Origin of the sequence: Rhizobium album, assembly GCF_003122325.1 — a bacterium.
GTDB classification, from domain to species: Bacteria; Pseudomonadota; Alphaproteobacteria; order Rhizobiales; family Rhizobiaceae; genus Metarhizobium; species Metarhizobium album.
This window is the reverse complement of the sequence record NZ_QFBC01000014.1, coordinates 1-57,671: the sequence shown is the minus strand read 5'-3', so window position 1 is coordinate 57,671 and position 57,671 is coordinate 1. Positions and strand designations below refer to the sequence as shown.

Here is a 57,671-nt window from a genome sequence, read left to right as displayed (position 1 = left end):
ACTCCACGAATGGTCGCTGATCGAACTCGGCCCTCTGCTGACAAGCTATTTCGACAGGCCGGTATGGGCTCTGAACGGCGGAAAGACCGGAACGATTGCGGAATCGATGTTCGGTATCGGACGTTACGTCAAGGACTTTGCCTATCTCAGCTTCAACTACGGCTTCGGCGGCGGTCTAATTTGGAACGGCGAACTGCTGCATGGTGGGAATGGCAATGCCGGCGAGTTCTCGCAAATGTACGATGATGACGAAGTCCATCGCCGTCCTGCCCTGCAGATGATCATGGAGAAGATCCGAGAACGGGGGGTGGACGTGCCATCGATCACATATCTGAGGAAGCATTTTGACCCAAAATGGCCAGGGGTCGTCGAATGGCTGGACGAGGTGACACCCGCCTATAATCGACTGATCAATGCGATTTGGGCGGTATACGATCCGCAAGCCATTGTGTTTGGCGGCCAGGTGCCGCCCAAGCTTGCCGAGATGATGATCGAGCGGACACGCCTTTTCGGAAAACCGCGTTACGGCGTCTGGCGGGCCAGCCCGAAACTGATCGTCTCGGAAATCGCACCCGATGCGGCAGCCATGGGGGCAGCCGCAACACCTTTCAAACTCACATTTTTCTGAGTTACGGCGCCTTCGAACAGCTCGGTCGGGTGACAATTTATCAGACGCGAAGAAAGACATTTCCTGGACGGCCACCGAGCATTCAAACAGCCGTCCGCCGGTCTCGGCCATTGATCGAGACTGTATCAACCATCCGATAGCCCATGCCTGGAGATCAGAGGGTTACCGCGGTCTCCCATTCGCCGAATGCTGGCACCTCCAAAAACCACAAAGAGATTACGATGCCTGGAAATTCGCTGTCCGAGGGGTTCGAGAGGAAGATACGTAGCTTCTCCGAAGTCCGCCTCAGTCCCCTGCTTCCCCCTGACGACCTTGAGAGATTGACCAGGTATATGGTCGACCTCATCCACTACAGGGAGAGGCCGCCAACAAGGGTCGGACGAACGGATTGGTCAGAGATTGTCCAGGCCAGCGGGCTCAGATCGGAAATGACGGCCAAGCTGAAGCGCATCACTCAGAACGGGCTCGACGCTATCGTCCGCTGGCTCGTGACCCACGAGCAATCGTTTTTGGAGAAGCCGCCAGCACGTGCCTACAAAGTGGTGAGCGAGAAACAGGCGCGGTCAAAGTCTCCGGGGGGCAAGACAAAACGCGAAAGCGATAAACAATCGACCAAGACGACGGCCGCTCCAGTCGAGCCGATTGCGGAGTTTCCGACAGCGCTGTTCGACCGCTACGATGACCCAAGGTCATTTCAAGCGTCTTTGGAACTGCAGTTGCGGCGGTTCGGCGAAAGCTACTACGCTCTTCACCGGGCCATCAGGCGCAGCGGCGACACATTTGATGACACGACGATCCTAAATTGGCTCAAGGGCACCAAGGTCCCGCGGAGCGTCGAAAGCATGGACATGCTGGGCCGGATCGAGCGGCGATATCGGCTCCCCGAAGGCTACTTCAAGGCAAAGCTGCCGCATCAGTCCCGATCAGCCTCCGGCCATGACCTAGGCGAGGATATTACACCGGCGGAGCGGCGTCGGTTGGCATGGCATCTCCCGGACGATTTCAATCGTCTCCCGTTTTCGAAGCGCGAGGAGATCATCGAGTGGGTTCGCCGGGTTATTATAACCGGGGCGACCGACTATAGACGTTTTCAGGCCGCAGCTTCAAAGCAGCGTTACGCTATTCGATTTCCTGCAATGACCTACGGCGGCAGGGTGATGCCAAGCCTCGGACGTGCCAACACGCCAGCGTTCGATCCGTCAGTGGACATCGATGACCCTGACCTGTTGTCCGGCGTCATCGACGCGCCTCCCCGCCTTTCGATGGAGATGGCAAATCTCATTACCTTCAAGACAACCACACTGACGGCGATCGGGTTTCAGAGGAACGGAGTCTGGGGTGAAGAAACCGCAGCGCAAAAACTCGAACATCTCGGCCTCATGTTTGGCGCACTTGCGGCGTCGCCAAACGGCGACGTCGCCGGCCGAGGCATCCCGCTCGGTGCGTTGACCTTCGGCCTCCTGATCTTTCCGGGGATCTGGGACTGGTACCTTCAGTGGCGCGAGCGCAGGCGAGGCTTTTACACGGCGTGGGAAGCGGACATGCTCAGTATTGCACTCTCGCTGACCCGCGAGGAGACCGGTTGGCTGCGGCAGCATCCAGAACTGATTGAGCGGGTGGTGCCGGTTCAGGGCCTTATCAGCGCGGACGAAATCGCGGCAGCAAAGGCGGATTGGCACGCGAGCCTGGACGCGTTTCACATCCACGCGCGCAACCGTATCAAAGAGATTCAGCGCGTCATGCGGGTCCATCGGGACCCTTTCGAGCCGATCATGTGCGTGCTTGAGGCACCTAGTCCGCTCGCCGAGTACCGCAAGATCACCGACGAGATCCTGCTCAGAATGCCCGACAAGGACCGTTATCCGAGGTCTGCAGCGGAATCCGTCCGGTCTTTCTTGATGCTGCGGCTTGGGCTGCATCTCGGCTTGCGGCAGAAAAATCTCAGACAATTGCTGTTTTGTCCCCGCGGGCATTTCCCGACTTCCGAACGCAGGTTGGAAGAGATGAAGCGCGGAGAGATCCGCTGGAACGAGCGTGAGGCTGGCTGGGAGGTCCTTATCCCCTCCGTCGCATTCAAGAATTCCAACTCTTCGTTTTTTGGATCGAAGCCGTTTCGCCTTATCCTGCCAGACTTGCTCGATCTCTATCTCCATATCGGCGCTTATATCGAACGGCACCGGGGTATTCTCCTGCGCGACGCCAAGGACCCGGGGACGTTTTTCGTCAAAACCGTGAAACAATCGAGCACGGAAGCGGAATATAATCAGACGACCTTTTACGAGGCCTGGCGACTGATCATTCAACGTTACGGCATCTACAATCCCTATACTGGGAGAGGCGCTATCAAAGGTCTGCTGCCGCATGGACCGCATAATGTGCGAGATGTGCTCGCAACGCATATTCTCAAATTGACGGGTTCCTACGAGCAGGCGAGTTACGCAATCCAGGACACGCCCGATATGATCCAGCAACATTATGGCCGCTTCCTCCCGCAGGACAAGGCCGCCCTTGCGGCACGAATTTTGAATCAGGTTTGGCAAGCTGCTTGAAGTTTGGTTGGCTTGACTGCGTGACTGGCAGATACATTCTCATCTGTTTCCGGCGGAGAAGCGGATAGGTATTAACCAGCCTGTCTTGATGGACTGGTCAAGCAGCGCTTTTTCAAAATCCACTGCGGCAGGCTGCCTCGTCGAAAACGCGGTGTTTCGGCCTCGCTTGCTGTCGATCCTGTAACGGGCAACGCAATTAGCGTTCGAGATTGCTGTAGGTAGACCGCTATCTCGCCAATGGCGTCAAGCTGCTGAAGATAGCGAGGATCGCCTGGCTTGACGGGTTCATCATGCCCGACTGCAGTAACTCTAGAGCCTTGCACCGAAAGTGCAGTTTCTAGGGGACACGAAAGAGCGGGTGCAGTTTCTGTATTGACCTAAATGCTGCATCGCAGTTATTTGGGATTCAGAATTTGGTTGCTCCAGTATGCGGGTAACGGCCACACAGAGGCAGCCATTATGACCGCAATTGTTACCGCCTGCACGCAGAGAAAGCGGGTTACCCACAACCCGTTGCTGTCGGCACGAGACCTGCCGGACGGTCATCTATCGATGGTGGCGGCTGCTTGGTCCGAGCGCCTTCACAAGGTGGAGCCGGTTCGCCCGGCGAGAGATCTCTATTCCGGCCGATCATTTGTTGAGGCCGTGAAGGCCGCAACCGCCTCGCGGGCCAATCTCTACGTGGTATCGGCAGGCCTCGGCCTCGTCCATGGCGACACTTCGATACCCTCCTACAATTTGACGGTTTCCAAGGGCGATCCGGACTGCGTGATGTCAAAGCTTCCAGGCGATTGCTTCGAAGCAGACTGGTGGGCAGCGCTTGGCGGCGCTGATGCGCTGATCAATATGATCGAGGCAGAACCGCATGTTGTCATCATCGGCCTTCCTTCACCCTACTTGCGGATGATTGCGCCGGCTCTTGCCCGTTTATCGGATGAAGCCTGCAGCAGAGTTCGGATCGCAGGAGGGCGATATGTCGGCGATCTCGATCTGCGCCTGGAACGTGCGCGCTTGCCCTACGATGATCGTCTGGATGGCCCGCAGAGCCCACTGCCCGGAACGAAGTCCGATTTTGCGGCACGTGCCGCCCGCCATTTTGTCGAGCAGGTCCTCGCGAAGGATTTGGCTGCAACGGTCGACGACCACAGCGCTCAGGTCGAGGCATTGATGTCTCAGTGGACGCGCCCCATCGCCAAGACCGGCATCCGCGTCTCTGATCTCGAAATCAAAGCAATCGTTCGCGAGCACTGGGAGCGTGCCGATGGCCGCACCACGAAACTGCTGCGGATCTTGCGCGACGAGTTGAATGTCGCCTGTGAGCAGAAGCGCTTTCAAGGATTGGCGGCCGAAATCCGCGAGGAACGGGTAATATGAGCGGCGGCGACAGCAATCTCACGGTCCGCGCGGTCAAAACGCAGCAGGGCGACGGCGTCGATGTCTACGCATTCTTCCTGCACGGCTCGGATCTCACACGGATCGCCGATATCAGCCGTATTCATCGCGACGAGAAGGACCTGATCGGGTTTCAGCGCAAAGAGATCCGGAGCCACGTCAACGCGATCGTGGAGTTCCTGGACAGTGGCCCTGTCCTGTTTCCAAACGCCATTACGCTGGCCTTATCGTCCGACGTCACCTTTGATGTCTCGCGGGGCCCGAAGCCAAAGGGTCTGACAGAGGTTGGCCAGTCGGGCACCCTCAACATTCCTGTCCGCAAGGATGGAGAAAGAGCGGCCTGGATTGTCGATGGGCAGCAAAGATCGCTTGCGCTCGCAAAAGCCAAGGACAGCCGGTTCCCGGTACCGGTCGTCGGGTTCGTGTCGCAGGATGTGCAAGTCCATCGCGAACAATTCATTCTGGTCAACAAGGTCAAAGCGCTCGATGTCCGCCTGATTAACGAACTGCTGCCAGCCGTCGGCACGCTATTGCCCAAGGACCTAGCGGCAAATCGTCTGCCAAGCGAGTTGTGCAACCTCCTAAATCGACAGCAGAAATCGCCGTTCCACCGTCTGATCCGTCGAGCGTCCGACACCGGCAAGGAACAGAGTGTCGTCAGTGACACGGCCCTGATTGACGCTATCAAAAAGAATTTGAAAGGTCCCTATGGGGCACTAAGCCAGTATCTCGCGTCCGACACCTACAATCCCGATGCGATGTATGAGGCGCTCGTCCTTTATTGGTCAGCCGTCCGCGATGTGTTTCCGGAGGCGTGGGGCAAGCAGCCGACCGAAAGCCGACTGATGCACTCGGCGGGTATCAAGGCGATTGGCGCTTTGATGGACCAGGTGATGTTACGAGCAGACAGTTCGGCCACACCAGAAACCGAAGTCAAAGAAGCGCTCCAAAGGATTGCACCTTTTTGTGCTTGGACAGAAGGGGCATGGGAAGGCCTTGACCTGCAGTGGAATGAGATCCAGGGGACGCCACAACACAACCGATTGCTGGCCGACCATTTGATGCAGCTCGACCGCAAACTATCCAGGCCGGCACGATGAAGTTTATTTTTGCCGATAGTCTCGATCACGTCGATCCAGGCTACGATTTTATCAGAGACCGCTACTCGGAGGGCCGGACGCCCTACTGGGACGACGCCTACCCGCACGAAATCATGGGATATGCTCCCTACAAGGGAATGCTTGTCTCGCGCGGAATTGTCGGCGGGACGGCCGTCGGTGGAAAATATACCGAAGCGCAGGCCATGCGCTTTCGCAGGGTTGGCGCACGCGAATTCCTGCGCCTGGATAAGCCGCAATTTGCCAGCCTGCCGATTTTTGGTGATTGCGGCGCTTTTACCTATCACAAGGAAGACAGGCCGCCTTACACGCCTGAGGATACGGCAGAATTCTACGATGACGCGCGTTTCACGCATGGCTGCTCCGTCGACCATATCATCTTTGATTTCGACGAGAGCCTGAAAGGGTTTGACGGCGGTACGCAAGAGGCCCGCCGGCGCTTCGAGATCACGCTCGAAAATGCATCTGCCTTCCGGACGGCCACGCAACACATGTCGAACCGCTTCACGCCGATGGGTGTCATCCAGGGCTGGTCGCCCGGCAGCATGGCCGAAGGCGCTCGTCGACTGGTGGCGATGGGTTATGACTATCTCGCCCTCGGAGGCACCGTGCCTTTGAAAGCTTCGCAGATAAAAGCCTGCCTTGCGGCGATCCGCGACGTCATCCCCAGCCAGACCAAGATCCACATCCTTGGTTTTGCCAAGGCTGATGAGATCGATACATTCGGATCCTTCAATATCACGAGTTTCGATACGACATCGCCGCTCATCCGCGCGTTCAAGGACGCGAAGTCGAACTACTACCTTCCGAACAAAGCGGGCAAACTCGACTATTATACGGCAATCCGAGTGCCGCAGGCGCTTGAAAATCCGAAGCTGCAGCGTCTCGCAAAGCGCGGATCGCTCAACCAGGAGCGTCTGGTCGCGATGGAAAAGGACGCGCTGGCCGCGCTCCGTTCTTATGATCGCGATGAGGCCGACCTGGAAGAGACCCTGGATACCGTATTGGCCTACGCAACACCGGCGGTAATGGGCACGACGCTCGATGAATTGCCGGGCGCCAAGGCGGTGAAAGACTTGCGAGACCGCTATAAACGGACCCTGACCGACAAACCTTGGAAGCGATGCGCGTGCCCGATCTGTTCGGCGCTGTCGATCGAGGTCGTGATCTTCCGGGCCAGCAACCGCAACAAACGGCGCGGTATTCATAACCTGGGCGTCTACGACGCCCTTGTCGATAAACTGCCAATGAACAGTGGGCGAAATGACAATACTGAAATTCCCGGCGATCAGAGCCAGACAGAGCGAAGCGCACACGGTCCTTTCATTTGCAGCGCTGGCGTCTGATCTGCAGAAATTTGCCGTCATCGAGCGGGTCGCGCGCGATGCGACCGGCGGCTTGAGTGGTTTTCAGCGTCCACAGATCGCCGGACATATCAGGGAAATCCGCGACTATCTTGAAAAGCCGGAGGCGATCCTTCCCAATCCGATCGTCGTCGCCTTCACAAACAACGTCGACATCAGCGATGAGGGATCGGACGGCCGCTGCACGGTGGAAATCGATATCGATGCCGGACCTCCGGGCATGGTTGTTGACGGACAGCAGCGTCTCACCGCCCTCGGCCAGGTCTTCGAAAAAGACTTCCAGGTCTTCGTTTCTGCGATCATCTGCCGCGACGACGAGGAATTGCGCCGGCAATTCGTGCTGATCAATAATACGCGGCCTCTCCCGAAATCCTTGATCTACGAACTGCTTCCGACGGTGACGGGACTTCCACGCCGGCTCGGCGATCGTTCGATGGCGGCCGACATCGCTGCTCGACTAAACTATGATGAGACATCGTCGTTGAGAGGTCAGGTCTATCAGCATACCAATCCGGGCGGCCTGATCCGCGACACCGCGATTCAGCGTGTCATCATCAACTCGCTGAGCGACGGCGTCATGCGAGAACTGATCCGCGAGCCCGACGGCGCAGATCTCAGCTTCAAATTGATCAGCGATTTCTACGAAGCCGTCCAATATGTGTTCAAAGACGAATGGCGCGGACATACCCCTAAGACGTCCAGGCTCGTGCATGGTGCCGGCATCATGTCGCTTGGCTATGTCATGGAAATTCTTGTCCTGCTTGACGGGGCGCGCACCTTCGACGATTTCGCCAAGGGCCTTGCCTGCCTGGTGGATAACACCGCCTGGACGTCCGGCGAATGGAAGTTTGCCGAAAACGATAAGCGGCATTGGAAATCCGTCCAGAACGTCAATCGGGATATCACGACGCTTGCCCAGTATCTCGTCAGCATCGTCAGAGCCGATGTCCGGCGCCGGCGCAACCAGAATGGATCTGAGGGTTCGCCTCAGAAGATTGCGGAACGTTGAATGAGCTACGCGGTCAAGGAACTCTTCAAGACGCTCCAGGGTGAAGGGGCACAAGCCGGGCGGGCGGCCGTCTTCTGCCGCTTTGCCGGGTGTAACCTCTGGTCTGGTCGAGAAGAGGACCGGCACAAAGCTGTTTGCCAGTTCTGCGATACCGACTTCATCGGAACCGACGGCGATGGCGGTGGCAAGTTCCGGGATGCGGAGCAACTGGCTTCGGCAATTGCGCGAACATGGGGAGACGCCGAGACCCGCCGCTATGTCGTCTTCACCGGCGGAGAGCCGCTTTTGCAATTGGACCAAACGCTGATTGCCGCCGTTCATTCCTATGGATTCGAAATTGCCATTGAGACGAATGGGACGATCGAGCCGCCGGAGGGTATCGACTGGATCTGCGTCAGCCCGAAGGCTGGTGCTCCTCTTAATCTCAAAACTGGAAGCGAATTGAAGCTCGTCTACCCGCAGGCAAGCCTGCTTCCCGACGATTTGCCCGATCTCGCGTTTGAGCACTACTTCCTTCAACCCATGGATGGGCCGGACCGGGTTGAAAACATTGCTGCGGTAACGGCTTTCTGCCTGGAAAACCCGCGCTGGCGGCTTAGCCTTCAGACCCACAAGATGATTGGTATCCCATGAAACTCACGCAAGCCTTCACTTTCGAGGCCGCCCATCGGCTGCCAAATGTTCCCGCGACCCATAAATGCCACCGGATGCACGGGCACTCCTATCGGCTCGAACTTCAACTCGAGGGACCGGTCGACCCGCAGACGGGCTTTGTGATCGATTTCTTTGATGTGGAGAAGGTGTTCGGACCGGTGCTCGAACGGCTCGATCATCATACACTCAACGATATCGAGGGGCTCGAAAACCCGACTGCGGAAAATATCGCCGTCTGGGTCTGGGACAAGGTAAAGCCCCTCCTCGACAATGTTAGTTCCGTCAAAGTGTTCGAGACGCCATTTTGCTGGGCGGAATATGAAGGTCAATAGCGAGGAGCCTGCGATGTCAGCGACTGCATTGGTGCTGTTTTCGGGCGGACAGGATTCAACGACCTGCCTTGCATGGGCGCTCGATCGTTTCGAGCGCGTCGAGACCGTGGGTTTCGATTACGGACAGAGGCACCGGATCGAACTCGAATGCCGCGAAACGCTGCGCACGCAACTGTCGAACTTGAACCCCTCCTGGGGCGAGCGCCTCGGGGACGATCACACGATCTCGCTTGCCGCGCTTGGCGAAATCTCCGACACAGCACTGACCAGTGGCATGCAGATCGAAATGGCAGCGTCCGGCCTGCCGAATACATTTGTTCCCGGTCGCAACCTGATCTTCCTGACCTTCGCGGCAGCGCTCGCCTATCGGCGTGGGTTGAAGCACATTGTCGGCGGAATGTGCGAAACCGATTATTCCGGTTACCCGGATTGCCGCGACGATACAATCAAGGCGCTACAAGTCGCACTGAATATCGGAATGGAAAAGCGGTTTGTTCTCGACACCCCGCTCATGTGGATCGACAAGGCCGAGACCTGGCGATTGGCCAAGACCCTCGGCGGACGGGCTCTGGTCGATATCATCGTGAAGGATAGCCATACCTGCTATCTCGGCGAGCGCGGAGAGTTTCACGCCTGGGGCTACGGATGTGGCACGTGCCCGGCCTGCGACCTCAGGGCCAAGGGTTATGAGAAATTTAGTGCAGAAGAAGTCTGAAGGAGAGCGGGATGAACATGCGAAATCGGCAATGGATCGAAGGCGGGATCTTTCTGGCTGGCTTTGCCGCCTGCATCCCGCTTGCCAACTATATGATTGGCCATGTGGGTACGGTCTGCGTACCGAATGGCCCCTGCCTCATTCCGGTCGGTCCTGGCCTGACCGCACCAAGCGGGGTATTGCTCGTTGGTTTGGCGCTTGTCTTGCGCGATCTGGTTCAGCGACGCCTCGGGCTGTGGTGGGCGGTCGGGGCGATCCTCGTGGGTGCCTTTCTGTCGACCACATTCACGGCACCCGCTCTCGCGCTCGCCTCGGCCACCGCATTTCTGACCTCCGAACTCGCCGATCTTCTTGTCTTCACGCCTCTGCAGCGAAAGGGCCTGGTCAAGGCTGCTTTTGCCAGCAGCGTTGCAGGCCTACTCGTCGACAGCGTGATGTTTCTCTGGCTCGCTTTTGGCTCTCTCGATTTTCTGGCTGGACAGGTTGTGGGCAAATTGATCATGGTTGTGGCCGCGCTGCCGGTTCTCTTCTGGATCCGTAACCGCGACCGACGATTGGGGTTGATGCCGGCATGAGCGAAACGGGCAAAGAATCGCTGGGCTGCTTTCAGGCGATCTGTGAGGCCGCCTTCGGTCGCCCGATAACCTATTTTCCGCGCAGTTTAGCGGCAGCTAACACCCAAGCGACGATCAATGACGGGGCGGTCATTGCCACGATCGAAAAAGAGATCGAGAGAATTGCGGCCGACGATTCCAAGCTGGATGATGCACTGAAACTCGCCCGCGACTCCCTCACCGAGGTCACCAAGCACACGGATTATCAGGATGGCAAGGCGACCCGATTGCTGACCATCGTGACCTTCATGTCAGCCTTCGCAAGCCTTCTGTTCAATCGTTTTGCGGATGGCTATCCGTTTTCTGTGTTGAGTTGGTCCGGCGCGCAGCAGGTCATCACAAGCGGTTTGATCCTTGCAAGCTACGGCCTGTTTGCAGCCTTTGCACTGCTTGCGGCATTCGGCGCCCTGGTTACGTTTCATGCGATCCGGTCACGCTTTCGATATCCGACGAAGACGAGCGCCGAACATCCGGGATCGCTGGTATTTTGGATGCCGATCTCCTGGACCGAGCCTAAGAACTGGGCGCGTGCGTTCATCGACCTCAATGACAGCTCGAAAATAACGCCCGACATCAAGGTCAAGTATCTCAAGAATTATATCGTCGAGACTTACCTTGTCGGCGTAAAAGTGGCCGACAAGGTGAGGGTCTTGGAACCGGCTCAGCGTTTGCAGTCCTGGGCTGTCAAGGCATTGATCCTTTGGATTGCTGTGACCGCATTGGTATTTGCCTTTGTGCCGCCGGCAAAAAAGGAGTCTAATTCGGTGATTCGCATAGAAACACCGATCTCTTCGGTGTGCGTCACAGGTGGAAACAATGTCTCCACGGCAGCAAACGGTCAGCCCTGCGCCACCGCGCCTTGACATCAGTCTCGCGGGACCTCTTGTGCTGGTCGATGCGGACAACACGCTTTGGGATACAGACGGGGTCTTTGCGCGCGCGCAGCTTTCGCTCCTGCTTGCTGTCGAGAACGCCGTCGGACGGCACAGCCAGGCAGAATCGCGGCTCGACTATGTCAGAAGTTTCGATCAGGCTCTCGCGGAGCAGCATCATCTCGGTCTTCGCTACCCTCCGCGGCTTTTGATCCAGGCGCTCGCCTTTGCTTTGCAGGATGTACCGCAGCAGGAGGCTGTCCGCCGCGCCTGGAGCGACGGGACGCAATCTGGTGTCGCCTCTGAAACCGTGTCGCAGATCGAGCGGGCCTTCTTCGACATGATTGCAGCACATCCAAGTCTCTTACCTGGTGTCGTCACCGGTCTTCGTGACTTAAGCGTGGCCGGAGCAACGACGGTCGTTTTGACTGAAGGCAGTCGCAAGCGCGTCATGCGCACCATCGACCATCATGGCCTAGGCGGATTTATCGACAGGATTTTCGAGGCTCCGAAAACACTGCGGATGTTTGAGCGTGTAAAAAGCCTGGCGGGAAGCGGCCAGACGATTTACATGATCGGTGATCAATTGACCCGTGATATCCGGCCGGCCAGCGAAGCCGGTTTGAAGACGATTTACATCCCCGGCGCGTTCCAGCCAAAATGGGAACAGCAGGCCGGGAATGTTGCTACGTTTCAGGCCGAGACATTCGACGCTGCCTCTTCGTTCCTGCTTCGAGCCGAAGAAGAGACCCGCCCATCACAGCAAGAAGGCGGAAAACCGACCTATTTACGGGTCCAGAACAGGACATAGTCCTCTTCAACACGCGTCAATCTGCATTGAATCGGATGTGCGAAGGCTGGATCGTCGAGAGTGACAAGCAGGTATCTATCGCCAGACCGGGTTTTCTTGCGCCACGCGGCGCCAACCTCCGATTTGCCACGGTAGACTCGATAATCTGGCGCCTCGGCGTTCGGTTTCGATTGCACTGGCACAATCCGCGCCGGTAGGGCGGCGCTGGTGATGCTCTCGATCACCCCTTCATATGTCCCACCGTCCTTCTTGAATGTCCCTATCGTTCCCATATTCCGTCTCCTTCTCCCCCGCACCATGCGGGGCGACAGGTTCCGGTGAGGAGTGGGCGGGGGCAGATGTCACCGCGCAGCGGGAAACGGCGATTTTGATGGCGGGAGCGAAGCGGGAAAATCGCCGTTGACCTCGGCTCACGACCCGCTCCAGTCACGAAAAGGGGCGGTCAAGCCGCCCCTCTCCTTAGTCATTAGGCTACGATCTTATTTGGCGTCGTCGGGCGCGGCGCTGACCAGGGCACCGACCTCGCCGCCTTCGGAGCCAAGGCCACCTGTTCGAAGGATGTAACCGGCCGTGGCTTTGATGCCCGGTCCGGTATTGTTGACGCGCTCACCGACCATCGCGATGCCGTGCCAGTGCCCGCCCTTGCTCCAATCGACTGCTCGCAGGCAATGGGCAAGGTCCTCAGACCAATCGTCCCGTTCGTCCTTGATGAGAGCCGCCGCGGCTGTGGCAATCGCTTGCCACCCCAGACCGAAAGCGAAGACAAAACCCGTCGTTCCTTTTGCCTCGTCGCCCTCGCGCAATTCGCGAGCCGAAACCTTGCCGTTCATCAGCAGATCCCATTCCGGGATGTTGTCGATGACGACTTCCCAGACGTCGCGCAGTTTCTCGGCCACGGCACCGACGCGCTCGTCTGCGGGGTCGATCTGGCGGAGATCGGTGATCTCAGCTTCATCCTTGTATTTCGAACCATAGAGCGCTTCGAGGAGGATGTGGTGCGCCTGAACCAAGGTCCCCATCGTGATGACGTCAGGAGATTTCTTGGCCAGGGAGTTGGAGAGTTCGTTTACGCGCTTTTCGAAAAGCGGCACATCTTTCATGATCCGCTTCGTGACGATGACAATCGGATCACGACTTTCAAAAGCATAGCCGATCGACTGGGAAACCGGCTTGGCATTCAGATTGAGATCGCTGAAATGCTGGCGAAGCTTGTCCTTGTCGACATATGGCAAGAGGACAACAGGGACCTCTTGAGGTGTCATTCTGCCGCGATCCTGTCGGAGAGCGTCGATGATGGCAGCGGCCCGGTGCTGGCCGTCTGCCGGAAACATATCGACACTTTCGTCAATGAAGAGTTCGCCAATCTTGCCGTCGGCGGAAATCGGCTTGAACTCGTAGTCCGACCCTTCCTTGAGCGGATCGCCGGTCGATGGGACGAGGATCAGCGCCAGCGACGAGAAAAAGGCATCGTCGCTGTTCAGGAGGTAGGGGACGATTTCGTTTGTGACGCGGGTTTTCGCGAGTTTGCGCTGGGCTTCCTGGCCGCCTTTGCCACCGAAGACATCATCCCAGTCGGTGTTTTCCGGCAGTTTCACATATTTCGAGATTGCGGAAAACGACAGGCTCCCCAGCCAGTATTCAGTAGAGAGTGTCCTTCCCTTGACGACGGGTATCTTAATCGCCATGATGTAGAGGTTCCTTTCATGAAGGTGCATTTTTGCGGGCCGAGAACAGTGTGGAGCTGTCCTCGGCCTCTCTCGTTGCGCGACATCCTCCGGCCACCGCTGCGCGTTCTTAGGCGACCGGCTTAGCTAATAATTTCATGACGACCTCCTTACTCGCCGCACAACAGGTCTATCCCATATGTCGACGTGGTCGATTTGTAATGGCCGTCGGTATATCTGTCAATTCGCTTCATACGAATATACCTTTTGAATTTTTGGACATACTTGATGTGAAGTGAGATATACCATTCTTAGTTGATCGCCGGTTCATCACAGTGAACAGATCCGGTAATGAAACCAAGAGCTTGCGATATGGCGTCAAGCCCGCCATCGTTCGATAACTGGTTCGAATCGCAAGCACGGGTTGAGCATGGCGAAAGGTTTTAGCGCCTCGACGATCAAGTCATGGTTTCAATATCGGTGTGAGCGCAAGGTCAGATACGAGCTCTCGTCCGATATTGAGTTGGCCGCGATCCCGATCGTCCGTGATGTCCGGGAGCAACGTTGGGCGATCCTGGGGAATCAGTTTGAAGACCGCGTTGTAAAACGACTTGCGCGCGACACGAAGGTCTTGCGGCCCGCGGCAGGAGACAATGCCCTCAGTGAAGCGCTCACCGGCGCATTTCTAAAAGGGAAGCGTCCAGAAACCTATGCTGCTCAAATCAACCTGAGACCAAACGCACCAGTTCACTTTCTGGACGGCACGGGGCTTTTTCTCAATAGGAATCTCGCAGATCTGATACGACGTTCGCCTTCCAAGGAAAAACCAGGTCAATTTGAACTGACAATCATTGACGTCAAGGCGACGCGTCGCGCAACGGCCTTTCACAAGACCCAAGTCGCTTTCTATGCAAGAGTTTTAAAATCTCTCCTCGACGAGATGAAGATTTCAGACACCTCAGTCGGCATGACTGGAGAGATCTGGCGCATCAAGGACGAAGGCTCCGCGAATTCGGATCAATGGGACGTAGAAGAGTTTGCGCTCGATCCCTACGTCCGACTGGTCGATGAGTTCTGTGCGAAACACTTGCCTGAGATCGCATCGAAACAGGTCGGATCGGGCGTCGACCAGACACAGTTTCACGTCTACTTCAAATGCGAACAGTGCAACTTTCTCGAACACTGTCGTTCAGCGATCGATGAGAAGAACCCTGCCTATTCTCGGGACGTATCGGCGGTCGCGGGTCTGACACATGAGGCTAAGCGGTCCCTGCAGCGCCTTGGGGTGACGTCGGTAGGACAACTCGCGACGGCAAAAGGACTGGCCCAAGCTCCTGGCATCAGTTGGTCTCTTTCGAGACGAGCAGGATTGCTCGTCGACCGAGCAGCATCTCTGTCGCAAGGGGCAATCCTTCGGACTGAGGAACAAAACACCTACCTCATGCCACCCCGGATAAACGCCGCCTTGATCGTTTCCGTTGATCATGATCCGGTCGATGACCGAATTGCGTCTCTCGGTTACCGCCGCGTCGACAATGGCATCATAAAATCCGACCTCGTCAAGGTTGTCCGATCGGGAGAGTCGCGTGATGAAATCACGGCGATCGTCGACGTGCTGACCGCGCTGATCAGCGATCTCACAGCAATCGACGCACACAACGCATCCATAGATGGGGACGACGGACAGGCGGTCTACGCGCATATATTGTTTTATGAGCCCTCTGAAGTCATCAATTTGCAAGCGGCGATCGGTCGCCATCTAGACGACGATCGGATCAGAACCGGCCTTCTTCACCTCGTGCGACTTTTTCCACCGGACGACCTCGTCCCGGAACCAGAGTTTCGAGGCGTACATCATCTGCCGGCGACAGCGCTACGGACCGTTCTGGAGCAACTCTGGGCCCTCCCGGTCAGCGTTGCTTATGACCTTCGGCAGGTCTCACAAGCTGTCTTTGGCAACGAAGATCCGCGCGCTTATCGTCCTTTAAAGGCGTTCGAACGGCCTTTCTCATCGCTTTTATCAATCGACGTCATCCGCGATCTGCGGGAAAACGGTGAGATAAGGACCTCGTTTGAAGATGTGCGCAGAGACGTCGCTGACCGGTTGTCTGCGGTGCAGGCATTGACTGAATGGATTTTGCTGCAAAACCGCGAGGCAGCAACCAATGGAAAAGCGCTCTTGCGCCTATCGAAAAGACCTTTCCGGTTTCAGGCGACCTTCGATCCATTAAATGCCGTCGACCTGGACGTACTTCTCGCCTGCGAATTGCTTGAAAATCGCGCCGGCATGCTGGACGCCCTGATCAACTTGGCAAAGCCGGCCGAGCGGCGCCGGGATTCCGGAAAATGCTTTGCGAACCTGTTTTTCCGGGATTCTCAAAAACGCGGCGGCAGGGTGTTTATGCAGTTTGACGTGCCGGTCGAAAGCCAAAACGCCGAACTCCACGCCGGTGAATTTGGCCTGATCCTTACCGACGACGATCCTGACAACCGGCTGAACCCCCAGTTATGGCCGGCTTTTTCCTGTCGCATCAGGCCACCGGCAAATGGAGTGGCGCCACAGCCTGGCATTCTGCATTTGGATATGGATCGCACGGTCTTCGACGGCCCGCTTTTTCAAGGCCTTATCCAGAAAAACGGCCGCAGCAATTGGTTCGTCGATAAGGCGTTTTTCGACGTCAACACCGATAAGGCCGCTCGCTTTCTCAGCTATCTCGCTGCAGGAGATTCAGTGTGAACATTCGGAGCCAAACGCTTTCATTCCTGCGCGACCCGGCAGCGTTCGCGCAAGATGCCGATGATGCCGACGTCTGGCTTGCCGGCCTGAGGGACTTCACCATACCAAATCTGTCCAAGGATGGTCATTACCCGTTACGGCCAGCTCAAATTGCAGCGTGGGAGGGACTTGCTTCGATCAGGACAGGCCTCATTCTAGGTCCGCCGGGAACGGGAAAAACTCACCTCCTGAACTGGCTGATCCTGGGCTATATCCATGCAAGAAGGGCGGCCGGACTTCGGGCCAGGGTCCTGGTAACCGCCTTCACGCGAAACGCCATCGGCAACGTCGTCGATGCCGTTGCCAAAAGTACTGCCGAGCATTGCCCTGGAGGCGTTGACGTTCGCTTCTTTGGCAACGGACCCGCCGCCGGACTTCGAAATGATGTCCAACACCGGAAAGTCATCAGCAACGATACCGTCGGCGCAGCCCTTGGCGATCTCGGCGACGATGCCTTTGTGCTTGGCGCCTCGGTTTGGACAGTTAACCGGCTGCTCGCTGCCTCAAGAGGCGGAGATGGCTTCACCTCCGATCTGTTCGATCTCGTCTGCATCGACGAAGCTTCGCAGATGGTGTTGTCTCACGGTCTTATGGCAACGGCAGGGCTTCGTGTCGGTGGCCGCCTCATCGTGGCTGGGGACGACCGGCAGCTACCCCCCATCCGATCTGGAAGGGAAATCACGATGGGGAAACGCGAGCTCGGCGGCTCGCTCTACGGCTTCTTGAAATCCGCTGCGGTGCCCGAGTTCGCGCTCGACGAGACGTTCCGTCTCAATAAACCGCTTGCCTCTTTTCCGGAAAACAAGTTCTACCCTGGCTCTTATCGGTCAGCGGTCCCGGATGCCCGCCTTGAATACCGGTCGAATTGGCGTGAGGGTTTGGAGGACTGGGAAGTCGCCGCTCTCGACCCCGACCACCCGGTGGTCGTCCTCTTGCACGAAGGTCCGACGGCTGCGACCAGCAACCCATTCGAAGTTAGCGTGATCTCACGACTAACGGAGAAATTCGCCGAGCGCGTTGTACCGGAAAGCCAAAATGGTCGCTTAGCCGCGGACTTCTGGTCGGATCGATTGGCGATTGTCAGTCCGCATCGCGCGCAAAACAATGCACTTCGCAATGGATTGCCTCTAGCATTGCGCGCTGACGCCTTCGTCGAGACCGTAGACCGGATCCAGGGAAAAGAGCGGGACGCGATCTTCTTGTCCTATTGCGTCTCCGACCCAGAGTTTGCGGTCACCGAAGCTGATTTCATATTTGCTCCGGAGCGCCTCAACGTCGCGATTACCCGAGCCCGCAAGAAGCTCGTTGTCCTCATCGGTCGACGCCTGCTCGACTCCGTTCCTACAGATCAGGAACAGATGGATAAGGCGGAGCTGCTTCGAGAATTCGCCATGACCGCTCCGATCCGCGGGACCGCGTTGATCGCCGACGGCGTCGGCGCCAGGGTCCCGATTGAGATCCGATCTTTCGGTTTCGAAGATAGTCCCGCGATCGAACCGTTTGAGCCGACCGAAGACGATCAGGCTTCGCAGGAAGACAATCTTCCGCGCGACCTCGACCTTCTGTTTCAGGCAGTTCAACAAGTTTCGCTCGTGGATCCGCACGGTAGTGCGACGATTGGGAAGATACAGCGCGCTCTTGCCAGAAAAGACAATGTCCTTCCGGGACTCGCAAAACTTCATGCGCTCGGATATCTCGGCCTCGAGCATCGACCTGGATCCTATGGTCACTTTTGGCGTGCCAAACCATTCGAGAAGCGCCGAAGAGTGTTTGATATCGACGTCGATACAGTCCGTCGAACGCTGAGGGACGTTATCGCCCGCAATACGGCCGGGCGCTCGCTGGCATTCTATGACAATGTCCGAAAGCCTTACGCCTGGATGGACGATGAGGGAACTGACCGCCTGCGGCCTCAGATCGACAAACTCCAAGAGGAGGGACTTGTTGCCTGGCGCGTCACCGGCACAACGCGTCTGCTTGAATGGATCGACAAAACGTCAGATTATAATTCGACGCCATTGGAAGCCCCCCCAGAGTTGGACGACAGCGACTTCGAGCTGCTCAACGCACTGGAAGATATCGAAGCCAAGCGGATTAACTTCGGCGTGTTCGAAGGATGGACCTCTGTAGTCGGACTTGCAGACAGCCTTGGACGTCCACGATTGGATGTTGCGGCTGCCTTGCCCAGATTGTCGGCCAATGGCTGGCTGATGATGGCCGGTGAAGGCAGGATCCGATCTCGTATGGCCGAACTCGCCCGTGAAATCCGTTATGTCAAGCAGCGTTTTGAAAACGATGATGCCGATGAGCGGCCTTTCCTCGTCCGCAGCCTCAAAGTCGAACTGCGTGATCGCGATAAGCCCGATCGCAACGTCTCGCTCAGAAAAACGATCGACGCATTCAAGAGCGAACTCGCTGCGCCCCACGCGGACTGTCTTGAAGCGCTGTTCTCCATGCTGGAAGATCTGTGGGGTCGCGATCCGCAAATTGCGGGTTTCCAGGCTCGAAGCCTCGAAGAGATCTCGCGGCTGTGGGGCAAAGGCCAAAGAGCCGCCCTGACGATCGCGGCAGACACCGGTTCGGGAAAGACCGAGGCTGCGATTTTACCGCTCATCGCCGGCGCCGCCGCCGATTACCTGTCGGGAAAGCGTGGTGTCCGTGCGATCCTCGCCTATCCGCGGGTCCGTCTGGCGACCAATCAAGCACAGCGCATCGCGAGCTATCTCTCCAAGTTCAACGACCAAGACCAGATGCCGTTGCTGACGCTTGGAGTTCAGATCGCGCAGGTTCCCCGCTCATTCACAAGCCTTCGCGACTATGACGTCACTGCTGGATGGAATGATCTCGGTGGCCAAGAATTCAGCTTTCCTCTCTTCAATTGCCCCCAGTGCTCTTCGGATTTGACGCTCAAGGCAGACGGAGGCAAGTCGAATTCAGATCGGATTTCTTGCACATCCTGCACCTGGTCTTTCGACGGATGGATTGGTTCTAAGGAAAAGCTGCAGCGCACACCTCCCGCATTCTTCCTGCCAACGACGGATTCGCTCCATCAGTGGATGCACGATCCGGGCTATGGCCGCATCTTTGGCGACGACCCGGATTGGCTGCCTCCCAAGGTTCTCATCGCTGACGAAATTCACCTCTATTCGCATATCCACGGCGCCCAAGTCGGATACACATTTCAACGGCTTGCCGCTCGGATCAGTCTGAACCGACCTTCCGATCCCATGTTGATGATCGGCATGAGCGCTACGCTTGGTGATCCGGGTGCGGCTTGGGCGAAGTTGATCGGTTCCGCTCAAAAGGCTGATTTGCTTACACCACTGGCGAACGAAAAGGCGCGCAACCCCAAAGGGCGGGAGTACTTCTATTTCGTCCAGCCAGAGGTGGAATCTCGAGGCAAGGACATCGCCGGAGCGTCCACGTCGATCCAATCGATCATGTGCCTCTCGCATGGGATGCGCCGCAGGACTGGCAAAGCCGGAGGGTTTCGGAGCCTCGTTTTCCTCGATTCCATCGATAAGGTTCGAAGATTGCATGCCGCCTATCAAGATGCGGAAAACCAAGCGCTGGCAAAGCTGCGGATTGCGGAATTTCCAGACGATTCAGTGACAGGGAACGAACGGACCGCGTGCTGTGGCGAACCCGATGGCTGTGATGCATTCCGCAATGGCGAGTGTTGGTATTTTGCGGCGAATGATCAAGCCCAGACTTCGGCCGGTGGCAGAAAGGTACCCGGTAGTCCGCTATCGGTCGCCAATCAACCCGTATTCTCCGGCTCGACCGGTCGGATTGAGACGCTCATCCGTTCCTCTGACATCGTATTTACGACATCGTCCTTGGAAGTCGGATATGACGATCCCGATATAACGATGGTCTACCAGCATTACTCTCCCGCAAATCTCGCGAGCTTTGTGCAGCGCAAGGGGCGCGGTGGGCGCGGCGCCGACGATCGTCCGACCACGGCCGTGACGTTGTCGATCTACTCCAATCGGGACACTTGGTGGTTTCGAAAACCGCGAGAAATGATTGAGCCCACCGGCTTTGAAACGCCGATGAACCCCGGCAACTTCTTCGTTCGCAGGGGCCATGTATTGGCGGCAACGCTGGACGCCTTGTCCAGGTATCAGCGTCAGCAAGGCATCCCGATCAACTATTGGAACCCACCGCCCGAGGCCATGGAAACCGCAAGCCAGTTTGTCGAAGCAATCTTCGGCGAACACGCCTGGCGCCAGTTCGAACAGGGATCCCTATCGACGCTATGGGATGCGGCCATCGCAAAGATCAAGGATCGTCACCGCAATGACGAGGCAAGGGATCTACGGGCACGTTGCGAATGGATCCCGGATCTATTGTTCGATACGATCAATCTGCCTCGCATCGTGGTCAATGTTGCCGGGAAGGAGGAGCGGCCTGAAGATGTCACGATCGGCCTAACGACATTGGCGCCCGGCAATGCGTCAAGACGTTATGATGGCACAGACGTGGTTTGGATCCCTCCCGTCAATGGCAACGAACCCTGGTTCTCACCGGCCGACTATGACGCTGGCTATCGCTCCAAACCTTTTGGCGAGGATGCCAAAGAGTGGCTGGACCGGCTTCCTGACGATGCGAACGGCCTGCTTAAGGATTTGGCTCCCGACTATTTCCGGCCTGGACGCGTCACGGCCGCCCGCCTCGGGCAAATGTTCGGGGCGACCTGGCAATCTGACTGGAGCATAGACGGCGCTATCGCCAGGATCTCGCCGGCAGGAACCGATAAGGCAAAGCGCGTCAGGCACGACTCGCGCAGCAGTTTGCGGGGTTTCCCGATCATCAAGAAACAGGACTCTTCCGCAAGATCGCTCGACGCTGGTCCCCTCACCCCCTGGATTGACCAGGTCCAGTTTTTCCAGGGTGACGGCATGGGCGGTCAGCGAACCGGCCTTGCACTTGCGAAGGTCTATTGGGGTGCCGATGCCGAGACCAAGCTTGAGGATCTGCGGCTTGATCCTGTAGCGTTCACGCAGACCTTTACGGCACCTGACGACCAGCGACCGATGCTGCATGGCTATCATGTTCAAACCGAGGGCGTGAGCTTGCGATTGAACGCAGCCGCCGTTGATAGAGCCGTTGATGCCGAACTAACCGCGCTCGACCACGATGAAAAGCTGAAGCGCTGGCGCTCGGGGCAGATGCTGCGCTTCTTGATTGAGAGCAAAGCGACCTTCGCCGGCGTGAATAGTTATGAGGCAATGCGCGGAGCGGAAATAATGGTCAGCGCCGCCGCCGATCCAGATCTGCGCCGCAAGGTCGCGCGATTGCGAACATTTTGGGGGGACAAAGCGCTCCGTGAACTCTTTGAAGAGACACGCACAACTCTGCTTTCTCAGCATCCTTTGCTTTCAGTGCAACGGGTCAATGCGGTCGCGACATCGCTTTCTGATCAGCGGTTTCAGAAGATTTTTCAGGAAGCGTTATCGGCCGTCTCCGACCCCGCCGTGTTCCGCCGTTATCTCAAAAGCCTGCTGATCCACAGTTTAACTAATCGCATCAAAGCTGCTTTTTCTCAGTTCGGCGGTGGCGACGAGCGCCGTGTTATCGCACACGCACGCTTGCCCATCCAGTTCAAGGAAGCACAAGACCTGGAAATTACCATCTGCGAGGCAGGTGCTTTCGGTGACGGGACAGCGCGGAGCTTTGTCGCGAACTTCCCAGAATTTCAGCGAGAGTGGGTCAACGGTTTTGGCCGATGCCCAAACGCCGAAGAAGACGCCGCCTTTCAACGCTTTCTCGACAATCGTAGGCACCATCTGGCGTGGCGAGAACTCGATCCGAACGACCCGACTTCGCTGGCGGCAATTTCGACAGCCTTAGAACTCGGCGACACGCCTGTTCCAAGTTCAATTCTCAGGGTGCTGTTCGGGACGGAAACCATCGGATCCGAGCGTTTCTCGCTCTACGATCTCTCCGACGCGGTTCAGCAGATCGAAGCCGGATTCATCGCGCAATCGCAAAGGCGCCCAACGGTATGGGAACTGGCCAGCGCCGCTGTCAGACAAGCTAGGCAGGAACCGGAAGGAGATTTGGGACGGCTCTTGGTTTGCTATGAAGGTCTTGAAGACGCGGTATTAGAGGAGGCGCTTAGTCCGGAGGGACGATTGACGGACCAAGTCGCCAGGTTGAACGGGACGTTGTGCTTCGATGGCTGCCGTGCCTGCGTTCATCAGCCAAGCGATATGATGGGCGACAACATGGTCGAGTCCTCGACAAGCAGAACGATGTTACAGCGTTTCCTTTGTACAGAAGCCTAAGAGGTCAGCCAATCGGGCGCACCTCAAAAAGGTCTAGCGCGTCGTGTTCCGCAAGCCAGCGCAAAACATCCGTGGTCACGGATCTAAGTCGCGCCTGGTTTTGAGCGAGGTCAGACAAGAAGCTGTCGACTTGCTCATCGGCAGTGAAGGAGGTTTTCTCCGATTCGAGGCGGGCGCGTGTATTGATGAGCTTGATGACCGCGTCCTTGAATTGATCGGTCTGCGCGATCGTCAGGCTCGCGTTGGCGTCCTGGCCAAGTTCAACCATTCGAGCACCGAGATTGCTGCCATGATCAATTTTCGATAGCAGTTGCCCGAGGGAAAGAAATGGCCGGTAATCCGCCGCCACCTCGTTTCGCCATCGTTGTCGCATCGCCGAAAAGGCGCCTGAGATCGTGGACTTAAAATGCGGCAGATCGCGCTCGATCTGGTGTAGAGAAGCGGCGTCGTCAGCGTTCATAAGCAATGATGCCATGGTCTGGGCGGCATCGTTCATTTCATCCATCTTTTCGACGACTTCAGGAACATTACCCAGACCTATTCGGTCGGCAGTCTCCAAAACCTCGGACAAACGCCGGGCGGCCGACCGAATATCGTTTAAAGACGATGCGACACGCGACAGGCTTTCACCGAGCGTCCGGCGCTCAAGGGCCTGAGGCAATTCCGGCAGAAGCTGCTCCAGTTCTTCGAGTATGTCAGCCATTTCGATCACCATGATCGCTCAGAATTTTGGAAACGGCATGGCCGGCCTCGTGGACTTGGGCGAGGGAAAATGAGCCCCGGCCGTCGCTGATACAGTCCTTGACGTGCCCGAGCAGTTGGCTCGTGGTTTGTTCACCCATCTTGGCCGCCTCCAGGAAGATTCCTAGGTCCTTGGATGGAGCAAGCGTGAGCTGCTCGAGACCCAGTCCGGCTCCCGCGCGTTGCTCGGCGACCAGGAGCATGAAATCTTCCACGGTTTGGTCCGCTTTCTCTTCAATCCGCACCTTTGCTCTGGAAAACTCGCCTTTCCAGGCGGAAACGCTTTCTGGAGCGGCCCGGGGCAATAGAGCGGTAACAGACGTAATCGCGGCGTCTACTCTTGCGAGGTGTGCCTCGACAGTCCTCCCCCGAAGGAGCGCCTGAAGACTTGCGGCGCGCGATTCAAGCTGCTGACGTTCGAACCGGGCGATCGGACCGATGCTGTGCTTGAAGTGAGACGCTATGTCTCGGATTGCATCGAACTCTGAAACACCGGTTTCTCCGGATTCCAACGGCGGTTCATCGAACCTTTGTGTCTGGCGTAGGCGCCTGATCGCTCCGGCGACCTTTGAGACGTCTGCAAGCCCGAAGCCCGAGGAAGCGCCTTGCGGCATCGAAATCATCGCGCGAAGGGCGTCGCGCAGTGTCGCGTGATGGGCTCTCGTCCTGTTGAGAAACTCCTGCCACGGCGCACAGCGCGTTGCAGGGTCGCTTTCATTCGGGGGTTCGTCGGACAGGATGCCCTGCAATTGAGCGTGATGCGGATCGTTTGGGTTCACTGTTCCGCGAAGCCACGCGCGAGCGACCAAGAGTTGCGTGATGAGGGGGATCGGGCTCCAACGGGAACCTTCGACTGTTCCGAGACGACGATCGGCAAACTCCGACAGGATACTTTCCAGTCTCTTTGTGAGGACGGCCAGCGAATGCCGATGGAAAACGACATCGTTGACTGACATGGTGGCATCGAGTTGAAGGCTGACAACGGCTTCGAGCCCGCGCCAAAGCCATTCCTCACGCGGGACTGTCAGATAGCTTCGCTGCGAATGACCTGTCCCTTCGATCTTCACCTGTTGCTCAGTCAGGATGCGCTTCTTCGTGTAGGGATCGAGGCCGACGCGACGGGGATCGATCTCTGACAGAATTTCGAACACCGTCATATTGTAGACGTTCGGATTCTGAGCTTCGCCGGTGCTTTCCCAGATCCTTATTTCATCGAGGCGCGACTGAAGGTCGGACTTCCCGATCAACCGCTTTGCAGAAGGTGGCTGTGGAATACGTGTTTGGGCCGGCGCCCTTTGTGTGAGAATTGCGCGTGTCGCGGGTGATCGAGTTTGGGCCGGCTCGCTGATATGCTCTTGCGAGGTAGCAAGAGGGTTGACGACGGGCCGGGCCGGAGCGGCCGGCTGCACCGACACCGGCCCCTCTTCGTCTCCGACCCATGGCAATCTCAAGGCATCAAAAAGCGACTTTCGCACGCCGGCGAAATGCAACTCACCGGACGCGTCCTTAACTGTATCGGCGCGTTCCTTGTCTCCCCAGTACGAGATGATCCGCCGCATTCTCGCATATTCGGTCGGGTTCTCCGAAAGACGAATTGTTAAAACGCTGGTTGCTCGGCGGCCGAGGTTGCGGCTTTCTGCCACCAAAGCGGCATTTTCCGTTAGCGCGGTTGGAAATTGACCATCGTTGATTGCTCGCACCTGAAGAAGATTGGGGCTTAAGACAGCCTGCAAAACGCCGCGCGGCGTTTTCCATGTCATGCCGTTATCATTATCGTTCAACGCCTCAAAAAAGTGATCGAGCGCGGCTTCGGTGAACGGAAACAAACCAATCCCTGAAGCGTCGCCAAAGGTCGCATGACAGCGTTCTCTGACCGGACAATGATCGCATCGGTTTGGAGGCGCCGCATTTCTATCTTGCCGGAGGTCGTTTCGCCACGTGTCCAACGATCCGGGACCGGCCCTGACTGCCGACAGATAACGCGACACGAACCGAACTCGATCGCCGCCATCTCTCAATGTTGCGACGTCCTGCAACTCCCCGTCCTGTTGCGCGGCGCCAAGATTGATCTCGTGCGTTATACGAGCGCGATAGTTGCCGTGCAGCTTTTTGTAGTAGCCCGGCGTGACGCCGACGACGGATATCAGCGGACACATATCGGAGGTACCGTCGGCTCCTCTTGTCTCGGCATTTGTGACAAGAACATCGATGAGGCTGTCGTCAATGCCTTCCCAACTCGTAATATCTTCCAACAAAAGGACGAGTCTCTGGCCTCGCTCGGCGAGCGCAACGCGGATTTGGCGAAACAGAGTCTTCAACCCCTCGGCGGAGACGCCGAGCAGATTTTGAACCGCGTCATTGCGACGCCGATTGAGTGCGGCGACGAGCTTCATGGTGGTTGCTATCTTGTCAGCCTGTTCGGCAGCGATTTCATCCGCGGTCCACCCGGATTGTCGAAGCTCCGCGATATATCCGGTCTCCTCGATGAGCCTCCGGGCCAAACGTTCTGTCGGCCCCTTGACACCACTATTGAAGACCGCGCCGCAGTGGTTTGCCAATTCCTCTATGTCAAAGACATTGAAACTGGCTGACTGCGAATTGCGCTCCGCCCCCTCCCCGTTGCCCTTTCCTTCCATCAATCCAAGGATGCGCGATGGGCCCTGCCAATGACGTTTGATGACCGGCAGATCGATGAGTTCTCCAGGTAGAAACGTACGACACCACTCAGCATCCTCGAGCGGAGGATCAAAATGGTCCGGATGAAGGGCGTTGGCCAGATTGCTTAGAAGCAGGTTGGCTCGGCCCCGGTCAGTGGCCCGATGGCGCCGCCCCATATTGTCGAATAGATCTTGAAATTCTAGCGGTAGGCGCTCGCGCATTTGCCGGAGGGCGCCTTCGAGGCTTCCGTCCGCGCGTTGCAACAACAGTTTCACGTCACTGTTGCTCGGCCACTTGATCGACAACCACCGGATCAGGTGCGATTTGCCCGAACCAGGTTCTCCCTGTACGACGCAAAACGCATGGCGACGAGTGCCGTCCGCGAGGACATCCAAGAGCGCTGTTTCGTCGCGACCTTCAATTTCACCTCCGTGACTGCCCGAAACCTCGAAATCGGCGATGGGAGAGTGCGTCGCGAGAAAAATTCCCTCGTGACCTTCCAAGGCCTCATTGCTGATGATGGCAGTTGCGTCCTCAGCCCGCCAGCATGCAATCATGGGCGCAGTCATGTCATGCACCTCCCTTGATTGTTACGGCATAGAATGCACTGACCTTGTGGGTGGCATTGGGGTGAAGGCGAAGATTGGATGACAGGTCTCCAAGCACATTAAGTTCCAGCATTCCCTCATCATGCAAATCACGCAAAGCTTCGGAAAGTACCGGGGAAAGTTGGCGCGGATCAGGCGTGAAATTGATGCGTCGCGCCGCATCCATGTACATTCGCCCGCCATCGATGAACGGCATTTTTTGGCGCATGATCCGAAGAAATTCCTCCGCCTCAATCGGAACCTCGCGATCGAGACCAAGTCGGGTTACCTCGCGCCGAAAGCGTCGTGACATGTCAATTTCGAATGAGGGGTTCGCGTTCAAATCTTCCATCAGACCGAGAAAAACAAGCCACCTGCGGACGAAGGGCACCTTGGTGGAATTCATTCGACTTTCCACATCGCCCTCTGCTCCAGAAGGAAGCGCGGCTTCGGCGTTGTCGGCGAACTCGGGATTTGTCATCCCCAACGGCCACCCGGCGGTCTGACGTTTGGCGGATTCGCACACTAGCCAGGCGAAAAGCTCGAGGAAAACGGCGTCCTTATCCTGAGATGGCAACTCGATCAGGTGGTGATACAGCCAGTCCGCCAGCTGGTCATAGGTATCGGGTTCACAGGTCGGGTTCAGCTGTAGTTCCGGCCCCACGAGCGTGACAGCACCCATGCTGGTCGCAGCGCCGAGAACCTGCCCAAAGGTGCCGGATTTTTCGCCAATGGTCTGGCCATCCTTCAAGAATTCGGGATTTAGCCAGGCTGCAGCGTCTGCACGGCTGATCTTTCCGTCGTGCTCGCGAAGGAGCGCGATAAGTGACCAGACCCGCTCCGACGTTCCCTGCGTTGAAGACAACATGCTCATGCTACGAAATCCATGATCGAAAAATGTCCCAGCGAATCTTCTAAATAAGGGGCTCGGACGGAAAGCGTCTGATCCAGCCGCCGACCATCGAGCTCGATACTGGGGCTGGTGACGATCAAAAGCGGTTCCGGCAATGCCCCGCGGTCTTTCAAACTCTTTATAATTCCAAGAACACAGGTTGAAACGTCATCGTTTGATCTGAGCAGAATTGCTGTCGGTATCTGAGCAAGCCCGGTGTCATTTGCGACGATACTGCTATGGTTGATGACCAGGCCAAGGCGGGCATCAGAGAATTTGAAAGCAACGGCACAATCCAGCGCGATATCGTCTGGAACGACAACCTGTTCTACACCCGATGACGACAGCCGAGCCATGAGCGGCGAGAGATCTTTACTGAAGGTCATGTCCTCGGGAATGATGAGAGTTGTCCCCGGCGGAAGTTTCAAAGCCGTCGCAAGAGGTCCCGCAGGCCAGATATCTGCGCTGTACCGTTGAAGTGGTTCAGCCACATACATCTCGCCTCTCGCCCGACATCCAGGGCATCGACCACAGGACGAAATTTCGTCGGAATACCTTTCTTGCAGGAGTTCGAAGACATCGCGCAAGACACAGACGTTTTGAGGCCGCCTCATGATGTCGATGAAATGCCGTACTTCTGTCCGAGCGCGTGCCTGCTCATTATCCCGAAGTGAGAATACGCGATCCCACACCTCATCAACGCCGGGCGCAAGAAGGCTAGGTTCGCGGATCTCGACATCCCAGGTGAACCGGTCGGGCTCATGTGAACATGAAATGACATCGAGCATTCTCGCGCGTTGAAGCAAATTGAGGATGCTCATGTTCCAGCGGCGGTTGAAATCGGTCGATAAGGTAATCCCATGTCGCATCGCGTCGAGGTCAATAGTCATGGCGCGCCGGTCACCGATCCAGCGACTGTTCGAACTTGCGTGAAGCATCGCGTCCCAGCGGGGCGTAGCGAGGTCCTTCGTAATCCATGAACTGGTTGCTGTGGAGCGGGCGTGGCTGACGTCGTCCTTGACCCCGTCTTTATCGGCATCCGTAAAGAGACAGACTGCAAGTCCTTGTCGCCCGTCTCGGGCCGCCCGACCGATCTCTTGATAGTAGCGAGCGGGGCTGTCGGGGAGGCAGGCGTGCACGACCGATCTTACGTTTGCTTTGTCGACACCCATTCCGAAGGCAGACGTAGCGACAACGATATCGATCTTATCATCGGCCCAATCCCTGACGATCTGGCTTCGTTCTGACGTGGAAGAAACCTCGCCGCTGAACAAAGCGATGCGCTCATAGCCTCGGTTTTTCAGGTGTGCGAAGAGTTCACTCGCGCTCAGTCGCAGATCGCTCGGGCCGCGATCAGCACCTTCATCACCAGCGAGTGTCGTGTAAACGATGAGCGGGCGGGGCGCTCGATCGATAACGAAGTCGAGGGCTTTGAGACGCGCATCTGCATCCCGATAACGTTGCACGACGATATCGAATTCCCGTCGCGGTGTTGCCGCGTCCACCTCGCCCCATCCGCGGGCGGATTTATAAGACGCGCGCAAAACTTCCCTCGCAGACGGAGGTAAGGTGGCCGACAAGAGAACACATTGAAGATCGCTGTTATGAGAACGAAGCTCGTGAACAAGACCCGGCAGACGCTGGAAGTCCGGTCGGAAAGACCGGCCCCAGCTCTCGATGATATGGGCTTCGTCGATAAAAACCGCCGAAATGTGGGCTCCCAGAGTTTCAAGCTTTTTAACGGGATTAGTCGCTGCTTCGATGAGGTGCTCTCGCACCGATCCAAGCGCGACTTCAGGTGACATGAAGAGTACCGGGATTTCACCGCGGCGAAATGCGTCGACAAGATTTGCACGATCGATCGGATTCATTCCACCGACCAGCGCCCGACTGGCCTCTAGTCCCGGCATCTGCGACAAGGTCCGCTCATGATCCAATGCCAGCGACACGGTCGGTGTTATGACAACAACGCATGAGCCCGGGGTTTCGTCACGCATTCGCGCTGCAGTCAGTTGGAAGAGCAAGCTTTTGCCGGATCCCGTCGGCAGGCAGACCATGAGCGACGCCCCTCTAGGCATCGTGACGAGAGAGCGGACTGCAGCCTTCTGGCCTTCCGAGCGATAATCCGGATGATCGGTATATTTCAGAAGGAGAGCATCTGGAGGCAAGTGATCGCGCTGGCGGCGAAGGGAGACATCCAAGTCTTGCGCGGTCCAAAATCCTTCGGGCGCCCGTTCATCTTGCTCGTCGAGCAAGCGGATCGCTGTCGATCCGACCGCAAGCCCAAACCGACTCGCCTTATCTGAGTCTTCGTCCGCAAATCTAGACTTGACGGCTTGGGTCTCTATTCTGCCGCCGTGGAGACGGACTAGAGAACGTAGCAAGGCGTATCTGTCGGCGGCAGAACTCGCCTGAGCTAGACACGACAACAACCGCGCTATCTCATCTTTGAGCCAAATCCGCGTTTCTGTGGAATCAACATTTGACATGAAGGCGAGCATAGCGAAATCGATGCTACTTCTGAGTTAATTAATTTCCTACTGCGTAGCATCAACCACAGCTGCACGCCTACCCACAGGTGGTACGATTTGATAGCGAACGAAGTAAGGGCGTTGATCGAGTGACGGTCGTTCGTGATGAGCGGTAGCCTTCAAAGGTGCGTCGCGGATCACAACCCCACCACTTCACCCTAATCGAGTTCGAGCGAACTCCGCGAAATATTGTGATTTCAAATCAAATGGTCGGAGGTTTGGTCCATAGAAAGTATTTCTGCGTCTGCAGATCTAAAGCCGTAGCCGCCCTGTATCACTAAGCGTGCTGCTTGCAGGTATTGAGTACGATCCCTGCCTATGCTTGCTTCGGCAAGCAGCAAAGCTGCATCGCAAGCTAGTAATCTGTGCCGAGAGGATTCAGCGACACCATGTATCGCATTCAATTTCCCTGAGTTGAACCTCGGGCCGTTCCGCCGCAATTTCTGTCGTTCTTGTTCGATCGCTAATGTGACAAGAGATACGAAGGACAGCGCAACTCCGTCCTCGCGTCGGACCATTTCCGCCTTCTTGAGGCTTTCCTCTGCGGCCGCCGGATCGCCGCGCAGACGGAAAAGTGCTGCTTGCAGCGTGTACCAGTCTAACATGTCATATGTACGCAAAGACGACGTCGCCTTTTGAATGTTATACTCTATGCAAGCAGCGGCAGTAGCTAGGTTCTTTTCCCCACCGACCACCGCCAATGCGATGCAAAAACTACGCCCCGTTTCGCCCGAAAGCACGGCGGGTCCGTCCGATACACCCCCTCGCCGAAAGTCCTCCGCGTTTATGGCTTGCTCGAATTCAAGCAAGGCAGCGTCCATCCGACCGACATTGGCGAGGACCTGCCCGCGCTTCGCCATTAGCCGCCGGCACGAAAGGAGTAGAGAATTGATGTGACGGCGTACCTTTTTTGTAAGCGCTGTGTAAGCGACTCGATGCTGTTCCAATGCGGCGACCACAGCGACCGCCTTGCTGGCGTATCGGTCCACGAAGGTCTCCGCGTGCGACAGTTCGCCCTCGCGCAGCAATACCGAAACGTAAACGTTGATGTGTTCGCTGTCAGCTTCGAGCGAGGCAGCAAGTTCAGAGATGTCCGCGTGATCAATCCAATTCGGACCACGGAGAATATCCAAAATCCTCGCAAACATCGTTCCCGTGCTCTCCGAGCCGCGATAGCGTTGGCGCCTTCTGATGGCGCCATGAGCTATTTCTATTAGCCCGGCTTGATTGGCGCAAACCGCAACATCGAGCAAGACATGGCTTGCGAACTCTGGACGCAACTCGGGTATGGGTTCGATCCTGTCGGGATCGCCCAACTCGCGGTCCACGAGAAAGTGCGAGAGAAGCGAAAGTTTCTGCTCGAAATCGCCGAATTGACGAGTCAACATGCGCTCGTCATTGTCCTTGCCAACACGGCTGAGCATCACGGTATGAAACGTTGTGTTGGCGATACTGTAACGCGATCGGATCGCGATTGGATCATCGAGGAGCTTCAACAGTATGGCGGGATCGAACGGACTATCCGATTTTGATGGTAGAAAATGATCTGCTCCCACTGGGACGGGAAGATCGGGCGCCATGTAATACAAATCCATCATATGCTGGAGCATATCTTGGAAGTCGGCCAGATTGGCGGTGGTAGGCACGAACGACCTCGAAAAGGCTGACGGCAACCGGGACAGTGCCGCCTCCGCCAATCGTCGATGGATTGTACGAGCACCCTCTTCTCCTAGGATCCTCGGCACCGAGCGAACCAAGGCCATCTTAACTCGAGCGTGTAGCTCGACTGTGTGAGTGTCGTGATTTATAAATGGATGCAGCGGTTTCCCAAGTGCCGTCCGGACGTCCATGATCGCATCGTTGCTATCGATGCTCGAAACCTTTAGTCCATCCTGTGTAATCAGTCCGCGAACTAACTTGACGCAGTTCTCGATGCTCAGCCCGCTTTGGCTCAGCGCGAGTACTGCACCTGTGAGGTAAGTTGTCGATCCAAAATCGCACAGCTGGCCTACAAGTTCCTCGAGTTCCTGTGATCGCGGATCCTTCGTTTTGTTACCTGCGTCCTTGCTCTGATTGATACGGCGGGTCATCGCGAGCAATTCCGGCGGACTGATCGGCGCCACCCTATGCGCCGAAACGTATGCGCCGATCTTGATTGGATCACCTCCGAGACTGCGGGCCGCAGATCGGGCGGTCAGGCTATCGATCCTCATACCTTTAACGAGAAACCAGACGACGTCAGTTTGGGAGAGTTCTCCTAACGCTACATCCATGGAACGGGTCTCGCCCACAATCCTTTTTAGGCTTTCGAGAAGCGGCTGCCTCGACGAACCGACCCCGCCCGTTACCACGAGTTTCAGCCCACCGCCCTTTTCGAAGGCAGAAGAGAGCCGACTAGCCAATTCCCCTGCCATCGCTGGAGCGGACTGCGAGGAAGGATGGTAGAAGTCGTCGAGAACCAGGATTGTCGGAATCACCCTTACCACCTCGGCCAACGCTCGGCCCCGAAGCCTACCGTCAATCTGGCCAATGGCATCTCTGATCGCCGTCTCGATTTGTTCGGTCGATCGGTTTCGGCACGAAATCGCTATCGCCAGCCTTGTTCTGGAGTCAGCCTTCAACGCCTCCGAGACTAAAAGGCTGGCGAACGAAGATTTTCCGTACCCAGAAAGTCCCTTGATCGCCACCAGCGCTGGCCCCGGAGAAATAAGCAGCTTTACTGCGGCTTTTAGTAGTTGATCCCGGCCAGGCTCACGAAAGAATTCATTTGGATCCGGTAGAGAACTCGGTTGCTGAGGCTTCGGCAACTCCTTGGCGACCGAGGTCAGACTGGCTTTCCGAGTGGGATTTTGCTTCACACGCAGCTTGGCGAGGTTCTTTTCTACGGATTCCATACTGGGCATCGGATAATAGAACCAACTATCCGGAATATTCAGAACGGTTGCCGCTGCAGCAATTAATTCCGGCCTGAATTGCCTGACGCCTGTTTCCATCTGCGAGATGGACGTGCGGATCGCATTCTTCCTACGCACCCCGCGCTTGTCGGAGACGAGTTTCTCCATTCGTATGGCAAGATCGTCCTGCGTGAAGCGCCAACTTTCGCGCACCAACTTGAGCATCTTGCCATATGAAAATTCCTCCATGAATGCCCTCCAAATGCCTGTTATACCTGCATAATATATGTCAAAATTTGTTACAAGGGCGCTACAAAAACACAACAAGAATATCTCATGATTTTCTAGCTAGTCTTGTCCTCTTGAGCTGATAGCGACAACAGGTGGTAAGCGCGCGCCCCGCAAGAAACGGCAGCGCTTTCAGCTGTCGGCGCCCTGTATCCAACCATTTGAATTGCTACCGATATTCAAAAAAGCCCCCCTTACTCCTTCGGAAGCCTTTGCGAACCTCCTTGTGACAACAGGGAGAACGGAAATGAACTTTGCACATGCACACGCCATCGCTCGCAGTTGCACCTACGTCGCAGCCGGTCACTGCGCTTTCGACGCTGCCAAGATTATCGGATTGATTGAGACTGTTCTTCACGATTATCCGACAATCGAGCCCGCGCTCCTTTGCGCGGCCACTATCGGCCTGGTCTGGCACGTGGTAATTCACCACACACGGCTAGCGATCTTGCTCGCGGCTTCGCACGCCTTCAATCTCGCGGTGGGGTGGCTTCACCTTGCACTGTCTGCGCATCTTATCGATCATTCATGGCACTCCGTGCTGCAGTCCCCCATAGTGTACCTTGTGCTGGCCGCCGCGTCGGTATCGGTCATCGTCGAGCTCGCAACTCGCAGGATGGTAAGGACTATCGTCAGCTTTCGTCGCTGGCTCCGTGGACGAGACCTTTGGTAAGCAATCGAAATGTGCCTGCTGCCGGTTTCATAGACATCGAGTTAGGCGTTCTTCCTGAAATCGGAGTCCGTCTTGAGAAGGTTCGAATTTGCCAGAGCCCGAAAACATCATCGAGAAAGCCCCGTGCACCAGCACTATGTCTGGAGACATTGTCTCATGGCCTGGAGCAAGGTGAGGGTTGTATGGTGTTACCGCCAGTCCGACAAAACGTTGCTTCCGCAATTCGCGAAACTTCGGCAACAGTCGGTATTTTTATCGTGTCGAAGAACTTAGCGACCCCGAGATCGCGTATCTTCGGGACCAGGCGAACGGACGATAACGAACGCCGGTTGCGTCCTAAACTGCGAACTCGTTGACATGTTCACGATGGTCTCCAATTTGCGGAACATGATCTTTACGCAGATGAAGCTGCCGAGATAAAGGCTCGGCTTCTCGAAACCAAGAGAGGAATGGCCGAACGATGGCACTGGCGAAATGCCGCGTGAATTTTCCTCAGTAGGAGGAGTATTGCTCCGGTACTGACAATCCCTCTCAATGCTGTTTCAGAGCAACCAGTTAACCCCTTTGAGGGTAAGTGTCGTTTTGCATTTGATCGCAAGACTGCACATCCAGTAATCTCAACAAGATAGCGCGGCGCTTGAATGGAGATCGGGTACTTAATTTGAGATTCGCCGGTTTGATTTGGCCCTTAATGTGAGATTCACCGCGTAGTAAAAGGTGACCACCGGTGGGCCAAGCTTTATCGAAAATGCGAAATATTACAGAACGTTATTTCCGAATGGGAGAGAGTCAAGCGCCGAAAATCGAACCGGCGAATCTCGAAATAAGTGCCATGAGCTGGCACAATGGGCGCATTCTTACAGTTAAATGCCAAACGACATCCGCTGTTATAATTAAGCGGAGACGAGCATGACGAGTTTGCCGATGGAGAACACGGTTCTCCCTCAAATTATCAACAACTGGCCTCATCAGGACTGCGCCCGATCTGTCATCAACTTGATGGTGGATCAAAGCTATAGCGCCAAAAGCATTCAATCGACGATCCAGACCATTTCAGCTTTTGTCGAGTGGAAGAAGGATTGCCGGAACGGTGATCCGGCACTGGTTCTTTACGGTGATTTCGACCGCTTCTTGGCATGCCGTGCCGCCGCAGCCAGGTTGCGACACGGAGAGCGCCGTTCGATCGAGCGCTTGAGGTCAAAGCTCATAGAGATGGGCTTCGTGTATCAAGCACCGCTGGCCGTTCACCCGATTGATGATCTTGCCGGCCGGTTTGCGACTGAACTCCGCCGCAGGGGCTACGCTGCAGCGACAATATCGGCTCACCTCAGATACAGCAGGTTGTTCTTGCGCGGGTCATGGAGTGATGGGCAGGGGATAACTCAACTCCAATACGATGATATTCGCGACTATCTAGCTAGCCAGTTTGAACGCCACACCCCCGCGACGGCCAAGATCATTTCATCCAGACTTCGGGTCTTTCTCCAGTTTTGCTGGAGCGCAGGAGTTACAGAACTCGATCTCGCCCAGGCTGTCCCGATGGTCAAAAACCACCGACTATCGTCCTTGCCGTCGTTCATGAGTGCTGATCAGCTCGACCGCGTTCTGGATGCTTGCGATCGGGCCACCGTTGCAGGCCGTCGAGATTTCGCGATCCTGATGCTGATGTCGCGACTTGGCCTACGCGCTAAAGAAGCCGCCCTATTGTCGTTGGATGACATCGACTGGCACCTCGGCCTTATTCAAGTGCATGGTAAAGGCGGCCGGATAGCGGCAATGCCGCTCCCAGAGGACGTCGGTAGAGCCATCGCGGATTACATTGTAGATGGACGCCCCCGATCCGGGGCACGGACCATTTTTCATAGGGTCGAGACCCCCTGCACACCGTTTCTAACCGCTACGCCTGTCATCCTAATTGCCAAGAGGGCTTTGAAGCGTGCCGAGATTACGGGGCTCCGCTCTCATCACGCTCATATATTCCGACACACGTTTGCGACGATGGCGATCCGTTCTGGCGTAAGCCTCACAGAACTGGCTCAGGTCCTTCGGCATAAGGAGCCAGACACAACGAGAATCTACGCGAAGCTCGATACCGAGGGGCTTCGATCAATTGCGCGGCCTTGGATGGGAGCATGCCTATGAGCAACATGCTGGCATCCCTCGAGCAATACTTGACGCTGCGGCGATCCCTTGGCTTCAAACTTAGCAGCCAGGAAAGCCGATTACGTAATTTTGTCGCGTATGCACAAGCACGGGGCCAAGACCACATTACCGCAAAGCTCGCCGTCGAATGGGCGGAGCACCAATGCGGGCCGCGGACTTGGTCATCTCGACTGTCAACGATCAGGTCCTTCTCACGCCATGTCGCGTTGAATGACCTGAGGACCGAGATTCCACCTTCCGGCATTTTTCCACCGCAGCGACGGGCCCGGCCCTTCATCTATTCCGACGCTCAAGTTGCCGATCTTCTCAATGCAATGCCTCGCCTGCATCCGGGCAGCTTTCGAGGCGTGACCTATCACTATTTCTTTGGATTGCTCGCATCGACAGGAATGCGGTTTTCCGAGGCCGCGCGCCTTTTACGAGAGGATGCCGACATGGGTACAGGAACATTGACTATCCGTCAGACCAAGTTCGGCAAGAGCCGATACATACCGTTGCATCGCAGCACCTGGGACGCGCTCCGCCGATATTGCGATGAGCGGGATTGCTTGCCGACACGGCGCGCGAGCAGGTTCTTCTTCACTGGGGATCGTGGCCGAGGTCTGAACCATGCCAATCCCCATTTTTCTTTTATTCTCTGGACCCGTGAAGCGGGGCTGCGTGGAGCTTCAGAGGCAGAAGGGCCGAGGATTCACGATCTTCGCCATACCTTCGCAGTGCGCACGCTGCTGGACTGGTACAGGAACGGCGAGAATGTCGATCTTCGAATCCCGGAACTTTCGACATATCTCGGTCATGGCAAGGTTGCCGATACATACTGGTATCTGAGCGCGCATCCCGATCTTCTGGAGGAAGCCAAACGCCGTCTGGACGCGCGATGGGAGACGGCACGATGACCAGCTCGCTCCCACGGCTTATCGAGCGCTTCTTCACGCAGCGGCTGATGCGCCAACGCAATGTCAGCATGCACACCGTCGCCTCCTACCGCGACACCTTCAAACTCTTTCTGAGGTTCGCCCACCGCAAGACGGGCAAGCCGCCATCATCCCTGACGCTTGAAGATTTCGACGCAGAGCTCGTCACAGCCTTCCTGGATGACCTCATCTCAGAACGACGCGCGGGCACCACCACATACAATCTCAGGCTCACCGCTATTCGAGCGTTCTTTCGGTTCCTTGCTTTCGAGGAGCCTGCCTTTAGCCACCAGATCCAACGCGTGCTTGTTATCCCCGGCAAAATCGGCGCGAAGCGCGAGGTACAGTTCCTCGTCCGGGATGAGATCAAGGCGCTCTTGGCAGCACCGGACAGGCGATTATGGATCGGTCGCCGCGACTACTGCCTCCTTCTTACGGCCACTCAGACAGGCATGCGGCTCTCCGAACTGGTCGGGCTTGATCGCAGCGCCGTGACTCTGGACGCCGGCGCCCACATTCGTTGCTTCGGAAAGGGACGGAAGGAGCGTGTCACACCACTGACCAAAATTCTGAGTGCTACGCTCAAACAATGGTTGGACGAGCCAAGACCGGAGACTTCCGACATCCTCTTCCCAACCGTGCATGGATCTCGGATGAGCCCGGACGCGGTCCAATATCTGCTGGCGAAGTATGTGAAGCAGGCGGCACAACAATGCCCCTCACTGCGAGCAAAACGAGTATCACCGCACGTTCTTCGTCACAGTGCCGCAATGGAATTGCTGGATGCCGGCGTAGACAGCACAGTGATTTCGCTATGGCTGGGGCATGAATCGACACGCTCCACGCAGGCCTACCTTCACGCGCATCTCGCAATAAAGGAGGCGGCGCTTGCGAAGGTGGCCCCATTGAACGAGCAGCCCTTCCGCCGGTTTAAAGCTGGTGACAAGCTATTGTCGTTTCTCGACAACCTGTAGCAGCACAATGGCGCCGCTGGTCGTTTAGCGGCGCCATCATCTCGTGGCATCGTGCCGCTTGACTTCAACAACATATCCATTATTCTGGATATATGGAAAGCAATAGCGCGATTACGGCCCTCGCGGCCTTGGCACAGAACACCCGCCTCGAGACATTTCGGTTGCTCGTCCGGCACGAGCCGGATGGCATTCCGGCTGGCGAACTCGCCCGGCTCCTCGATGTCCCGCAGAACACGATGTCGGCGCATCTTGCGACGCTGTCCCGTGCCGGGTTGGTCAAGAGCGAGCGCCAGAGCCGATCGATCATCTACCGGGCCGACCTCGACGGCCTGCGCGACCTGACACTATTCCTGCTGAAGGACTGCTGCGGCGGTTCGACGGAGCTTTGCGCACCCCTGATCGCAGAACTGACGCCATGTTGTGCGCCGGGAGCGAAGCCATGTTGAGCGCGATCGCATTGCACGAAGTGGCCGGTAGCGACGCTCGTCTCCGCGACGCGCTCCGTGCTGCGGATCTCCCGACCGATGACATTGAAGACGATGGACGCGCCTTCTTCGAAGCAGTCTCAGGCGACGGCCAAACGATCGGATATTCCGGCCTCGAACGCTGTGACGGCGACTACCTGCTGCGATCTGTTGTCGTGCTTCCGACGCATCGGGGTCATGGCCTGGGACAAGCGATTGTCGAGGCGACCCTGCGGAACGTTGGCAGCGGCGGCGATATCTTTCTGGCGACGACGAGCGCCACGTCGTTCTTCTCGAGCATCGGGTTTTCAGAGGTGCCGCGGGCCGAAGTGCCGGCCGCGGTGCTTGCGACCCGCCAACTGTCCTCCATTTGCCCCTCGTCGGCGACCATCATGAAGCGCAACAGGCCTCTGACCTAACACGGACAACGACCATGACTGACAAGACCTATAACGTGCTGTTCCTCTGCACGGGCAATTCCGCTCGCTCTATTCTCGCCGAATCCATCCTCAACAAGGAGGGCGGCGGTCTCTTCAAGGCGTATTCCGCCGGCAGCCAGCCGAAGGGTGAGGTCAATCCTTATGCCCTGAAGGAACTTGAGACGCTCGGCTATCAATCGACCGGTTTCTCCTCGAAGAGCTGGGACGTGTTCGCCGCATCTGGCGCGCCGGAGATGGATTTCATCTTCACGGTTTGCGACAGCGCAGCCGGCGAGGCCTGCCCGGTCTGGATCGGCCATCCGATGACTGCCCACTGGGGTGTCGAGGATCCGGCGGCCGTCGTCGGCACTGAAGTCGAGATCCAGCGCGCTTTCGCTCAAGCTGCACGGTTTCTGAAGAACCGGATCAGTGCCTTCATCAACCTGCCCATCGCCTCGATCGACCGCCTGGCCCTTGAACAACACGTTCGCCAGATCGGTTCATTGGAAGGCGCGTCGGTCAAATCCGCGAAGGCCGAGTAAGATGTCGACATTTGAACGATACCTGACCGTCTGGGTCTTCCTCTGTATCGCCGTCGGCGTTGCCCTCGGCCACCTGATGCCTGGCGTCTTCCAGATCATCGGCGGTGCCGAGGTCGCCAAGGTGAACATCCCTGTTGCCATCCTGATCTGGCTGATGGTCATACCGATGCTGCTGAAGATCGATTTCCGGTCGATGGCGCAGGTCGGCTCCTACTGGCGCGGGATCGGTGTCACGCTGATCATCAACTGGGCGATCAAGCCGTTCTCGATGGCGTTGCTGGGTTGGCTGTTTGTCGGCTGGCTGTTTCGGCCCTATCTGCCGGCAGACCAGATCGACTCCTATATCGCAGGCCTGATCATTCTTGCTGCGGCACCCTGCACGGCCATGGTCTTCGTCTGGTCAAACCTGACACGGGGCGAGCCGCTGTTCACGCTCTCGCAGGTGGCTTTGAACGACGCCATCATGATCGTCGCCTTCGCGCCGATCGTCGGCCTGCTGCTCGGCCTATCGGCCATCACCGTGCCGTGGGCGACGCTTGCCCTGTCGGTCGCTCTCTACATTGTCGTGCCCGTCATCATCGCGCAGGTTCTCCGGAGCCGCCTGACCGCCGACGGGACCACTCTGGCACTCGATAGCCTCCTTGCCAAGCTCCAGCCGTTGTCGCTGGTCGCGCTGCTCGCTACCCTCGTGCTTCTCTTTGCATTCCAGGGCGAGCAGATCATCGCGCAGCCGACCATCATCGCTCTGCTCGCGGTCCCGATCCTGATCCAGGTCTATTTCAACTCCGGTCTCGCCTACATCTTGAACCGGATGTCGGGAGAGCGCCATTGCGTCGCCGGACCCTCCGCACTCATCGGAGCGAGCAACTTCTTCGAACTCGCGGTCGCCGCCGCCATCAGCCTGTTCGGATTTCAGTCTGGTGCGGCACTCGCCACCGTCGTCGGAGTTTTGATCGAGGTGCCGGTGATGCTGTCCGTCGTCTGGATCGTGAACCGCTCGAAGGGCTGGTACGAAGCATCGCCCGCTGTCGCCCGCAACACCATCACCGAGAGGATCTGACTATGGACGTTACCATCTATCACAACCCGGCCTGCGGTACGTCGCGGAACACGCTCGAGCTCATCCAGCATGCTGGGATAGAGGCTACCGTCATCGAATACCTGCAGAACCCGCCATCGCGCGAGAAGCTTTCAAAAATGATCGCGGATGCCGACCTGACGGTCCGTGAAGCGATCCGTGAGAAGGGCACGCCCTATGCGGAACTCGGCCTCGACAATCCTGATCTGACCGATGACCAGTTGCTGGATGCGATGCTCGCCACCCCGATCCTGATCAACCGACCGTTCGTGATCACCCCCATGGGCACGCGGTTGTCGCGTCCCTCTGAGGTGGTTCTGGACATCCTGCCGGCCGATGCCTTCAAGGGACCGTTCACCAAGGAAGACGGCGAACAGGTACTCGACAATGAAGGAAAGCGCATTGTCTGAGACATTCCCCGCACTGCACGACGACCATGTTCAGCCGATCGCCCCAGAATCCCTGCGGCCAGCATTCTCGACGCACAAGCCCAGAATCCTGGTCCTCTATGGATCGCTTCGGGAAGTGTCTTATAGCCGTCTCCTTGCCTTCGAAGTCCGTCGGCTGCTCGAACGCCTCGGATGCGAGGTGCGGATATTCGACCCGGCCGGGCTGCCGCTTCCGGATGAGGCACCCGTCAGCCATCCCAAGGTGCAGGAACTGCGTGAGCTTTCCCAATGGTCGGAAGGCCAGGTCTGGATCAGCCCGGAGCGCCACGGCGCGATGACAGGCATCATGAAGGCGCAGATCGACTGGATCCCGCTGTCGCTCGGCTCCGTCCGCCCCACACAGGGCAAGACGCTGGCGGTGATGGAGGTTTCCGGCGGCAGCCAGTCCTTCAACGCTGTGAACCAGTTGCGCATCCTCGGGCGCTGGATGCGGATGATCACCATCCCCAATCAAAGCAGCGTTGCGAAGGCGTTTCAGGAATTCGACACCGATGGCCGGATGAAGCCGTCGTCCTATTACGACCGCGTCGTCGACGTCTGCGAGGAACTGGTGAAGTTCACCATCATGACCCGCGACGCCTCGTCTTATCTGACCGATCGCTACAGCGAGCGGAAGGAACAGGCCGCCGAGCTGGAGAAGCGGGTCTCACTGAAGTCGATCTGACTGCCTAGACCGTTGCGGTGGCTGGCCGCCTACAGGATGCAGCCACCGCAACGAATGCCGCGATGCTGACCGCGCCGAGACAAGCGTTTCCAATGAGTGACAGGCTCAGGCCCAGGTTCTCCATCGCCGCCGCGAACGCGAAGGGTGCGCCGGCTCCGAGCGCCAGTCGAGCCGCCGCCATCTTGCCCGTGATCGCCCCATATCCTTCCGATCCGAACAGATAGAGCGGCAGGCTTCCCTGCGCGATGCTGTTGATGCCGGAACCGAGCCCGAGGCAGATTGCAAACGCGACGGCCCCCGGCAGCCAGTCTCCACTTGCCAGCAGGATCAGGATGCCGAACACGATCAGCACTGCTGACACCACCGCGAGTGCCGGCGGCGAAAGGTTCTTTCCGAAGACCATGTTGATCAGGCGGCTGGCGACCTGTGCCGGGCCAAATAGGGATCCGATCACCACGGCTGCGGCACCCAGTCCGATCGATCCCAGCATCGGCACCATATGGGCAAGGATCGCGGCAAGCGTGAACCCCAGAAGCGCGAAGGCAAACGACACCATGATCATGCTTCGACTGCGTGCATCGTGGGGGACTGCCCCGATGACAGCTTCGCGAGGCCGGGCGGCCGCATCCGCACTCGATCCGGTTTTGCCGGCACGCATGATCCAGAAGTGAAGAGGCATGCAGAGGAAAAGATTCAGCGCTGCGAAGACCAGATAGATCTCACGCCACGACATCCATCCAGAAAGCGCGGCCGAGATCGGCCAGAAGATCGTCGATGCGAACCCGCCGATCAGCGTGAGGTAGGTGATGCTCCGGGATGCGGTGCGGGGATTGCTCTCGACCAATGCCGCGAATGCCGCCTGATACTGCACCATGCCCGATGAGACCTCGAGCAGGATGATGGCGATGGCGAACACTGCGACCGAGGGAGACCAGGCGCATAATGCGAGCGTCAGGGCGGCGAGAACCGAGCCGATCGTCATGATGGTGGCCGCGCCGATCCGATCCATCTGCTTGCCGAGATAGGTGGCAGACAGGCCGCCTATGAACAGCGAAACGGAGAAGACCCCGAACACCTGGGAAAGCGAAAGGCCGAGGTCGGCCGCCATGCCGGGAGCGAGGATGCTAAAGCTGTAATAGAGAGTGCCGTAGCCGATGATCTGCGTGATGCCGAGCGCGGAGACGATTCCCGCGAGAACCTGTCGACTATGCACCTGCTACCTCACCAGCCGGACTGCAGCATCCTTCGCTCTTCTCGACATTCTCCCGGATTGCAGGGTGCCCGGCACAGCAATCCTCCATCAGGAACTTCACGAGATCGGCCAGGCTCTCGTAACTGGCGCTGTAGATGATCGAGCGGGATTCCCTTCGCTGAGAGATCAATCCCGACCGCTCAAGCTCTTTGAGATGGAATGAGACATTCGTTGCGGAAACGCCCATGCGCTCGGCGATCACCCCTGCGGCCAATCCTTCAGGCCCAGCGACGACCAGCGCCCGGACGATGGCAAGGCGCGTCTCCTGGGACAGCGCTGCGAATGACGAAAGGGCTTGACGCTCATCCATATTTCAACAATCCTTGAACTATTGGATAGAGGGATAACTCACATGAACGCGATCGACAAGTCAGTTTCGACGGACATCAGTCTCGGCCATCTCCTCGATGTGCTTTCGGTGGCGCCGGATGCCCCGCTGGTGTTCAGTTATGATGGCAGTCCCGTCCGGCCTGGCTATCACGTCACCGAGGTCAAGGCTGGGATGTTTTCGGCACTCGACTGCGGTGCGAACCCGGAAGCATGGTCGGAGATCTTCGTCCAACTGTGGGATATCGATGAAGATAGTCGGACACACATGCCGGCCGGCAAGTTCTCGGCGATCATCCGCAAGATAGCAGACCACGTGCAGCTTGAGCCAACGGCCAAGCTGACATTCGAGGTCAGCGACGGAGAACGGCCGATGGCCCTCTACTGCGCGGCCGCGCCGCGGCTCGTCGCCGGTTCCTTCGAGGTTTCCCTTTCCGCTCGGCCGGCGAGCTGCAAGCCGAGAGATCGGTGGCTGGCGGAGGAACAGGCCAAATCATCCTGCTGCGGGCCGACAGCCAATGAGTCGAAGTGTTGCGGATAGTCAAACTCGTCAGCTTTTAATCGCCGATATTATGCCGAACTTGCTGGGCGATTTTACTTGAAATCTCGAGCCTTAGGGAACGGGCTCGGCATAGTATCCGGCTCGGGATAAGTGCCTTTATGCCGAGTTCGGCATAAGGGAATGAACATGTCGCGCGGGTTGGCAACCTGCTTTGGCGTGTCACGTGGATCAGGGCCGCCGCCATGAGCGAGCTCGTCTCCCCTGCCGGCCGGCATTTTGAACTCGGCATCCCGGTCGGCCAAGCCCGATAGATCAGCGGTCAGGTCAAATAGCTGGCGCGCGATGAGATGCACGACTTCGCCTTCCCGCTGTATCTTCCCTTGGATTGCCATCATGGATGATCCCAGAACGATCCGTCGGCTTTTCTCGAACAGTTTTGGCCAGACAACGAGGTTGGCCGGACCGGTCTCGTCCTCGATGGTGATGAACATCACACCTTTCGCGGATCCCGGCTTTTGTCGAACAAGCACGAGGCCCGCGGTATAAACCCATTGACCATCGCGTGCATTCATTGCTGCGGCGCAGGTGATGATGTTGCGGGCCGCGAGATCCTTGCGGAGAAACGCGATCGGATGCTGTCGCAATGTCAGGCCTGTATGGCCATAATCCTCAATGACGTTGTGCCCCTCTGTCATTTGCCGGAGCGCAACCTCGGGCTCGTTCTGCTCGGCGATCGTTGCCATCTCGCGCTCACCCGCCGCGGCGAACAGCGGTAGCGGTTCATCCCGCAGTGCCTTGATGGCCCAGAGCACATCACGGCGCTCCAGCCTTAGGGACGGCCGGTATGCGTCCGCTTTTGCGAGTTGCACGAGCGCTTCAGTCGGCACACCGGAGCGTCGCCACATATCATCGACGGAAACAAAGTCGCTGTTCATTCGTGCTGCAACGATCCGCGCCGCGTCGGCGATCGCCAACCCCTTCACTCGGCGGAATCCGAGCCGAACTGCATGCTGATCGGTGTTGCCGATCCGCTCCAGCGTACAGTCCCAGCGAGATCGATTGATGCAGACGGGCCGGACCTCGACGCCATGGGCGCGGGCGTCACCGACGATCTGGGCGGGAGCATAAAAGCCCATAGGCTGCGAGTTGATCAGCGCCGCACAAAACGCCTCTGGATAGTGGCATTTGATAAAGTTCGAGGCGTAGGCGATCAGCGCAAAGGAAGCCGCATGGCTTTCTGGAAAGCCATAGGACCCAAAGCCTTCGAGCTGCGAAAACGTCTTCTCGGCGAATTCCGCCGTGTAGCCGTTCTTCACCATGCCGGATACCAGCTTGTCCTTGAACTTGCTGACGCCACCGGTGAACTTGAACGTCGCCATGGATTTTCGCAGCTGATCGGCCTCGCCGCCGGTAAAGCCGGCACACACCATGGCCACCCGCATCGCGCTCTCCTGAAACAGCGGCACGCCGAGGGTCTTGCCGAGCACTTCCTCCAGTTCTGGCGTCGGATAGACGACATCCTCCTTGCCTTCGCGCCGCCGCAGATAGGGATGGACCATATCGCCCTGGATCGGTCCGGGCCGAACAATCGCCACCTGGACCACGAGATCGTAAAACGTCCGGGGTTTGAGGCGCGGCAGCATCGCCATCTGGGCGCGGCTTTCGATCTGGAAGGTGCCGAGCGTATCGGCCTTGCGGATCATGGCATAGGTCGCCTGATCCTCCTGCTCGATCTTCGACAGGTCGAGATCGCGATCCTTATGCTCGCGGATCAGATCGAATGCCTTGGCCATGCAGGTCAGCATGCCCAAGGCCAAGATGTCGACCTTCATAAACTTCAGGGCTTCCACATCATCCTTGTCCCACTCGATGATTTGCCGGTCCTTCATCGCCGCCGGCTCGATCGGCACAAGGTCGTCAAGCCGGTCATGGGTCAGAACGAAGCCGCCCGGATGCTGGCCGAGATGGCGCGGGGCGCCCATCAACTGCTGGGCCAGTTTCAGGGTGAGGACCAGGCGGCGGTCATCCGGATTGAGGTTGAGCTCGCGGATATTCCTGTCCGGCACTTCCTCCGACCATGACCACATGCCCGACGACAAAGCCTTGATGACATCCTCCGGCAGGCCGAGCGCCTTGCCTACGTCGCGGATGGCGCCCTTGGCGCGGTAGCGGGTGACGGTGGCGCAAAGCGCCGCCTTCTCGCGGCCGTAGGTCTTGTAGATCCACTGGATCACCTCTTCGCGCCGCTCGTGCTCGAAGTCGACATCGATATCCGGCGGCTCATCGCGCTCCTGACTGACAAAGCGCTCGAACAGAAGGTCGTTGGTTGATGGATCGATCGAGGTGACGCCGAGAATATAGCAGACGGCGCTGTTGGCGGCCGAACCGCGGCCCTGGCACAGGATCCCTTGTGATCGGGCGTAGCGCACGATCGAAAAGACCGTCAGAAAATATGGCGCATACTTCATCGTGCGGATCAGATCGAGCTCGTGGCGCACGGTTTTCAGCACATCCGGCGGCAGGCCTTCGGGATAGCGATTGGGGATGCATTCCCAGACGTAATGCTCCAGAGACGCCTGGGCATCCTTGCCCGGCACGATCGCCTCCTCAGGGTACTGATAGGTCAGCTCCTCAAGCGAGAACTTGGCACGCGTGACGATCTCCATCGTCCGGGCGAGCGCTTCCGGATAGCGCGGGAAGAGCCGTTCCATCTCCTCCGGCGGCTTCAGGTAGCGGTCGGCATGGCGCTCGCGCTCGAAGCCGACATCGTCGATGGTCTTGCCGGTCCGGATGCAGGTAACAATGTCCTGCAGCTGCCGCCGGCCTGGCTCATGAAACAGCACGTCGTTGGTGACGACCGTCTTCACCTTGAACCGAGCCGCCAGATTGGAAATCTCATAAAGCCGCATCTGGTCGTTCGGCCGCCGGCGCAGACAGAGCGACACATAGGCCCGGTCGGCAAAGACCTCGGCTATCTTTCTCAAGCGCACGGCGCAGACTTCGTCGCCAAGATCGGGCACGAGGATACCGATCATCCCTTCCGAATAGGCGACGACGTCATCCCAATGCAGGATGCAGTTGTTCTTACCGCCCCGCGACTTGCCGAGCGTGATCAGCCGGGTCAGCCGCGAATAGGCAGCCCGGTCGGTGGGATAGACGAGGATGGACATGCCGTCGGCAAGATCGAGACGACAGCCGACGACCAGCCGCAACCCTGTGCCGCGCGACGCTTCCAGCGCCCGCACAATGCCGGCAAGACTGTTTCGATCAACGACACCGATCGCATCGATGCCAAGCGCTGCGGCGGTTTCGAACAGCTCCTGTGCCGAGGACGCCCCGCGCAGAAAGGAGAAATGCGTTGTCACCTGCAGCTCGGCATATCTCATGCAAAGATCCCGTGACAGAACCACCGGTGGCTGCCGGTCTCCGGATCGACGCCATCGCCCGATCGGAACACCCAGAGACGCTCGCCGCTCTCATCCTCGATGACGAAATAGTCGCGCACCGCTTCCATTTCGCTGTCACGCTGCCACCACTCACCAAAGATCCGCTCGGGGCCGTCGGCGCGTTTGACCTTGCGGCGCTTGCCGCGCCAGGTGATCGAGGCGGGTGGATAGTCGGGCATCAGCGCAATGGCGGTGATCAGTTCCGGCCGCGGCAACAACCGCACAGGCCGGCGCCAGTGACCGACCCATGCGATCTCGACCGGATCGGCGGCAGCGCTGATGCGTTGGACGGAACGCTCGGGGACGTCAGAGGCCAGAGGTGCAAGGCGGTAAACCTTGTGACCACGGTTTCCATAGATGTCGATCAGCGGCGAAACGTCGGTGACCTCTTCTTCCACCAGCGAGGACGAGCGTTGCACCTCTTCCAGCGGCTCGGCGATGACGGCGACCAGGGTCAGCTTTTCGATCCCAAAACCCGGCTCGATCTTCTCCGTGCGATCGCGAAACAGTTTTGTCAGCCAGGCGATATCGCGAGCAGGCTTGACCGTGCCCGCGCGGATCGCCTGCCTCGTGCCATCGACCTTTTCGACAATCAGATCGGCACGGCGTACGCCGAGCCCGCGCTTCTGGAGTTCGTCGATCAGTTGGACGATCAGCCGGCCGACATATTTGTTGATGGTCTCGGCCGCCCCGATCGGCTCGACAAAGGATCGAGCGACCTCGATCAACTCGGCTGTGCGGATCGGCTCGATCGGCTCAGCCACCCGTCCGAACATCTGATCGAGGCGGCGGCCGATTTCCGGACCGAAGCGAAGATTCAGGGGCGCGCGTGCCGTGTTGGCCAGCTCGCCAATGGTTTGGAAGCCGAGGCTCCGTAGATCGCCCACGATCTTGGGTGGGAGACGTAATAGCGAGATCGGCAGTTTTTCGACCGCCTTCACGGTCTGGCCGGATGGCACGATGACGGCCTCGCGGCTGATGGCGCGGGCGCAGGCATGGGCCGCACCCCAGGTATCGGCAATCGCGACCCGTGCCGTCAGCTTCCTGGACAGGAAGCGATTGGCGATCATCGTCACCATCGGCAGCTCGCCGCCCTGCAGATGGTCGGCGCCTTCCGTGTCCATGACGATGCCATCGATCCCATCCACCGCAACGATCGGGGAATAGATGGTCAGAGCCCAGAGCGTGATCCGCTCCAGCGCTGCGGCATCCGCGACCGGGTCGGCATCGACCAGCATCAAGCCACGAAACAGCGCCTGCGCCTTGGCCGCCGGCATGCCGACATGCACGCCGGCCTTCTTTGCAGCTGCATCGGCCGCGGACACCCAGCGCTTCGAGCCGCTTTTGGCAATCACGGCGATCGCCTGTTCAGGCGGAATGGACGGATCGTCCCGGCGAATGCGATCGGTCGGCAGATCCGGTAGATAAATCGAGACGACCCTTGTCATCGCATGCCCTCACGAGAAACTCAGCACACTCACCCGCTTTGACGCGCATCAACTCCACAAACCACCTTGGCCGCCCCACCCCTGGAACCGGAAGATCCTCCGAAGGCATGACGCTGACCCGCCACCGGGTGGTCGAGGCCGTCGGCTGCCCGAAATCATTCGCTTCCGTCTGCCGCCTCCAGCGACGCACGGCCAGCGCCATCGTCCCGGTGCGTTCGGCCGCCAGCTGCAGCCGGCGCGAGCCGACCATCGGCAAGCGGACGACCTCGCCGACGACCGCACCAAGACCACCAAAGGACAGTCCTTCCTCCATATTCGCCAACACATCCTCGTCCTTGTCGGACTCGACGAAGATGACCCGATCGGAATGCAGACCAACCTGCGCCAGTGCCGGGAAAAACAGATCCGGTCGCGTCAGACACCAGACGATCGGTCCCTTGGTTCGAGCGGCGATGCCCGCGGCGAACAGGGCCGCGGCTGCACCATCGACCGTGCCTGATCCGCCACCGGCAAACTCGTGCAGGGCGCCATGAGCAAGCCCACCGCACGGCAAAGCCGCATCCATTTCAGGCACTCCGAATGCCAGACAGCCGGCTTTCTTCATCATGCTGGTTTCGAGCGCGGCGATCCGCTCACGCAGATCCAAAATCACACTCTCGCGGGCAGCAGTCATCGTTCACGGCTCCCTTCAGAAACGTGTTTTCAGGCCGACATCATGTCGTGCAAAATGCGGATGTTCTGTTTCTGTTCCGATGACTGCGAAGAGTCAAGCGGGCCGCAGGCTGGGAATATTATCCTGCACATTAGAAACCCCGTGGATTCAGGGAGATAACGATCGAAAATTTATTTTTCAGTGCCGTCCGCTGGAGCAGCGGCGTGAATAGCGGGGACAAGTCCCGGATCGTCACAATCTTCTTAACATTTTTTTGTTGAACTGTCGGAATGACGAAGCCCCCACGATCGACGAGCACAAGATCCAGACCGCTCCTTCGTGATACCGAGGCCCCGATCCGCTCGCGGCCGCGCAAGAAGCGTAATCCGTCAGAGCCGCAGTTTTCCTTCGACCCGATGCCCGACCGTGTCGAGCCGGCATTGGCGCAGCTGAAGGCAAAGCCGCCGCAAGGATCTGAATGGTCCTGGGAGGTGAAATGGGACGGGTACCGCCTGGCCTTGCATATCGAACCGAACGGTGTTCGTATCCTCACCCGCGGCGGCCATGACTGGACCCATCGCTTTCCGGCGATCGAGCAGGCGGCCCGGGCGCTTGGGCCGGCGACCATGATCATCGACGGCGAGGCCGTGGTCCTGGATGATGAAGGGCGATCGGATTTCGGGCTGCTGCAGCAATCACTCGGCGCGTCCGGCAAAAAGGCAGGTAATCGGGCTTCCGACGCCATCCTTTACGCTTTCGACCTGCTTTATCTCGATGGCCATGATCTGCGTGGCGTCGAATATCGCTCACGCCGGCACCTGCTTGAAGACACCGTGAAGGACCAGGAGGGCGCAATCCGGCTGTCGGAAACGCTCGATGCCGATCCTGCCGTCCTGCTGGAACATGCCTGCCGCCTCGGATTGGAAGGGATCGTCGGCAAGCACCGCGGCCAGCCTTATCGGTCAGGTCGGACTGGCGATTGGGTGAAGGTCAAGTGCGTCGAGAGCGAAGCGTTCTTCATTGTCGGCTATGAGCCGTCAGCAGCATCGCCGGCTGGCTTCGGCTCGCTGGTTCTGGCTGCCTACCGCGATGGTGAGATCATCGATGTCGGCAACGTCGGGACGGGGTTTAGCCAGGCCGAGGCCACAAAGCTTCGCAAGATGCTGGACAAGCTGCGATGGAAGCAAAAGCGGCCGCCGGTGTCTTATACCGGAGAAGCCGATATCGTCTGGGTGCATCCGACGCTGATTGCCCAGATCGAGTTTCGCGCCTGGACGGCCGACGGCAAGCTCCGCCATGCGGTCTACAAGGGTTTGCGGGAGCGGCAGGACAACGCCGATGTTTTCAAGCTCGACTAGCGCATCGCCGGCGATGCGCTAGATTTCCTTCATCGGTGTGAGCGGAGGGATAGCCTGCTATGTGCAATCTTTATCGGATGGAAGACAAGGACTGGGTCTCAAAATGGGCCCAGGACGCCGAAAGCCTGATCAACCTGATGCCGGCCTATCAGATGAACCCCGACCAGATGGGGCCGATCGTTCGCAATACGGCCAACGGCAAACCGCAGCTGGTCCATGCGCGCTGGGGCCTTCCTTCCCCGATCTTCGTGCAGAAAAAGGCAGCCGAAGCACGCGCTGACAAGATGAGGGCCAAGGGGCAGGCCGTCGATATGGACGCGCTCATTCGCATGGAGCCGGATCGCGGCGTCACCAATGTCCGCAAGCTCACCCTGCCGCATTGGAAGCGCTGGTTCGGTGTAGACCATCGCTGCATCGTTCCCGTTACGACATTTGCCGAACCGGATCCGCAAGCCCAAGAACCCGGCGGTAAGGTTCCGAACGCCTGGTTCGCGCGCGACGAGCAAAAGTCTCTGATGTTCTTTGCCGGCATCCATGTGCCGGGCTGGCAGAGCGTCCGTAAGGTCAAAGATGGGCTGACGACGGATGATCTCTACGGTTTTCTGACCACCGATCCAAACGGGCTGGTGAAGCCGATCCATGAGAAGGCCATGCCGGTCCTGCTGCTGACAAAGGAAGAAACGGAGGTCTGGATGCGGGCGCCGTGGGATGAAGCAAAAGATCTGGCTCGGCCCCTGCCAGACGATGCGCTGATCATCGCCTCGCATGAGCCCTACGGATCGTCGATCGTTTCGAAATCCGGCGAGGTCGTCCAGCAGGGCAGCCTGATCTAGGCAGGGCGACTCGGCTACGTGTAAGTGCGATCTTCACATCCTGCTTCCGCCTCATCTCCAAGATGATGCTCTATTGCCTTTCCGGTTACCTGCACCCATTGGTGCTGCCGCCGCTCGAAGATCGATCGTTGCGGTACCGGGAAATCCGGATCGGCAAACGCGCCGACCGGTATCGCCACAACGTCTGGAAGAACTTCGTTTTCATAGAAGACGGTCGAGCCACAGGTGGGGCAGAAGAAATAGGTCGCCTTCTCTCCACTCTCGCCAATTCGCTCCCAACGCATGTGGGAACCCTCGAGGGTGACGAGGTCCTTGCGAAACCGTGCCTGGACAGCAAATGCGCTGCCGGTGCGCCGCTGACATTCCAGGCAATGGCAAACAGAGACGCGGAGGGGGTCGCCCTCGCACCTGGCTACCAGGCCACCGCATCTACATGACGCAATCCGCATATCGCTTGCCTCCAATGCGTTCGCAGCTGGTCAACTTCTCTGTGCCGATCAGGCCGAGGTCCGCCGGTGAAATATCGTCGCCTCCAAACAAGGGAACCGGCGAGCAGGGACCGCCAATGCGAGCGGTCGCCGTACATCCGCCTAGCTACCATTCGGTCGAATAACGACCTTGACGCATCCATCTTCCTTATCCCGAAAGGTCTTGTAGGCTTCCGGACCTTCCTCCAGCCCGATCCTGTGTGTGATCAGGAAGGATGGATCTATCTTGCCTTCGACGATCAGATTGAGAAGTGGCTCCAGATAGCGCTGGACATGGGTCTGTCCGGTTTTCAGGGTTAGTCCCTTGCCGACAAGGGCCCCGAGTGGTGCGGGAACAGCCGGCCCGACGAACACGCCCGGAAGCGATACGGTCCCACCCGGTCGGCAGGCAAGGATCGCTTGGGCGAGAGCGTACGGCCGCTCCGTCGACGTCAGTTTTGTTTGAAGCGTTTCCATCACGCCGCCTGCCCCATGACTTTCCATTCCGACCGCCTCGATGACGGCGTCCGGACCAAGCCCGTTGGTGATGGCGAGAATACGCTCCTGCAGGTCCTCATCCGCATAATCGAGCGTTTCCGCACCGGAGGCTCTGGCGAGGGCCAATCGCTCAGGCACGGTATCGATGGCAATGACCCGCTCCGCGCCCAGCAAGAAGGCCGACTTGATCGCAAACAGGCCGACCGGACCGCAGCCGAACACAGCCACTGTCTGGCCCTGTTTGATGTCGCAGTTTTCGGCGGCCATGTAGCCGGTTGGAAATATGTCGGAGAGGAACAGGACCTGTTCGTCGCTCAGGCCGTCAGGCACAACGATCGGGCCAACATCGGCATAAGGAACGCGCAAATATTGCGCCTGGCCGCCCGGAAAACGGCCGTACATTTCGGAATAACCGAACAGGCCAGCGGTCGGATAGCCGATCTGCTTTGCCTGCTCCGCGCCCGCAGGGTTCGAGCGCTCGCAAAGAGAGAACTGCCCCCATTTGCACTGCCGGCACTCACCACAGGAGATTGTGAAGGGCACGACGACGCGGTCGCCGATCTTGAGTTTGGAATTGCCGCGACCGACTTCAACGACCTCCCCCATCGTCTCATGGCCCATCACATCACCCGCATGCATGCCGGGAACGAAGCCGCCGTAGAGATGCAGGTCGGAGCCGCAGATGGCGCAGCTTGTTACCTTGATGATGGCGTCGCGATCATCTTGAATGATCGGATCGTCGACCTGTTCGCAGCGAATGTCTCCGCTTCCGTGCCATGTCAGAGCTTTCATGTCGTGTTCCTCCGATTGTCTTTGCGTTACAGACAAAATGCCGAAGCGGTGGTCGCAGCCGGCTAGAGCTGCGCGTCAATTGAAACTGCGGGCGACGGGGCATCCCAGGACCACAGATTACGGCTCATGTTACGGGCGGCTGTATCGCGAGCCCGTTCCACGTTTCGAATTCGCGCCAGACAAATGCGAGGGAAACCGGCTCAGCGATGAGCCGGTTTCCAGACATCACTTCTTATCGAATGCCTTTGTCAGGTCATTGACGGCAAAGTCCTGGGCACGCCGCGCATCGTCGAGGACGGCATCCATGCCGAAGAACTCGTGCGTCACGCCTTCGTTGTTCATGTAGGTGGTCGTGACACCCGCTGCCTTCAGCTTTTCCGCCAGCATCACACCGTCAGACATCAGCGGATCGATCTCTGCGGTGATGATCGTTGCCGGCGGAAGGCCCTTGAGATCGGCCTTGGTCGTTAGATTGAGCATCGGGTTCATGGCATCTTCTGGCTTGGCGAGCACCTTGCCGACGAACCAGCCCATGCCGCCCTTGGACAAGGGCATGGCATTCTGATTGGCGATGTAGGAGGGCGTGTTCATGTCAGTACCAGTGACGGGATAGACGAGCAGCATGTGCACCGGCATCTGAACTTTCTGATCACGCGCCATGATCGCGACATTGGCGGCCAGATTGCCCCCCGCGCTTTCGCCGGCCACGGCGACACGGGCCGGATCGCCGCCAAAACTTGCTGTCTTTTCCAGGGCCCACTTGTAGGCTGCAAAGGAATCAGCATGGGCTGCCGGGAACTTGGCTTCCGGCGCATGACGATATTCGACGCTGACGACGATCGCCTTGGCCTTCGACGCCAGCGCAAGTGCCGAGGATTCGTAGGTGTCGATATTGGCGATCACCCATCCGCCGCCGTGGTAGTAGACGATGACCGGTAGCGGGCCGGGACCGGCATTCTCGGGCGTATAGATCCGGACCGGCTGAGTGCCGCCCTCGATCGGATAGGTCATGTCCTGCTTCTTGACCGCTGGCATGGGGACCATCTTGCCCTCGTCCTTAAGGACAGCCTTGACCGCATCCGCCGGCGATGGCTGGGTGCGGGCTTCCTCGACGCTGCGCGACTCGATTGGCTTTGCACCGAGCTCCTGCATCTTCTTGAGGACGAGAACCATGTCCTCCTTGTCGGCGCGCTTCATCGTGCCGCTGTCCGGCGTTTCCGCCAGAGGATTGGGTTTTGGCTGTTCCTGTGCAAACGCAGATGGCGCTGCGAAAAGCGCGGTGCTGGCGATCAGGTGCGCGGAAAGGATGGATATACGAACTGAGTTCTTCATGTGAAAATCTTTCAAAGCTGTTGGGTGCGGGCGCGTTACGCGTCGAGTTCTTTGGTGATGCGCTTGCAGATCGCGACGTGTTCCTTGAACACCGCCAGCATCAGCATGCTCAGATGGCGCCCTTGGACCTCGGCATGGTCTGTCACGCCGGTCGAATTGTGAACAAAGGCGTCGGCGAGATCGCGCAGGTACTCGTGATTTTCGAGCTGGAGGCCGATATAGGCTTTGTCGAACGCCTTGCCTTTTCCGGCAGACACAACCTTTTCGACCATGCCATGCGCGTCCGCATCCATGCCCGGGCCCATCGCGCCGGTGTCCTTGAGAACCATGTTGACAGTGATGGCTTCACCCAGCTCGAAACCGGCAAACTCAAGCGAGTTCTTCTGGGTGGCTTTTTCCGAAGCGACCTGCGAGGTGGCGAGCGAGATTTCGGCGCGACCGATCACGGTCGAATAGAACTGCGCAGCGGTTTTGACATCTGCAAACGACGTGACCGGCATCGCCGCCATCGGGGTTGCAGCCAAAACAGGGCGCGTCTGCGCCAGAATGATGGGGGCTGCGCCAACGGCCACGAAGCCAGTCAGAATTGTACGGCGGTCCATATTAATGCTCCGGATAGATTCAACGTCTGGACGCGGCTACCCAGCAGCGAAACAGCTGTTTTATAATAAGGATGAGTTTTGACAGGAATTGTCAGAGTGCTCGTGACTTAAACCTCAAGCTGCTGTTTAAGTTCCAGCTGATGATTGGCACCTGACATAAGATTGTCGGCTCCGGGCCCATCGGTCCGAGACCGTCAGGCCCAGAGAAGTTGTTGAGCCAATGATAGTGACCGAACCGGCGTGTGAGGAATTAGTGCCATCACCTGCCGGAACGGGCGCATTCTTACGGTTAAATGCCAAACGACACCAGCTTACAGGCGGATCTGGTGACGAGGATCGCGCGGCACAATTTGGCTAAACATAGATCTCCTATTCTGCAGAATCTTGTATTCCTCGCCTCCTCTCTTTCGACTTCGCCGATGATCTCGCCGCACGCAGCTCCTCGATCTCCGGCTGCCACCATCCGCGGAGCCGCTCGTACTCCCCCGGCCCGGCTTTCGCAGGCCATGTGTGGACGAGTTCCTCCAGCGTCGCCGACCGCCAGCCCGCCCAGACGTGCTCCTCGTCGGCGTCCGGATGATGCTCGGCCACCTCCACAGGATCGACGAGCTCGCCCGTGACCTCCGTGATGACGACGATCCCAAAGGCGGGTGTGGCCACAGGCCTGCCCAAAGGCGGAAGGTCGTCGCTCGGAAATGGCAGCCGCTTCTTCTTCCGCTCCGCTGTCCGACGCTTCGCTTTCGCCTCTTCCTCGGTGCCCTTCCGTGCCTCGGCTCGCTTCCGCCGCTCCTCGGGTTCGGCTCTTTTCGCGGCCTCTTCGATTGCCTCCCACCTGTGCTGAAGATCGTCGTATGACGCGTATGGCACCTCCCAGACCTTCTCGTCGCCGTTCCACCTTGCGAACGGAATCTGTCGCAGCTCATCGACGACGGTCCGGGAATACGGGGTGCGTATCCAGAAGCCGGTCGAAATAACTGCGAGGTACGGCGAGAGGATGGGTTCGAACTCGTAGGCGTCGCGGCCACGTTGCTGCCCGTAGGGATCGTGCCGGTCCATCTCGGAGGCCAGCCATCTGTCGATGCGACGCCGGGCGGTGCTGCCGGGGACCGTCCACGCCTGGAGGGTGTCCGACCAGCGGGCATTCGGGAAGGTCTCCCGGAACCGCGCGACGGTCATCCGGTCGAAGGGAAAGGAAATCGTCTCCTGCTTCGGCTCGTCGTCGCTCTTTGGTTTCGGAGTGCTCATATCTGCCTTATAGAGCGGCACCCGTCACCGGGTTGACGATTGGCGGCTCGCTCTCGTCCTTCTTGCCTGCGGGTTGCACCGAGGTCGGTGCCATGGATTCTTCGTCGGCCGGCTCTGGATTGGAAGGGGTCGGATGGACGTCGGCGGGGCGGCGCTGTTCCGGGGTGGCGTTGGTGTCATTCGTGCTCATCGGGGGTCTCCTGTTGCTGGTCTTACAACGCGCCGAACGAAGGTTCGTTCTGGTGTGCCGCTGACGGCCGGCAACTTTCTTAGGCGCCGGGCGTTATCCGCCGGAGGAGGAGCCGCCATGCAAACATCGCAGACGCGTCCGAATGCCGGAACCGACTTCATGTCAGATGCCGACGTCCTCGAGGCAGCCGGCGATCTTGTGGATGCCTTCCTTGCGACGGTCCGGGATCAGGCTCCAGGAAGCGACATCCTCGACACGGATCTTCTACCGAATACCAAGGCCCGTATTGAGAATGGGATACGCCTGGCAATTGTCACTGAACCTCGAGAACAGGTCCGTCGCCGACTTGTCGCGGCCGGACAGGTGCTTGCTCAGTTTCAGGACGACGTCGGCTCGAGGATCTCATTGCGGCCGGCCGTAGGCGACAGTGGAAACGGCCTGTTCGCTGCGATCACTTCGAGCCATCTGGAGCGACTTCTCGCAGCGATGGAGGCGGACCATTTGCGTCTGAGCGCGATGCTGCACGATGCCGATGTTGCGGCAGCGAAGCGTTTCGGGGCATGGGTGCCACCCGGGTTTCATGATGACGGCACCTACAATTGGCATGGACATGGTCGCGGACATTAATCTGGAGGAGCAGACGCAGGTATGCCAAGAATCTAAGAAGGGCACTCGATCCGTCATGGGGAGCGCCCTTCGCACCACGGACGGCAGCATGCCCCACGACGGTTAGGTCGGGCGCGCATTCGTCGATACAGGTGGTGAGCCTTTAGATGATGACTTGAACTGCGGATTTCAAGCGGGGGTCTTCGAAACCTCGCTGGCGTCGACGTGATCCTGCAGCATCTCACGGTCGAGGAGCACGTCGGTATTGCCCGCCTCGTGGTCAGGGTGAGATGCTTCGAACTCGACGTGATCCGGCAGTTGAAGTGCTTGGCGCGGGGTCATCAACCCGATTGGGGTCCGAACACCCTCGTCGCTCGTCACGGATATCTCTACGGTCGT

Annotated in this window: 46 protein-coding genes (1 of these 46 running past the window's edge); 27 read left to right on the top strand and 19 right to left on the bottom strand. The window is 58.1% G+C overall.

Annotated elements, in window-relative coordinates; genetic code table 11:
- The 12 genes from DEM27_RS24210 to DEM27_RS24155 form a co-directional block, all read left to right on the top strand.
- Positions 1-628, top strand: partial view of an ROK family transcriptional regulator gene (locus DEM27_RS24210; RefSeq protein WP_109460823.1) — the 3' portion only. 527 nt of this gene lie to the left of the window's left edge; the window shows 628 of its 1,155 coding nt (coding positions 528-1,155); its start codon lies off the left edge, out of view; its stop codon occupies positions 626-628.
- Between the two features lie 221 nt (positions 629-849).
- Positions 850-3,177: a hypothetical protein gene (locus DEM27_RS24205; RefSeq protein WP_109460934.1), complete on the top strand. Its 2,328-nt coding sequence runs from the start codon at positions 850-852 to the stop codon at positions 3,175-3,177.
- A 459-nt stretch (positions 3,178-3,636) separates the two neighbouring features.
- Complete coding sequence (locus tag DEM27_RS24200; protein WP_128755558.1) at positions 3,637-4,551, top strand: DUF6884 domain-containing protein; 915 nt, start codon at positions 3,637-3,639, stop codon at positions 4,549-4,551.
- On the top strand, positions 4,548-5,669 hold the full coding sequence (gene dbpB / locus DEM27_RS24195) for a DGQHR domain-containing protein DpdB (RefSeq protein WP_109460821.1): 1,122 nt from the start codon (positions 4,548-4,550) through the stop codon (positions 5,667-5,669). Before DEM27_RS24200 ends, dbpB (DEM27_RS24195) begins: the two co-directional genes overlap by 4 nt.
- Complete coding sequence (gene dpdA, locus DEM27_RS24190; RefSeq protein WP_109460820.1) at positions 5,666-7,033, top strand: tRNA-guanine transglycosylase DpdA; 1,368 nt, start codon at positions 5,666-5,668, stop codon at positions 7,031-7,033. Before dbpB (DEM27_RS24195) ends, dpdA begins: the two co-directional genes overlap by 4 nt.
- Complete coding sequence (dbpB, locus tag DEM27_RS24185) at positions 6,951-8,060, top strand: DGQHR domain-containing protein DpdB (protein WP_109460819.1); 1,110 nt, start codon at positions 6,951-6,953, stop codon at positions 8,058-8,060. Before dpdA ends, dbpB (DEM27_RS24185) begins: the two co-directional genes overlap by 83 nt.
- Positions 8,061-8,693 (top strand): 7-carboxy-7-deazaguanine synthase, encoded by a 633-nt coding sequence (gene queE, locus DEM27_RS24180; protein WP_109460818.1) that lies wholly within the window; start codon positions 8,061-8,063, stop codon positions 8,691-8,693.
- Positions 8,690-9,046, top strand: coding sequence for a 6-carboxytetrahydropterin synthase QueD (gene queD / locus DEM27_RS24175; RefSeq protein ID WP_109460817.1), 357 nt, complete (start codon positions 8,690-8,692; stop codon positions 9,044-9,046). Before queE ends, queD begins: the two co-directional genes overlap by 4 nt.
- Positions 9,033-9,761, top strand: coding sequence for a 7-cyano-7-deazaguanine synthase QueC (queC, locus tag DEM27_RS24170; RefSeq protein WP_245446072.1), 729 nt, complete (start codon positions 9,033-9,035; stop codon positions 9,759-9,761). Before queD ends, queC begins: the two co-directional genes overlap by 14 nt.
- A gap of 11 nt (positions 9,762-9,772) precedes the next feature.
- A complete protein-coding gene (locus tag DEM27_RS24165; protein ID WP_109460816.1) occupies positions 9,773-10,336 on the top strand; it encodes a VUT family protein in 564 nt (187 codons plus the stop codon).
- Positions 10,333-11,238: a hypothetical protein gene (locus DEM27_RS24160; protein WP_109460815.1), complete on the top strand. Its 906-nt coding sequence runs from the start codon at positions 10,333-10,335 to the stop codon at positions 11,236-11,238. The genes DEM27_RS24165 and DEM27_RS24160 overlap by 4 nt, the downstream gene beginning before the upstream one ends.
- Positions 11,239-11,260: 22 nt before the next feature.
- Positions 11,261-12,058 (top strand): HAD family hydrolase, encoded by a 798-nt coding sequence (locus DEM27_RS24155; RefSeq protein WP_165823565.1) that lies wholly within the window; start codon positions 11,261-11,263, stop codon positions 12,056-12,058.
- On the opposite strand, the gene DEM27_RS35260 is transcribed toward DEM27_RS24155, so the two are convergent.
- Positions 12,031-12,330, bottom strand: coding sequence for a DUF736 domain-containing protein (locus tag DEM27_RS35260; RefSeq protein ID WP_165823564.1), 300 nt, complete (start codon positions 12,328-12,330; stop codon positions 12,031-12,033). The two genes, DEM27_RS24155 and DEM27_RS35260, sit on opposite strands and share 28 nt — an antisense overlap.
- Before the next feature lie 207 nt (positions 12,331-12,537).
- Entirely contained in the window at positions 12,538-13,743 is a 1,206-nt protein-coding gene (locus tag DEM27_RS24145; protein WP_165823563.1) for a DNA sulfur modification protein DndB, read from the bottom strand.
- 409 nt (positions 13,744-14,152) lie between these two features.
- Here DEM27_RS24145 and DEM27_RS24140 point away from each other — a divergent pair, with 409 nt between their 5' ends.
- Together DEM27_RS24140 and DEM27_RS24135 are read left to right on the top strand one after the other, a co-directional pair.
- Positions 14,153-16,459, top strand: coding sequence for a hypothetical protein (locus tag DEM27_RS24140; RefSeq protein WP_109460811.1), 2,307 nt, complete (start codon positions 14,153-14,155; stop codon positions 16,457-16,459).
- Positions 16,456-22,791 carry an AAA domain-containing protein gene (locus DEM27_RS24135; protein ID WP_109460810.1) on the top strand — a complete coding sequence of 2,112 codons (6,336 nt, stop codon included), beginning with the start codon at positions 16,456-16,458 and terminating at the stop codon, positions 22,789-22,791. Before DEM27_RS24140 ends, DEM27_RS24135 begins: the two co-directional genes overlap by 4 nt.
- 4 nt (positions 22,792-22,795) lie before the next feature.
- Here the strand turns inward: DEM27_RS24135 and DEM27_RS24130 are convergent, their stop codons facing one another.
- From DEM27_RS24130 to DEM27_RS24110, 5 genes are all read right to left on the bottom strand, one after another.
- Positions 22,796-23,506 carry a hypothetical protein gene (locus DEM27_RS24130; RefSeq protein ID WP_109460809.1) on the bottom strand — a complete coding sequence of 237 codons (711 nt, stop codon included), beginning with the start codon at positions 23,504-23,506 and terminating at the stop codon, positions 22,796-22,798.
- Positions 23,487-26,759, bottom strand: coding sequence for a hypothetical protein (locus DEM27_RS24125; protein ID WP_109460808.1), 3,273 nt, complete (start codon positions 26,757-26,759; stop codon positions 23,487-23,489). The genes DEM27_RS24130 and DEM27_RS24125 overlap by 20 nt, the downstream gene beginning before the upstream one ends.
- A 1-nt stretch (position 26,760) precedes the next feature.
- A complete protein-coding gene (locus DEM27_RS24120) occupies positions 26,761-27,651 on the bottom strand; it encodes a hypothetical protein (RefSeq protein WP_128755557.1) in 891 nt (296 codons plus the stop codon).
- Positions 27,648-29,924, bottom strand: a complete 2,277-nt coding sequence (locus DEM27_RS24115; protein WP_165823562.1) for a DEAD/DEAH box helicase — start codon at positions 29,922-29,924, stop codon at positions 27,648-27,650. The genes DEM27_RS24120 and DEM27_RS24115 overlap by 4 nt, the downstream gene beginning before the upstream one ends.
- Before the next feature lie 473 nt (positions 29,925-30,397).
- Positions 30,398-33,343: a helix-turn-helix domain-containing protein gene (locus DEM27_RS24110; protein WP_109460805.1), complete on the bottom strand. Its 2,946-nt coding sequence runs from the start codon at positions 33,341-33,343 to the stop codon at positions 30,398-30,400.
- 1,621 nt (positions 33,344-34,964) lie between these two features.
- Between DEM27_RS24110 and DEM27_RS24100 the strand changes: the two genes are divergently transcribed.
- The 9 genes from DEM27_RS24100 (at position 34,965) to arsH (ending at position 41,722) form a co-directional block, all read left to right on the top strand.
- Positions 34,965-36,197: a tyrosine-type recombinase/integrase gene (locus DEM27_RS24100; protein ID WP_109460803.1), complete on the top strand. Its 1,233-nt coding sequence runs from the start codon at positions 34,965-34,967 to the stop codon at positions 36,195-36,197.
- Complete coding sequence (locus tag DEM27_RS24095; RefSeq protein ID WP_109460802.1) at positions 36,194-37,114, top strand: tyrosine-type recombinase/integrase; 921 nt, start codon at positions 36,194-36,196, stop codon at positions 37,112-37,114. Before DEM27_RS24100 ends, DEM27_RS24095 begins: the two co-directional genes overlap by 4 nt.
- On the top strand, positions 37,111-38,106 hold the full coding sequence (locus DEM27_RS24090; protein ID WP_109460932.1) for a tyrosine-type recombinase/integrase: 996 nt from the start codon (positions 37,111-37,113) through the stop codon (positions 38,104-38,106). The genes DEM27_RS24095 and DEM27_RS24090 overlap by 4 nt, the downstream gene beginning before the upstream one ends.
- A 92-nt stretch (positions 38,107-38,198) precedes the next feature.
- Positions 38,199-38,552, top strand: coding sequence for an ArsR/SmtB family transcription factor (locus tag DEM27_RS24085; RefSeq protein WP_109460801.1), 354 nt, complete (start codon positions 38,199-38,201; stop codon positions 38,550-38,552).
- A complete protein-coding gene (gene arsN2 / locus DEM27_RS24080) occupies positions 38,546-38,989 on the top strand; it encodes an arsenic resistance N-acetyltransferase ArsN2 (protein WP_109460800.1) in 444 nt (147 codons plus the stop codon). The genes DEM27_RS24085 and arsN2 overlap by 7 nt, the downstream gene beginning before the upstream one ends.
- A gap of 14 nt (positions 38,990-39,003) precedes the next feature.
- Complete coding sequence (locus tag DEM27_RS24075; RefSeq protein ID WP_109460799.1) at positions 39,004-39,531, top strand: arsenate reductase ArsC; 528 nt, start codon at positions 39,004-39,006, stop codon at positions 39,529-39,531.
- A gap of 1 nt (position 39,532) precedes the next feature.
- A complete protein-coding gene (gene arsB / locus DEM27_RS24070) occupies positions 39,533-40,591 on the top strand; it encodes an ACR3 family arsenite efflux transporter (RefSeq protein WP_109460798.1) in 1,059 nt (352 codons plus the stop codon).
- Positions 40,592-40,593: 2 nt separating this feature from the next.
- A complete protein-coding gene (gene arsC, locus DEM27_RS24065; protein ID WP_109460797.1) occupies positions 40,594-41,019 on the top strand; it encodes an arsenate reductase (glutaredoxin) in 426 nt (141 codons plus the stop codon).
- On the top strand, positions 40,997-41,722 hold the full coding sequence (gene arsH, locus DEM27_RS24060) for an arsenical resistance protein ArsH (RefSeq protein ID WP_165823561.1): 726 nt from the start codon (positions 40,997-40,999) through the stop codon (positions 41,720-41,722). Before arsC ends, arsH begins: the two co-directional genes overlap by 23 nt.
- A 4-nt stretch (positions 41,723-41,726) precedes the next feature.
- Here arsH and arsK read toward each other — a convergent pair whose 3' ends face one another.
- Together arsK and DEM27_RS24050 are read right to left on the bottom strand one after the other, a co-directional pair.
- The gene (arsK, locus tag DEM27_RS24055) at positions 41,727-42,935 is read right to left on the bottom strand and encodes an arsenite efflux MFS transporter ArsK (protein WP_109460796.1); all 1,209 of its coding nucleotides are present in this window, start codon (positions 42,933-42,935) and stop codon (positions 41,727-41,729) included.
- Positions 42,928-43,284 (bottom strand): ArsR/SmtB family transcription factor, encoded by a 357-nt coding sequence (locus DEM27_RS24050; protein WP_109460795.1) that lies wholly within the window; start codon positions 43,282-43,284, stop codon positions 42,928-42,930. Before DEM27_RS24050 ends, arsK begins: the two co-directional genes overlap by 8 nt.
- Positions 43,285-43,326: 42 nt before the next feature.
- Between DEM27_RS24050 and DEM27_RS24045 the strand changes: the two genes are divergently transcribed.
- Positions 43,327-43,842, top strand: a complete 516-nt coding sequence (locus tag DEM27_RS24045) for a DUF6428 family protein (protein ID WP_109460794.1) — start codon at positions 43,327-43,329, stop codon at positions 43,840-43,842.
- Between the two features lie 53 nt (positions 43,843-43,895).
- Here the strand turns inward: DEM27_RS24045 and DEM27_RS24040 are convergent, their stop codons facing one another.
- Genes DEM27_RS24040 through DEM27_RS24030 form a run of 3 tightly spaced genes read right to left on the bottom strand, consistent with a single transcriptional unit; the run spans position 43,896 to position 49,370 of the window.
- Entirely contained in the window at positions 43,896-47,189 is a 3,294-nt protein-coding gene (locus DEM27_RS24040; protein WP_109460793.1) for an error-prone DNA polymerase, read from the bottom strand.
- Positions 47,186-48,697: a Y-family DNA polymerase gene (locus tag DEM27_RS24035; RefSeq protein ID WP_109460792.1), complete on the bottom strand. Its 1,512-nt coding sequence runs from the start codon at positions 48,695-48,697 to the stop codon at positions 47,186-47,188. Before DEM27_RS24035 ends, DEM27_RS24040 begins: the two co-directional genes overlap by 4 nt.
- Positions 48,618-49,370 (bottom strand): ImuA family protein, encoded by a 753-nt coding sequence (locus tag DEM27_RS24030; RefSeq protein WP_109460791.1) that lies wholly within the window; start codon positions 49,368-49,370, stop codon positions 48,618-48,620. The genes DEM27_RS24035 and DEM27_RS24030 overlap by 80 nt, the downstream gene beginning before the upstream one ends.
- 269 nt (positions 49,371-49,639) lie before the next feature.
- Here DEM27_RS24030 and ligD point away from each other — a divergent pair, with 269 nt between their 5' ends.
- On the top strand, positions 49,640-50,707 hold the full coding sequence (gene ligD / locus DEM27_RS24025) for a non-homologous end-joining DNA ligase (protein WP_109460790.1): 1,068 nt from the start codon (positions 49,640-49,642) through the stop codon (positions 50,705-50,707).
- A gap of 59 nt (positions 50,708-50,766) precedes the next feature.
- On the top strand, positions 50,767-51,540 hold the full coding sequence (locus tag DEM27_RS24020; RefSeq protein WP_109460789.1) for an SOS response-associated peptidase family protein: 774 nt from the start codon (positions 50,767-50,769) through the stop codon (positions 51,538-51,540).
- Positions 51,541-51,554: 14 nt separating this feature from the next.
- Here DEM27_RS24020 and DEM27_RS24015 read toward each other — a convergent pair whose 3' ends face one another.
- From DEM27_RS24015 to DEM27_RS23990, 6 genes are all read right to left on the bottom strand, one after another.
- Entirely contained in the window at positions 51,555-51,989 is a 435-nt protein-coding gene (locus DEM27_RS24015) for a GFA family protein (protein ID WP_109460788.1), read from the bottom strand.
- A gap of 141 nt (positions 51,990-52,130) precedes the next feature.
- Positions 52,131-53,297, bottom strand: coding sequence for a zinc-dependent alcohol dehydrogenase (locus tag DEM27_RS24010; RefSeq protein WP_109460787.1), 1,167 nt, complete (start codon positions 53,295-53,297; stop codon positions 52,131-52,133).
- Positions 53,298-53,522: 225 nt separating this feature from the next.
- Positions 53,523-54,629: an alpha/beta hydrolase gene (locus DEM27_RS24005; protein ID WP_109460786.1), complete on the bottom strand. Its 1,107-nt coding sequence runs from the start codon at positions 54,627-54,629 to the stop codon at positions 53,523-53,525.
- A gap of 35 nt (positions 54,630-54,664) precedes the next feature.
- Positions 54,665-55,231, bottom strand: coding sequence for a DUF4142 domain-containing protein (locus DEM27_RS24000; RefSeq protein WP_109460785.1), 567 nt, complete (start codon positions 55,229-55,231; stop codon positions 54,665-54,667).
- A gap of 369 nt (positions 55,232-55,600) precedes the next feature.
- Positions 55,601-56,476: a hypothetical protein gene (locus tag DEM27_RS23995; RefSeq protein WP_109460784.1), complete on the bottom strand. Its 876-nt coding sequence runs from the start codon at positions 56,474-56,476 to the stop codon at positions 55,601-55,603.
- 7 nt (positions 56,477-56,483) lie between these two features.
- A complete protein-coding gene (locus DEM27_RS23990) occupies positions 56,484-56,666 on the bottom strand; it encodes a hypothetical protein (RefSeq protein ID WP_109460783.1) in 183 nt (60 codons plus the stop codon).
- A gap of 117 nt (positions 56,667-56,783) precedes the next feature.
- Here DEM27_RS23990 and DEM27_RS23985 point away from each other — a divergent pair, with 117 nt between their 5' ends.
- Positions 56,784-57,293: a hypothetical protein gene (locus tag DEM27_RS23985; protein ID WP_109460782.1), complete on the top strand. Its 510-nt coding sequence runs from the start codon at positions 56,784-56,786 to the stop codon at positions 57,291-57,293.
- A gap of 168 nt (positions 57,294-57,461) precedes the next feature.
- Here the strand turns inward: DEM27_RS23985 and DEM27_RS34160 are convergent.
- Positions 57,462-57,671 (bottom strand): hypothetical protein (locus DEM27_RS34160; RefSeq protein WP_109460781.1); only part of this gene is annotated, 210 nt, incomplete at its 5' end.

Coding starts and splice junctions, on each gene's coding strand:
- DEM27_RS24010 (WP_109460787.1), bottom strand. CDS start 53,297: ATGAAAGCTCTGACATGGCACGGAAGCGGAGACATTCGCTGCGAACAG.
- DEM27_RS24145 (WP_165823563.1), bottom strand. CDS start 13,743: ATGGCGATTAAGATACCCGTCGTCAAGGGAAGGACACTCTCTACTGAA.
- DEM27_RS23995 (WP_109460784.1), bottom strand. CDS start 56,476: ATGAGCACTCCGAAACCAAAGAGCGACGACGAGCCGAAGCAGGAGACG.
- arsC (WP_109460797.1), top strand. CDS start 40,594: ATGGACGTTACCATCTATCACAACCCGGCCTGCGGTACGTCGCGGAAC.
- dbpB (WP_109460819.1), top strand. CDS start 6,951: ATGACAATACTGAAATTCCCGGCGATCAGAGCCAGACAGAGCGAAGCG.
- DEM27_RS24125 (WP_109460808.1), bottom strand. CDS start 26,759: ATGACTGCGCCCATGATTGCATGCTGGCGGGCTGAGGACGCAACTGCC.
- queD (WP_109460817.1), top strand. CDS start 8,690: ATGAAACTCACGCAAGCCTTCACTTTCGAGGCCGCCCATCGGCTGCCA.
- DEM27_RS24005 (WP_109460786.1), bottom strand. CDS start 54,629: ATGAAGAACTCAGTTCGTATATCCATCCTTTCCGCGCACCTGATCGCC.
- DEM27_RS24085 (WP_109460801.1), top strand. CDS start 38,199: ATGGAAAGCAATAGCGCGATTACGGCCCTCGCGGCCTTGGCACAGAAC.
- DEM27_RS24030 (WP_109460791.1), bottom strand. CDS start 49,370: ATGACTGCTGCCCGCGAGAGTGTGATTTTGGATCTGCGTGAGCGGATC.
- dpdA (WP_109460820.1), top strand. CDS start 5,666: ATGAAGTTTATTTTTGCCGATAGTCTCGATCACGTCGATCCAGGCTAC.
- DEM27_RS24020 (WP_109460789.1), top strand. CDS start 50,767: ATGTGCAATCTTTATCGGATGGAAGACAAGGACTGGGTCTCAAAATGG.
- DEM27_RS23990 (WP_109460783.1), bottom strand. CDS start 56,666: ATGAGCACGAATGACACCAACGCCACCCCGGAACAGCGCCGCCCCGCC.
- DEM27_RS24165 (WP_109460816.1), top strand. CDS start 9,773: ATGAACATGCGAAATCGGCAATGGATCGAAGGCGGGATCTTTCTGGCT.
- DEM27_RS35260 (WP_165823564.1), bottom strand. CDS start 12,330: ATGGGAACGATAGGGACATTCAAGAAGGACGGTGGGACATATGAAGGG.
- queC (WP_245446072.1), top strand. CDS start 9,033: ATGAAGGTCAATAGCGAGGAGCCTGCGATGTCAGCGACTGCATTGGTG.
- arsN2 (WP_109460800.1), top strand. CDS start 38,546: ATGTTGAGCGCGATCGCATTGCACGAAGTGGCCGGTAGCGACGCTCGT.
- DEM27_RS24035 (WP_109460792.1), bottom strand. CDS start 48,697: ATGACAAGGGTCGTCTCGATTTATCTACCGGATCTGCCGACCGATCGC.
- DEM27_RS24130 (WP_109460809.1), bottom strand. CDS start 23,506: ATGGTGATCGAAATGGCTGACATACTCGAAGAACTGGAGCAGCTTCTG.
- DEM27_RS24075 (WP_109460799.1), top strand. CDS start 39,004: ATGACTGACAAGACCTATAACGTGCTGTTCCTCTGCACGGGCAATTCC.
- DEM27_RS24050 (WP_109460795.1), bottom strand. CDS start 43,284: ATGGATGAGCGTCAAGCCCTTTCGTCATTCGCAGCGCTGTCCCAGGAG.
- DEM27_RS24015 (WP_109460788.1), bottom strand. CDS start 51,989: ATGCGGATTGCGTCATGTAGATGCGGTGGCCTGGTAGCCAGGTGCGAG.
- DEM27_RS24160 (WP_109460815.1), top strand. CDS start 10,333: ATGAGCGAAACGGGCAAAGAATCGCTGGGCTGCTTTCAGGCGATCTGT.
- DEM27_RS23985 (WP_109460782.1), top strand. CDS start 56,784: ATGCAAACATCGCAGACGCGTCCGAATGCCGGAACCGACTTCATGTCA.
- dbpB (WP_109460821.1), top strand. CDS start 4,548: ATGAGCGGCGGCGACAGCAATCTCACGGTCCGCGCGGTCAAAACGCAG.
- DEM27_RS24090 (WP_109460932.1), top strand. CDS start 37,111: ATGACCAGCTCGCTCCCACGGCTTATCGAGCGCTTCTTCACGCAGCGG.
- DEM27_RS24205 (WP_109460934.1), top strand. CDS start 850: ATGCCTGGAAATTCGCTGTCCGAGGGGTTCGAGAGGAAGATACGTAGC.
- DEM27_RS24040 (WP_109460793.1), bottom strand. CDS start 47,189: ATGAGATATGCCGAGCTGCAGGTGACAACGCATTTCTCCTTTCTGCGC.
- queE (WP_109460818.1), top strand. CDS start 8,061: ATGAGCTACGCGGTCAAGGAACTCTTCAAGACGCTCCAGGGTGAAGGG.
- DEM27_RS24095 (WP_109460802.1), top strand. CDS start 36,194: ATGAGCAACATGCTGGCATCCCTCGAGCAATACTTGACGCTGCGGCGA.
- arsB (WP_109460798.1), top strand. CDS start 39,533: ATGTCGACATTTGAACGATACCTGACCGTCTGGGTCTTCCTCTGTATC.
- arsH (WP_165823561.1), top strand. CDS start 40,997: ATGAAGGAAAGCGCATTGTCTGAGACATTCCCCGCACTGCACGACGAC.
- DEM27_RS24110 (WP_109460805.1), bottom strand. CDS start 33,343: ATGGAGGAATTTTCATATGGCAAGATGCTCAAGTTGGTGCGCGAAAGT.
- ligD (WP_109460790.1), top strand. CDS start 49,640: ATGACGAAGCCCCCACGATCGACGAGCACAAGATCCAGACCGCTCCTT.
- DEM27_RS24200 (WP_128755558.1), top strand. CDS start 3,637: ATGACCGCAATTGTTACCGCCTGCACGCAGAGAAAGCGGGTTACCCAC.
- DEM27_RS24045 (WP_109460794.1), top strand. CDS start 43,327: ATGAACGCGATCGACAAGTCAGTTTCGACGGACATCAGTCTCGGCCAT.
- DEM27_RS24100 (WP_109460803.1), top strand. CDS start 34,965: ATGACGAGTTTGCCGATGGAGAACACGGTTCTCCCTCAAATTATCAAC.
- DEM27_RS24000 (WP_109460785.1), bottom strand. CDS start 55,231: ATGGACCGCCGTACAATTCTGACTGGCTTCGTGGCCGTTGGCGCAGCC.
- DEM27_RS24120 (WP_128755557.1), bottom strand. CDS start 27,651: ATGAGCATGTTGTCTTCAACGCAGGGAACGTCGGAGCGGGTCTGGTCA.
- DEM27_RS24140 (WP_109460811.1), top strand. CDS start 14,153: ATGGCGAAAGGTTTTAGCGCCTCGACGATCAAGTCATGGTTTCAATAT.